Genomic DNA, 56,322 nt, shown 5'->3' on the forward strand with positions numbered 1-56,322 from the left:
GGCGGGGTTCAAACCCGCTGAGTTTCTTACGCCATTTCGTGACGGCTTGCGCCGTCAGTCCCAGGCGACCAAGCTTTGCCTGGCGCACATAGATCTGTCCACTTTCGTTCACGATCAGCCTACTTTCGCAAACAACCGCTCGGCAATCTGCCGACCTCGCTCCAACCCTTCATCAGTCAACCAGATCGACTTGTTCCTGTTTACCGGGTTGGTGATAAGGCCTTGTTCATGCAATCGGTTCATGACCTCGAAATCGAAACCTTTCCAGGCATTACCGTCGTCGGAACTGAAGGCTGCCAACAAGGCAAGCACAGCTTCTTCTACCAATGTGTCGTCGTATTCCATGCTCGTTGCTCCGCTTGTGTTTAGCAGGAAGAGCTAACTTAGGTATTCCCACTTCTGAACCCTACCGGGCCAAAGATCCGCAATGAGTTTAGCAATACGATGATGCTGTGCAGCGATGACAAAGGCTTTAGCTTCATCAGGCTATTTGAGACGTCTTCCTAGCCGCTGCCTTTATCGCTCTCTTGCCCTTATGCTCAAACTCCCATCCTTTACAAGCCAAGGCGACATGCTTGGGAATCAGCGAGGTACCGCTGCTATAGGCAGTAATGGTCCGCCGGGTAAAACCCAGTTCCTGGGCGGCAGTCGTCAGCGAGAGCTGGTTGTTTGCCATCCAGCGTTTGAATGCCTGGGTTGGCATCACCTCTCCGGCTTGCTCGAGCGCCAACCGATGCAAAGTAACGGCCGCCAGTTCCAAGCCATCACCCCAGCTCACATCGAAACCCCATTCGCCGACCTGAGCAGTGCCGAACAACGACAGGTCCTCCAATGGCTTTAGCACTGGGTATTGTCGGATGTGCTCGCGCAGGTCAACGTCGTAGTGTTTGCCATTGGCAAATTCCACTTGCAAAGCATGTTTGCCTGGGACGGACTTCACGCTGTTGATTCTGGCTTTGCTGATCATGGGTCAGTGCCTCCGGTTTTGTTCATTCCAAACGCGTTGCAGTTCAGCCTTATGATTTGTCGCCCACGCCAAGGCGGCTTTCAAGGCTTTAGGATTGGCTCCTTTGCCAAGGACCTGGAGTCCATCGATCTCCACCAGCGATTCACCGTCAGGCGTTTGCACATGAAAATGCGGCGGAGCGTGATCGTCCGGGTAGATTTTTATTTTCCAGTTACGGTCGCTATATACGGTAGCCATGCCAGGCATGCTAGGGAATTTTTTTCCCTACCGCAAGGACGCCGGACATCCATCTGTCCGCCGGCTGATACCACCCGCCCAAAAATATCTTCCCATCCCGTCCCGTCCCGCAAAGCCCTCCTCCCCTCCAGCAAAGTCCCCGCCCGTTCCGCAGCCCGATAATCCCCGCTTCACCCACCCCAACCGCTACAACCGAGCACCGTGTACTCCCCATGAACCTACGCACCTTCATTCGCAGCTATTGCCTAAACTCCAGGCTCGCCACGAATGCGCTCATCCGTCTGCACAAGTCGCTCTCGTCCCTCGCCGCCTACCTGGCCCAGCAAGGCTTCGATTCCAACATATGGCCCGCCACCCGTGACGAAGCCGCGCTGGACCAGCGTATCAACACCCTCTGCCCAGAGCTGGCCGCCACCGTGTTCAGCCACGCCCGCGAGGGCATCATCCTCGTCGATCCATTCGGCCGGGTCATCGCCGTGAACGAGGCCTTCACGCGTCTCACCGGTTACGGGCAAGAAGAGCTACAAGGCCGCGAGTTGAACGCCCACCGCATGGTCCGCCGCCTCACCGCTTTTTACGCGCCGATGAAAAACGCGCTGGATTTCCACGGCCACTGGTCCGGCGAGATCCAAAGCAGCCACAAGGATGGCCGGGAAATGACGTCGCGGATCAGCATCAGTGCGGTGCATGACTGTCACGGCAATGTTCAGCACTATGTGGCGCTGTTCAGTGACATGACGCAGATGAAGCAGCGCCTGCAGTTGCTGGAGCGTGACGCCCGGTATGACGCGCTCACGCAGTTGCCCAATCGCTTGTTGTTGGCCGAGCGGATGCGCCAGGCGTTGGGCAAGGCGCGCCTGCATCAGCAGAAGGTGGCGATCGCGTTTATTGATCTGGATGGGTTCAAGGCGCTCAACGACAGTTATGGGCATGACTGGGGGGATCGGGTGTTGCAGATTGTCGCGGCGCGGATCAATGCGACGTTGCGCGAGGGGGATACGTTGGCGCGGCTCGGCGGCGATGAGTTTGTCGCGGGGCTGGTGGGGTTGCAGGAAGTGGGAGACTGCGAGCCTTTGCTCAAGCGAATGCTGGCGGCGGCCAATGCGCCGATTTTGATCGGGGCGCAGACGGTGGAGATCGCGGCGAGTATCGGGGTGGCGTTTTATCCGGAGCATGGGCTGGAGGTCGATGGGCTGATCAGCAAGGCGGATCAGGCGATGTACCTGTCGAAGAAGGCCGGCGGTAATCGTTTGGCGTTTTGTCCGACGCGGTTTATTTCGGTCAATAGCGAAGCCTGACGGTGGTGCCGAGGGTTCGCTCGCTGCCGGTCATGACGCCGTAATCACCGGCGCCGAGCAGTGAGTACACGGCGGTGATGTACTGCCGGTCGAAGACGTTGCGCACCCAGCCTTCCACTTCCCACGAACGGTCCTGGCTGCGCAGGCCCAGGCGCAGGTTGGTGAGGCCGTAGCTGGGTTGATAGCTGCCTTCGCCGCCTTCGAGGGTGCCGTAGTAACCGGTGCGGAAGCTGTAGTCGACGCCGCTGAAGGCTTCCAATCCGTGGGGCAGCGGATGGGTATGGTCGAGGCCGCTGCTGAGGTTCCATTCCGGCGCGTTGTAGAGGCGCTCGCCGCTGAGGTCGCAGGTCCATTGGCCCGAGGCCGGTGGGCACGGTGCGTTGGGGAAGCTGCGGTAGCGCGCATCGCTCCAGGCCAGGCCGAGGCGGCCGGTGAGTTGCGAGGTGAGCTGCCAGGCGGAGTCGAGTTCGATGCCGCGCAGGCGGACTTTGCCAACGTTGATCAGATTGTCGCGCAGCGGTGGCGCGAACACGGACGTGGGCGGGCTGTAGGTGAGCGCTTGATAGTCGTCGACGTCGGTCTGGTAGACGGCGAGGTCGAGCATCGCGCGCTCGGCCCAGAAGCGCGTCTTCATGCCCAGCTCCAGGGACGTGGCGCGTTCCGGCTCGAAGGTCGGCGCGGTGAACGGGCCGACCACGTCGAAGTTGATGCCGCCAGCCTTGTAGCCCCGCGACCAGCTGACGTAGCCCATCACCGCTTCGCTGAAGCGGTAGCTGGCGCTGGCGAGGCTGGAAACGTTGTCTTCTTCAATCGAGTCCTCGCGGTAATAAGTACCGCCGAGGGCGATGTCGCGCAGCAGTTGCCCTCCGGCCTGGAACACCGGGGGCAAGCCGGTCAGCGGCGCGAGGTTGCTGACGTCGCGGGAGATCCAGCCGTCCTTGCGCTCCTGGCTGTAGCGCAGGCCGCCGGTGAGTTCCAGCGAGTCAATTGGGCGCCAGGAGAGCTGGCCGAAAATCGCGCGGCTGTCGCCCTTCTGCTCGCCGTCGTAACGTTGCCGGGCGCCGTCCAGCAACAGGGCCGGCACCTGGCTCGGGTCGGTGATGTTGATGCCGAGTTTCTTCAGTTGCTCCAGTTGGTCGCCGACGAACCAGGGCGCGGCGTCCTTGCCGAATTCGGCGTCGATCTGCCGGTCGAGTTGCTGGCGCAGGTAGTAGAGCCCGGCGACGTAATCGACGGACGAGCCGGCCGTCCCGGACAGGCGCCATTCCTGGCTGAACTGCCGGTGGCCCAGTTCGGTTTCGGAACGGGCCACCGCCAGCGCAGTGCTGTCGCCATCGCGGGTGGCGCGGTAGTCCCAGTCGCGGTAGGCGGTGATGCTGGTGATGTGCATTGCCTCGTCGAGGTCCCAGTTCAATTCCAGTGAGACACCGTTCTGCAGAGTTTGCGGACGACCCGGCGCGTCGATGCGGGACTCGCGTTTGTAGGGGGCGGGCTCGGTCAGTGGATAGTCGAGGAACTTGGCACGCTTACGGGTTTGCTCGCTGTAATGATTGACCAGCAGCACGTTGCCGGCCTCGTTTTGCTCGGCGTAGTCGGCGATCAGGCGGGCGCTGAAGTCGCTGTTCGGCGTCCACAATAATTGGCCGCGCAGGCCTTGGCTGTCGGCGTCGCCGAGGCGGCTGCCGTCGTGCAGGTTTTCCACGGTGCCATCGGCGGCGCTGTCGAAGACGTTCAGTCGGCCGGCCAGGACGCCGCCTTGCAGCGGACCGGAAATCGTCCCGCGAAACTCGCGCAAGCCGTGCTCACCGTAGCTGGCTTCGAGGTTGGCCTCGGGCTGGAAGGCCGGCTGGCGAGTGATGATATTCAGCGCGCCCGCCGTGGTGTTTTTGCCGAACAAAGTGCCTTGCGGCCCGCGCAACACTTCGATGCGCTCGATGTCTATCAATTCGGCGAACGCCATGCCCTGGCGCGCCTGGTAAACGCCATCGACGTAGGTGCCGACGCTGCCTTCCAAGCCATCGTTGTAGGCCGTCGCGCCGAAACCGCGCAGGCCGAAGCCAGCGAAGCGGGCGTCGTGACCGGAGACTATCAAACCGGGCACGCGTTGCTGGATGTCTTTAAGCATATGCAGGCCGGCCTCGTCCAGTTGATCGCCGTAGAGGACGTTGATCGGGATCGGTACGTTTTGCGGGTCTTCCTCGCGACGGCGAGCGGTGACGGTGGTTTCGTCGAGCGTGAGGGCGCTGGGCGCCTCTTGTCCGGCATTCACTGATGCGCAAGGCAATGCCGCGAGACTGCCGAGCAGAAGCAGCCGATAACCTGAACCCAGCATGCTAGAACCCCTGAGTCATCGCGCGACGCACCGTGTCCGGGCAAGCCAGTGCCTTGACACAGGCCAGCAGCTCGCGGCTGTCCGCGGGCTTGAGCAACACCGCGTCGAAGGCCAGGCCCTCTGGATAATCCTGGGGCCTGCGCGGCGGCACTGCGGAATAAAGCATCACCGGCAGATCGCGCTCACTGTCGCGAACCTGGCGCAGCAGTTCCCAGCCGTCCATGCCGGGCATCATCTGGTCGCTGATCAGCAGGTCGATTGATTGTCCGGCCAGGCAGGCCAAGGCGTCTTCCCCGGTCGCCGCCATGCTCACATCGAAACCGTAACCGGCCAGCAAGTCATAGAGCCATTCGCTGTTTTGTTCGACGTCGTCCACCAGCAGGACATGCTTGCCCTGCCCGTCGAGCGGCGTGGCGTTGTTGTCGACGATGCCGATTTCGAGGTCGTGTTCCTGGGCGCATTTCAATGGCAAGCGAAAACTGAAGTGGCTGCCCTGCTCCGTGGCTTGGGGTTCGAGGCGGCTGTCCATGCGTTCCAGCAGTTGCGTAACGATGGACAGGCCCAGCCCGCTGCCTTCGTAACGCTGGGCATTGCGGCCGCGGCGAAACGGTTGCAGGAGTTGTTCGAACTCTTGCGGGTTAATGCCGATGCCGCTATCGATTACGCTGAAGCGCAGTTCCACGGTGTCTGCGCTCGCTCCCGGAGAAGCACTCACCTCGAAACGGATCTGGCCGTTGCGGGTGAATTTTGCTGCGTTCGCCAGAAGGTTCATGAGGATCTGCCGAAGGCGTTTGAAGTCGGCCTCTACGAGTGGCGGCAAGTCCTGCGCCAGCACCGCCTCGAAGGTATTGCTCTGGCGCGCGGCGAGAAAGCCCGCTTCGCCGGCGATTTCTTCGAGGAAGCCGTACAGGTAGCCCGGCGCGAGAGCCAGTTGCATCTGCTCCAACTCGCCTCGGGAAAACTCGAGCATCTCGTCGATCAGCTCCAGTTGCTGGCGGGCATTGCGCTCGATGGTGGCTTGGTAATCGCGGTTGGGCCCGGCGTGCAGCAGGCGCGCGTAGTCGATGATGCGCACCAGCGGCGAGCGCAGGTCGTGGCTGATGCGCGCCATCAACGCGCTGCGGGCCGCGAGGGATTCGCGCAACTGCGACGTACGCAGCGCCACGGTGCTTTCCAGGCGTTCGTGCTCGGCTTGGCGTTGTTGCTCGAGGGTGGACAGGGCGTGTTTTTCCCGGTTGCGGCTGCGGGCGACTTCCATGATCAACGTGCACACCAGCAACGCTACGCCCGCCAGGGTGGACGATAGGCTGTATTTCGTTTCCGGCGATTGCCAGGGCAGTTGTTCTTGCGGAAAGAAAATCCGCATCAGCAATTGCCCAAGCAGTAGCGCCGGCACCAGCCAGGCCATCCAGCTGTAGCTCAGGCGTGCGCGCCAGGCCATGAACAGCGTGGCGAGCAGTACGCCATAGAAACTGAACAGGGACATCTGGACGATTTGCGCACCCTGGACCGGATCGATGTTCAGCCACCAGAGTCGGCCGAGGATGCAGCCCAGCAGCGGCACCCAATAGCTCCAGCCAATGACTTTGGGCAGTTGAGAAACCTGCAACAGCACGCGGAAGTAAGCCAGGAACAGCACGAACGAGAACGCGCTGGCGCAGGTCAGCAGCTCGCGCGTCCAACCTAGCGCGGTGGGCCAGTAGATCAGGTAGCCGTTGAGGATGCAGGTCAGCAGGATGTAGCTCAGGACTGCTCCGGCGTTCACGCTGAGCAGTCGGGAACGGAGGATCCAGCCGACGATGAAGCCGAACGGGACGACCAACAGAACAATGCCAAGGGTGAGTCCGTCGCTGAGGTAAGTCTCTTGCTGGCTGCGCAGCAGCGCCGGTTCGGACCACAGTTCCGGCTCCAGCAGCATTTGGAAGTTGCTCGCCACCCGGACGAACACCGTGGCGCTCTCCCCCGCCGCCAGCGAGACCGGGAATGCCGGTTGACGCGCCGCCGGCTGGGGCCATTCGGCCAAGGGATGGCCGGCCCCGGCGTGGGCGACGCGCCCCGATTGGTAGATGCGGATGTCTTCCAGGCGCGGCGCGCCGATCACCAGCTGACGCGAACACGCCGCAGCGCTTGAGTTGGCGAGCTGCACTTTCAACCAGAACGCGGAGCGGCTATAGCCTTGGGTCGGCCAGCCTGGGGTGGCGGGGTTGAAATGGGTGTCGGGCAGTCGCGCGACGTCTTCCAGGCTCAGGCTGGCCTGGGTATCCTCGAAAATCTGTATCGCAGGCATCAGTTCCAGGTGCTCAGCCTGGCAGATATCCACAGGCGCGGCGCGCAATAGGCCTGTGGATAACAACGTTATCGTCAGCAATAAAAACTGTAGAAGCCGCATCAAGGGCGCCCGGCCGACTCTGTATCTGCTATGCCTAGGGTTTGCTGGCGAAACTGACTGGGCGTCATGCCGATTCGCTGGCGGAAGGCAGTCGTGAAGTTGCAGGCGTTGCGAAAGCCCACCAGCTCGGCGACGTCCTGCACGCTCATGGCGCTTTCGGCAAGCAAATCCTGGCCGCGTCGTAATCGTGCATCGCGAATATAGGCGAACACGGTCAGCCCTAGGTGTTCACGGAAGATCCGCGACAGGCGCTTCTCGTGGGTGCCGACTTTTTGCGCCAGCTCGGCCAGGGAGGGAATGTCGTCGAGCTGTTCTTCGATCAATCGCATCACGGCGCGCAGGACAATTTCATCGCCTTCCGGCTCCGGTTCGGCCGAGCTGGCTTGAGCGATGGGCGGCGCGCGCCAGGTCAATTGCAGATGAATCTTGATGCGCGCGAGTACTTCTTCGGGGGCGCAGGATTTGGGGATGTAATCGACGCCACCGACGGTCAAGCCTTCAAGGCGTTCAATCGAACTGTTGGCCGACGACAGAAAGAGAATGGGCGTCTGCCGGGTCGCCGGCGCCTCGCGCAGAAGCCTGCACAGACTGAAACCGTTCATGTGCGGCATGTGCACGTCCAACACGATTAGATCCGGACGCAAGGCCAATGCGCGCTGGTAGCCCTGGTGGGCATCGCTGGCCAGGGATATGCGCCAGGACTGCTGTCTCAGCAGGATGATGGTTGCGCGGATGTCCTCCGGAACGTCGTCGATCAGCAGAATATGCGGCTCGGGCGAAGCCGCCGCGCCTCCAGCTATAACCGCTCGCCCTTCGAATCGTCCGTCGTCCATTCGCCAGGTTCCCTTCTCGTGCTTTTGCCAATCGTGGATCGGAAAAAATCGTTACACCAATAGCGGCAGCTCGGGCGAAGACTTGAAGGCGACGAATTGTCCATGGTCGTCCCATTGCGGGCGACCTATGCTGAGGCGGGTCCACTTCGACAGGCAAATCATGATGATCCAATGCAAACGCGCCTATGAAACAGCCAGCACCGAGGATGGCGTTCGGGTGCTGGTGGACCGTTTGTGGCCGCGTAATTGCCGCAAGGATGCGTTGGCGATTGCGCAGTGGCTGCCGGAGGTCGGGCCTTCCCAGGAGTTGCGCAAGGCGTTCAAGGCGGGGGCGCTTTCATTTGCCGAGTTCAGCGTGGCGTATCGGCGGGAGCTGGCGGCGCGGCCGGAGCATTGGTGGAAGTTGGTGGATGTTGCGCGGGATGGGACGCTGACGTTGGTGTATGCAGCTAAATCGACGGTTGAGAACAATGCAGTGGTGTTGGCGCGGTGGTTGGAGGATGAAGTGGAGAAGCGGGCTGAGGGGAGTTCGCCGGTTTGTTATTTGGATCAGTTCCTGGAGCTTTGAAAGGCGCTTGCCGTGCCCCGTGGCGAGGGAGCTTGCTTCCTCGCCACGGGTTATTGGTTTGCTCAACATCGGCGAGAGGCGGCTAAGATGGCGCGCAGAGAAATCACAGGAAGGCAGCCGTGATGCAATCGCAATTTGATCCGCTGGTTCATATCGATTGGAAAACGCCGGGCGGCGAGTGGCTTGGGCTTATGCAGGACGCCTATCCCGAGGTGTTTTTCGGGCAGGCGTTCGAGGCGCTGTTGGATGAGCTGTTCAATGAGATGCCCGAGGTTTGCTTCGAGGCGCTGGCGGCGGTGTTGGCGAGCCGGGATTATGACTTGTGGAATCTGGATGCGGGCGGCGATGATTATCGGCCGGTGATTTTCCCCTCCGATCAGCGCGAGGCGTTTGCCCAGCATTGGCAAAGTCCACGTGGCGAGCCGAGGTTCACGGCGACGTTGATCGAACCCCCTGCGGTGAAAACGCGCAAACCGGCCAAACCCAAGCGCGGCAAGGTGAAGTGGCTTCAGGAAGTCCATGACTATCCCGGCGCCACCTATGTACATGAATACAACTACCGCAACGGTTGGGCCGCCATTACCGAGCAGGACGAAGACCAGTGGTTGTGCTTTCTGATCGACTACAATCAATGGCCGCCCGCCGAGCAGGACGTGCTCGAACATCGCACCGATGGCGTGGACGGCGCGGATTTGCAACTGATCGATGCCGATGCCCAGCGCAGCCTGTGGAAGCGTCGGGTCGTACGCGGCGATTACAGCGCGGACGACCGCTACCAATACGAAATTCGGCAAGGCGATGAGTTCGCGGCGTTCGGGCCTGCTGGGGTGCAGTGGCCGGAGTTTGAACAGCCTTGCGTGGTGGTGGGTTCGGAGATATTCGAACGCAAGCGCATCTACGAACCCGAGCATTTGACGCGGATCTGGCGGATCACGGCGGACAGCAGCGAGGTGATTTTCGAGTATGCGGATGAACTGACAATCCTGCCCATCGGCGCTGGCCGCTTGCTGTTCATGCAGCACAACGGTCCGAAGTGCTGGACTTGGAATCAAGACCCGCCGCACCAGGCCATCGTCGCCAAACCGATGCCCGCCGAGGCCTACAAGTTGCGGGCCGCAACGGCGTATCTGGGTGGCGATGAGATTTTGCTGTTCAGCGAGGGGGCGCGGCAGAACGTCGAACATTCGGGTTATCAGGAGACGGTTCTGTTGGCGTGGCGCTTCAACTTCATCACCGGCGCCACGACCCAGGCGACGCTGGACGGTTTCGGCAGTGAACTGCGCCAGGACACGCGCATGCTCGTCACGCAGCCCAAACAAGTCATCACGTTGCGCACGTTTCATGGGCAGCTTCAAGTTGCACGCGGGCATGGGGATTGGTGGGTGTGGAGTTATCGCGCCAACACTTTTGGCACGCAGACCTTGGCGTGGTTTTGGAATCAGGTCAGCAATGAAGTGGTGAAGCTGTCGACCAAGGATATCCCGCGGATCAAGCCGGAGGTTCGTTATGTGCAGGCGCAGGATCGGTATCTGGCGTTTGAAGCGGATTTCGTGGCGCGGCTGCCAGGGTTTGCCGAGATGGTCGAGACCAAGGGAAGTGAGGTTTTGGTTTTTGAGTGAGGTGGTTCTGTTGCATGGCGGCGCTTCGAACGCATGAGTTTTGTGGCGAGGGAGCTTGCTCGCGCTCGGCTGCGCAGCAGTCGTAAAATCTGCGACCGTTTTCCCCTGGCACGCCGCAAGGGGGCCGCTGCGCAGCCCAGCGCGAGCAAGCTCCATCGCCACGGACTTGCTTAGACACGCAGCAACCCGCGAAACCCACGCGCCGCGTAATACGACTGCACGCCGTTGTGGTAGATGAACACCCGTCCATAACGGTAGTCACCAAACAACGCCCCGCCGAGGGCGCGAAGTTCGGAAGGTGTCGCCAGCCATGTGGACGTCTTCGCATCGAACTCACCCAGCATTTGCAGGGCTCGATATTGGTCCTCGGTCAACAGGCTGATACCCATTTCCCCAGCCATTTCCATGGCGCTGCCTTTGGGCTTGTTCTCTTTGCGTGCGTCCAGTGCCGCGCGGTCGTAGCAAAGGCTGCGTCGGCCAGTCGGGCTTTCTTTGGCGCAATCGCAGAAGGTGATAACGCCGGTCTTCGGATCGAGGCCGATCACATCAGGCTCACCACCGGTGGCTTCCATCGCCTGGAGCGATTTCAAAGCACCTGGATGGTTTACCAGTCGCGTCTGGACGTCGGCCCATGGGATGTCCGGGTGACGGTCCAGGTGGTCTTCGAAGCGTTTTTTCAAGGTTTGGATGAGGCTGTCTTGTTCTTGTTTTTTCATGAGCGTGAAATTCCTGGTAATCCGTTAAAGGTCTTTTCCGAAGACGGATCGTTGAAATCTCGCCACGTCCCGGCTCCCAGGCCAGACATATGTCGCAAAAGTCCTTGCGTTGCTGGCCGTAGCGCGCATCACCAGAATAGCCCGCCTAACTGAACGCAAGGAACGCAATGCGCTTGATAAGGAGTGCGGATCAGGGGCTCGAACCGACGGAGCTTCCCGATACGGCCGCACGTTTGGTCGATGACGCGCTGATGCGCGGTCACCCCATCGACGGGCTGGATCAGTTTGGAACGCTGTCGAAGATCCCCCGTGACAGCGATATCGTCGAAGCCGTCAGGAACGGCGATTTGTTGCTGGTGAGGCCAAGTCCCGCCGGCGCAGGTGGCAGCTTCACGCCTCGGTCGAGGCCTGCGCCAGAATCGGTCGACAGAGCCCCGGAGCAATGGCCATTGCCCAAGCCCCGGGATGACTTGGTGTTCGCCAAATCCTGCACCGCCGAAAACTGGTGCCAAACGGACGTCGGTACGACCACCGAAGCCGCCTCGAATTTCGGTCGGATCATGGTGGCGGGCGCTATGCTCATGCCCTCGGCGAGCACCGCGATTGCCTCAGCCCTCGGCGCGGATCTAGCGCTAGGCCGCATCGCCGGCGGCGGCATCATGCAGCAGCGCCTCACCTGGGCGATACGCGGCGCGGGCGGACCGGCCAGCGTCTTCGTCCTGGGCATGCTCCCCACCCAAATGGCCGACGGCACGCTTCACACCGACGACCAGCTACGCCGCATGAGCCACGCCACCACCCGAGTGCGCTTCCAATTTCGCCGCGACGCCGAAGGCGTGCTCCAGGTATACGGCATCCACAGCGGCCCCACCGGCGACGACTCCGTGCGCACGGTACAAGTGACCTGGAACGCCGACCAGACCGCCATGGAGGCCAAGCTCAACGGCATCACGCTCATATGGACGCCGCAGCAAAGTCCACTCGGCTCGCTTCCACCGCTGACCTATCCCGAAGACATCGGCAGGCAGCTAGGCACAATCCTCGTCCATCCGATAGCGGAGGATGTCGACAGCCAGATCGACGGCCTACCGGGAGAAGATGTTACGGCGGATGACTGTATTTTGGTGTTCCCGGCGGATACGGGGCTGAAGTCGCTTTATGTCGTGTTTGCGCGGCCTTTTGGGGGGGATCATAGTTATTATCCGGCGCCTAAGGTGCTGACTGCTTTTCCTGATGCCCGCAATGTTAAGTTCAAATCGCGAGTGCAGGGAGGCGGCTCTTCTCGCAGAAGGTGGCAAGACAAAAAGGGACGGATCTACGAATGGGACTCCGAGAATGGGAGAGTGGAAGTGTATGACAGACAAGGCGCGCACTTGGGTGAATACGATGCTGAGACTGGCGCCCAAACTAAACCGGCCAAACCGGGCCGCAGAGTAGAGAAATAGGAAGCTTATGTATCTATGTATTAGCGGGTTCCTGCCAGACGAGGATGAAGATGATTCGCTTAAATTTGATCTCGATCTGGATGAATATTTTAACGACCGAATCATGCAGCTTTTAGGCCATAGCAGCCTGAACGCAATGGCTGTGGGGGAATGGTTGTTAACGAAGGATCAGATAAGAGAGATATCCGACATCATCGGCAAACCTCTTCCGACGGATCTGGATTTATTCATCGGAGTACTGGCCTAGCGGGCCTCAAAATATCGAAGAAACATAACATGAAACACGAGATCCTCGCCTTCGACAAAAGTGTCGAACCGCTCGTTTTCCATGTCGTCGAGGCCTTCAGCAAAAAAAGCGAGACGTTAGCCTTTGAAGTGAAACTGCCTGCTGGCTGCGATGCACAACTTAAGCAAATCATGGGATGGTCGACACCCCTGCGTGGCGATGAAGGTTATGACCTGAGTCCCAGTCAAGCCGCAGCCATTGAAGAATTTGTCGGCCCGCGTTTTTACGATGACGATCATATTTTCCAGCTCACCTGCAATTTTAATTGATGTGGAAGGCTCGGCAAATCGGCGCACAAGTGCCAGTTCTTAACCTTAACCGCCGCGCCTCAAAAGGACGCGGCGGCTGACAGCAATACCGCACCGTCAATATGTGCGCTAACTCAAGCGCTTCACCTCAAGGCGTCCACAAGGGGGCCCACTCAGTTGTTCGCCCGTTTCCAGACTGAACACCGAAAAGTGCAAGGGACAGGTGATGCTCTTGCGTTGCTCATTGACCACGCCGTGCTCCAACCATCCGGCGCGATGAGGACAGGTGTGCGGCACCTGGAAGTGTTGATCGCCAATGATGACGGCGAATGTGCCTGGGCGATGGAACTCAGATGGCTCGCTCAATCATCCGCTCCTTGTCGAAATACTTCTGGTGCCTGGCTTTATCAACAGCGGCATCAAAAGCAACGTTGGTGATCTCGCGTCCCATGCATATCCCCTCCCAGGCTTTGGTCGGGTTCAGGTCGCCTGCCGCCTCCATCGCCTTGAGCAGGCGCTGGCCTTCAATAGCGTGGAATACATCGATGTGGACGTGCTCGGAATAATAGGTATGGGCCTTGATCTGCAAACGCGAACATATCGAGGTGTAGCACTCGAAAAAGAACGGCACAACCGTTTCGAAATAGGTGATGACCCCAGCGAAATACGACGGGTCGTCTGCCCGCATCGCCAGCCAACAGAACATATTGGGAAAGGAAAAACCGGCCGCCGCGTTGACGTCGATATAAAACCCCAAGTCGGTGGGCATCTGCAGTTCGTCAAGCAGGTCGATGTACAGGGTCGTGTGGGAGCGCTTCAGGTTACCGGAGCCAAATTCGTCGATCATCATGCGCAACATCGGCATCTGGGCGGCGAGGCTCAGCCGCGGCATCAAGTGGTAAAAAACCTGCGCCTCGGTCAACCCATCAAGAGCGAACTCTTGTACCAGGATCTTGAATTCATCGAGGGTCATGTGATCGCTCACGTAAGCCGCGCTGGGCGGTATCACGCTGCGGTCCAACTCCACCAATTCGGCCAGTTGCTTGCGCAATGCGGTCAGGTCGGTGGGCGGGTTGGCGGTTCGCGTCTTGTCGATGGTTGATTCGATCCAGTCATGCTCGAAGGCCAGTATGTGGCCGTCCAGCGGCTTGAGCTGCTTGATACAGGCGCGATTGGCCAGGAACAGTTGCTTTTGCAGTTCGCTCATGCGAAGACCTCCTGCTCTGCCAATACCCGGTCGGTGCTGATGACGCCCCGGGCCTTGAGCTCTTTCTTGACCTGCGCGTACCAATCGTCCGCGCCCAGTTCGAAATGCTCATTGAGGGTTTCCACCAGCCTGCCGACCGCCGCTTGCCGGGTGGCGATCGCCATTCGACAGAGCCCAGGTTCCAGGTTGGCCAAAGACACCACGTTGCCGTCGGATTCCAGGTCCCGCGCCAAGAGCATTTCCCAGCCGATGAAATAATCCAGGCCTTCGCTGCGCAGTCGCTCGATTTCGCTTTGAACGCGCGGTTGCGATGGCGAGTCCTTGATGCCGATGACCCTGGGCAGGTGGGCGATGGCAAGCAACGTTGCAAAGCTTTTCTCATTACCGGATAACGCCGATTCGTTGTAGATGAAGATATCCAGTGACGTGGCGTCATGCACCGAACGGTAGTGTTCGATGATGTCTTGCTGGCGGGTGCCGGGGGCAAAAGGCGAAGTAAACATGATCGCCTGGGCGCCAAGTTTTTGCGCCAACAGTGTGTATTCTATTACCTCGGCTGTCGTCGCCCTTTCAATACCGGCGATGACGGTTTTATCCTGCGCATGCGCCAGCGTCAGCTCCAACATGCGCTGCCAGTCCCGCCTGCCAAGCCGCCAACCTTCACCGGAAGTCAGGCACGGAATGTAGCCATCAACAAACGGCCTTGAGCAATGCAGCAACCGACGCACGCTGGCTTCGCAGACCCGCGACTGTTCGTCGAGCGGCGTGATCAAGGGCACGTAGATATGCTTACCCAACATGCTGGAAATCCTCCTGCCCGATCGTCATTTCCATAGACTGCTCGTACAAACGCTGAAGTTTTTCAGGGAATGCGGACTGCGAAATCGATGAAGGAAATGTTTTCAGGAATGGCTTCAACAAACTCAGCTCACGCAGCGAGTCGTCATGGGTAAAAAAGGGTTGTTGGTGCTCAACTACATGAGCAGCCAGTAACCTTTTTTCCACGCTCAGGTGCGCCCAGTCAGGTTCCAGGCAGGCCCGCTTCAAAACCCTGTTGCAATAACCTTGGCGCTGGATATTCATGTCTGTGTGGAGGACATCCATGAACGGGTAGTAGACGTCCTGCAAGTGCCGGCTCTTTTTCCAGATGATGGCATCACAAATCCCAATCTGGCCGAAGCTCATCAGCACCTGACGCGAATAAAACGTGCGGAAGAAACCCAGCGATTTGGCCCGCAATTCAGGATCGCTGTGGTGCATGCCCATGAATACCGTGGCGTCGATAACCGGAACGGAGACTTCAGCCATGATAGTTCTCCAGTGCCAGGGCGATGGTTTCGACTGCCTGTTCGAATTCCTCGGGTTTGCGCGCCAGCGCCAGGCGGATGTATTTCTGGCCGGCCTGCGGCTGGCTCCAATAAAAGTACTTGCCAGGCAGGACGTATACTTCGTACGCCATCAGGTAAGCCTGCAAATCATCGGCAGATACGTCATCGCGGAGAATTTCAAACCAGGCGACACTGGTCTCGACCATGGGCGTCAGGTAATTCAGAAAGCTGCCTTGCAGATGGCGTCGGGCGACTGCGCGGTTAACGTCGAGTACGGAACGCACCGACTCGAAATCATCATCACTGCTATCGCGAATATATTGAGTCACCACATTCAGGATGAATGGCGACACGTTCAACAATACGCTCGTCACGATGCTGTAGATGTCAGGGTTAATCGCCTGACTGGCCATGATCGTCGCGCATTTGGTGTCCTGCAACGGCCAGGTTTTTCCAGTGTCTTCCATGATGATGTACTGGGTACCGATGTCATCCAGGATGGCATAGGCGTCAACCCGACTGCCTCCTGCCGCTTTGAAAAAAGCGGCGAAGCAAAAGTCCAGGATGAGCAGCTTGCCGTGGTCCTTGCAGTAACGCGCCACTTCAACAAAAGTGTCGGCGCCCTTGGCAAACATGCTGGTACCGGTCGGGTTATTGGGATCCACCAGGAAAATCGCATCGACATTTGCCGCCGCCGATTGAAGCTTTGCATAGACGTTCGTCGGAGATTGCAGAAGGGTTTCGTCCAACGGCGTCAACGGCACTTCCATATGCTTGAGCAGGTCATGCAGGTTGTCGAAACAAGGTTCGATCAACCCTACGCGCATATTGCGTTTGCGCAGGTAGGTCGCGGTGATGTGCATTGCAATGGAGGCAGCGTAAACCAGATAGATTTCGTTATGTCGCTTGAGCGCATGCTCCTGGCCATGAAAGGTGAAAAAGGCCTGGATGAATTCTTGCTCGCTTTGATATTGGCTTTGGCCCTGCGCGCGATACCAGAGCTCGGGGAGACGGTTGACTATCTCTCGCTGGGTAGCACTTTGGTCCTGATGCGTGTGGGCATCAGCGAGATTAAAGCGTGTCTTCAAGGCAGAAATTTCATGCTGGGTGATATCTTCTTTATCATCCAGACGGGTCATGACACTCATGTTGTTATTCCTATAGGTGCTAAAGATGTCTATCTCACTTGGCTGGCTCACGGCACTGTAGATAAACCCTGCGCTATAGTTAACGTTGTTTTATTGCCCAACAACTGTACCTGGGTGCAGCTATGTCTATTTCCTCCCTGTATCTAGGTACAGTTGCTTTATTTGAGCACTGTCGCCATGCTCGGCGCGCAATAGCAGTTCAGTATTCAAATACGCAAGGATATTGCAGGAAATATGGACAAGCTCAGCTTCCACGCCATCAACTATTCAGATGCCTCAGAAGAGTTATTAAATGACTTGTATGGATTGAGAAAGGAAATTTTTTCCGATCGACTTGAATGGCGCGTCACGACTCACCACGGAAGAGAGATCGATGAATATGACAACGCCGATGCAACCTATCTCGTAGGTTTGTATGCAGGGCGCCCACTGAGCAGTTTGCGCCTGATAAATACGCTGAATCCTTATATGGTCGAAGGCCCGTTCCGTAAATTCTTCAGGTGTGGATTTCCCAAACATAAATCGATTGCTGAATCCAGTCGCTTTTTTGTGGACAAGACCCGCTCCCGAGCCATGGGATTGAGCGAAGTACCGCTTACCGAAATGCTGCTTTTGGCAATGCACGATCATGCTGCCCGGCATAACCTCGATTCGATCATAACGGTGGTCAGCCAAGCCATGTCGCGCATCGTCCTCAGGGCTGGTTGGCGCTACGAGATCATGGATACTGGCGAAGCCTCACCCGGCGAAAAAGTCCTGCTGCTCAATATGCCAGTGCGCCCCGAGAACGATTGGAGCCTTAAGCAAACGATAGAGTCCAAGCAGCCCCGTGGCGTGCCAATGACCGCCAAACAGCCCACTATCGCCGGCATGGCGGGCGATTTTCAGACCAGTCCCAAGCTGACAGCTTTGTAGACGGCCTGTTTGGCGTTGCAGACGCATAGCTTGTCTACAATGTTCGCCATATGGAATTTCACGGTGCGCACCGAGATGGCGTGGATAGTGGCGATTTCGCTGTAAGCCTTGCCCATGACGACCCATTTCAATACGCCAAGCTCTCGGTCCGACAGACCGGCCTCGGTCAGCTCCGGAAATAACTCGTTCAACGAAAAACATTCGGTCAATCTGTGGTGGAACTGCACGAGCGTCATCTGGATTTCTGCCGCCCTGCGCATCATGGTGTGCTCAAAGTCCTTACGGCGCTCGGTATTGCTGATACTCAATGCAGCGAATAAACCATTGGCGTCGTGCAAGTTGAAGGTAAAGCCGTCCGATATCTGATATTGCTCCGACGATGCAAAAACCGCCTGCCCTTGACCGGATGCCCTGGACTCAAGCGCCTCATGCCAGAAGAAAGGCGCTATGCACTTCATGCCGTGCTTGATGACCGGATCGATAAGATGATAGTTCTCAGCCTTGTACACATCGAGCCAACATTTCGGATAGTTGGAAAAAATTCTTGGCTTTACATCTCGCCCTTTATACATGACGAAGTAAGCATAATGGCACCCTTCCAACGGACGCAGGCATTTTTCAAATGTACTCTGGAGCCTTTCATCCAACTCAGACCCTGTATTTATGATTCGCCGGCCTTTCACAGCTTGACTGCTCATAAAAATTCCCTTTTTTATGGATTTATTTCTTTTACAAATTTCCTTGTAGAGCTATGGAAGCATTCAATCCAAGTCTCAATTCGTAGTAAAGCCAAATAACCACTACACGTTCGATGACCTGGATCAAGCAGGACTTGACGACGTTCACCTCATGGAGGAGCCGGCCCTTGCCTGCAGCCCAGGCGGCGAGCTCCAGAGCAGAAACGGCATCAAGTTATAGGGGTGTCCCGAGACTCGGCGAGCCCGGCTTGCACGGCAGGACGGGACTCGATCGTTTTTAGCCAGCGCAGCACATGGGTGTACGGAGTGATATCCAAAGCCAGCTCCTCATAGGTGCGCAACCATGGGAAAGCCGCAATATCCGCGATGGAATATTGGTCGCACGCCAGGTAACTGCGTTCCGCCAATTGCGTGTCCACCACGCCATAGAGGCGCAGGGCCTCTTTGTGATAACGCGTAATTGCTTCCTCATTGTGCGTAGTGCATTTAATTGCATTTGCAATCATATTAAGCCGTGCAGTATGGTGCAAGCACGACGGAACGCACGGGAGATTGTGGAATGATCGGCTTTTCCAGCTTCAGTAAAACACCAGAAACCAGCCTGGCCGCACAGGTCTGCATCGATAAGATCCGTACTTTTCCACCGCAACACACCGCTGGTTTTTCCTCCCCGCTCTTCACCATGATCGACATCGCCAATCGCCTTGAAAGGGACCCGGGAACGGCCAGGCATATCTGGGTCATCCGCGACAACAAGCAACGTCTAACCGCAGATGCCCACACCCGTATCAGCGCCTGGCCCTTGCGTTTCAGCGCCACGGCCCGCGCCAGTGAAAAACCATTGCTGTACCTGACCAGTTCGGCGACATCAGCCGAGCTTTGTGCGCTTTCCAACGAGTCCGCTCACCGGGGCATCCTGTGCAATGACATAGAGACGCAGCCTTCACGCTGGCCCAAAGGTGCTCATCCATGGGTGCCGCTCTGGTTGGTCGCCAACCCTCGATGTCTGCCGTTCGATCCGGCCAGCGGTGCCGAAGCGCATGCCATCGCCCTGGCGGCGTTGCAGAGTTTGTATGTGGAAGGCAACGAAGGTTTTTACTACATGGCGCTGCACGATGAGCCCAATGACTACATCGCTCCCATCAGCGGCCTGAGCGCGAGCCAGGCCTTGAAAGGCATGTACCGGCTCAGCGACGTCGAAGTCGATTCGGGGCTGCCCCGGGTGCGCTTGCTGGGTGCAGGCCTGGCCTTGCAATCGGTGGTGGCGGCGGCGCAGCTGCTGCGCGAGGATTGGGGTGTGGCCAGCGAACTGTGGAGCTGCCCCAGCTACACCCGCCTGGCTCGTGACGCGGACAAGGCGCAACGCTGGAATCGCTTGCATCCCGGGATGCCGCGACGGTCGGCGCATCTGCTCGACTGCCTGGACGCTGAAGACTGGCCAGTAGTGGCAGTGACCGGTTACGCCCTGCATGTCGCCGAGCAGATCGGTGCGCATGTCAAGTCACGGTTCGTGGCCCTCGGGGCCGACTCGACCGGGACCACCATGGGCCGGGTGGATAAGCACTGGATCGTGGTACTGGCCCTGCAGGCGCTGGCTCAGGAAAGCGTGATCAACCAAGCACGCGTCGAGCAAGCCATGGAGCGGTACCTGCTGCAGTGAGCAACACCTCACTTCGCCCGCCCACTATTGCGCGCTGCGCTGGCCGCACGCTCCAGCGCCTCGCTGAAAACCCGCTGCTGTTCGTCGTCGAACTGCGACAGGAACAATTCATTTACCGTCCCTTCGTAGATTTGCCACATCTTTTTGCGCAGCACTTTTCCGCTCTCGGTGATGGCGGCATACGCACCTCTGCCGTCATCGCTGGCGCGGCTGCGGGTGACCAGGCCCTCAGCCTCCAAGCGGTCCACCAGGCGAGTGAGATTGTAGCGCTCGATAGCCATGACATCTGCCAATTCGTTCATACGCCGGGTTCCGTCGGGGCCGCTTTCCAAGCCCCACAACGCGTCGTACCAAGCGTAGGCCGGCAACCCCGCGGCGGCTAGCCGACGCTCGATTTCGCGGATCAGGCAGCGGTGCGCCCTGACGAATCTGAACCAGGTATCCGGCTCGCTGGAAGACATGCATCACCTTTTTCATGAGATCGATTTAGTTGCAATTGTAGCGCGCGACAGGCTAAGTTCTCGCACGTAGTTGCAATTGCAACTACAAACATTCTTGAAGGTTGGCGTCGACCCACGCCCCTTAGTCAGGCACCAAACGACTCGGTGCTGCTGCACTGTCCAGGAGACGACAACGATGGCACAACAATCCATGTTTCTCGACGAGGATCCACAAGAAACTCGCGAATGGCTCGAATCCATTGAATCGGTGGCGAGCGTCGAAGGACGGTCTCGCGCCCACTACCTGATTGACCAGATGCTGGATTTCGACGCCAACCGCCATGGCGATTTTTATGGGCGAGTCACCACGCCCTACGTCAACACCGTCCCGGTCGACCGTCAGCAGCCGTACCCTGGCGACCTGGCCATAGAGCGCCGGATCAACGCCTATATTCGCTGGAACGCGCTGGCCATGGTGCTGCGTGCCGGCAAGCATTCGAACGTGGGCGGGCACATCGCCTCCTACGCCTCGGCGGCGGTCCTGTATGACGTCGGCTTCGAACACTTCTTCCGTGGACGCACCGAGCAGTTCGGTGGCGACATGGTGTATATCCAGGGCCACTCCTCGCCGGGCATCTATGGACGCGCCTATCTGGAAGGCCGTCTGAGCGAAGAACAATTGGACAACTTCCGCCGCGAGACCGATCGCGACGGCATCTCATCCTACCCGCACCCAAGGCTCATGCCGGACTTCTGGCAATTCCCGACGGTATCCATGGGCCTCGGGCCGATCACCGCCGCGTACCAGGCACGGTTCATGCGCTACCTGGAAGATCGAGGGCTGAAGGAACATCAGGGACGTAAAGTCTGGGCGTTTCTCGGCGACGGCGAAATGGACCAACCGGAATCCCTTGCGGCTATTTCCCTTGCCGGTCGGGAAAAGCTCGACAACATTATTTTTGTCGTCAACTGCAACCTGCAGCGCCTGGACGGGCCGGTGCGCGGCAACAGCAAGGTGATCCAGGAATTCGAAAGCCTGTACCGTGCGGCGGGCTGGAACGTCATCAAGGTCATCTGGGGTAGCGGTTGGGATGCCCTGTTGGAGAAGGACAAGACCGGCCTGCTGCGCCAGCGGATGATGGAATGCGTCGATGGCGACTACCAGAACTACAAGTCCCAGAATGGCGCCTATGTACGGGAGCATTTCTTCGGCAAATACCCCGAGCTGCTGGAGTTGGTCAGCGACTTGAGCGATGACGATATCTGGAAGCTGTCGCGCGGCGGCCACGATCCCGAAAAGGTCTACAACGCCTATGCCGCCGCCATGCGTCACACCGGCGGGCCGACGGTTATTCTGGCCAAGACGGTGAAGGGCTTCGGCATGGGTGAAGCCGGTGAAGGCCAGAACATCAATCACCAGCTCAAGAAGATGGGCGACGACGCGGTCAAGGCGTTCCGTGATCGCTTCGGCCTGGACCTCAGCGACGATCAATTGGGCGACATGCCCTACCTCAAGCCGACGGCCGACAGCGTCGAGGCGCTTTACCTGCAAGCCCGGCGCACACAACTGGGCGGGTACGTGCCTGCCCGATTCAGTGCGGTGGAGCCTTTGCAGATCCCGCCCTTGGCGACGCTGGATACCCAGCTCAAAGGCACCGGCGAGCGGGCGATCTCGACCACCATGGCCTTCGTGCGCATCCTCGGCACGCTGCTCAAGGACCCGAACATCGGCAAGCTGATCGTGCCCATCGTTCCTGACGAATCACGCACTTTCGGCATGGAAAGCCTGTTCCGCCAGATCGGTATCCACTCCCACGTCGGCCAGTTGTACACGCCTCAGGATGCCGGCCAACTGAGCTATTACAAGGAAGCCCGGGACGGCCAGATCATGCAGGAAGGGTTGAACGAATCCGGCGGTATTTCTTCCTGGATCGCGGCGAGCACTTCCTACAGCACCCATGGCGTGATGACGGTGCCGTTCTACATCTTCTATTCAATGTTCGGCTTCCAGCGCGTCGGCGATCTCGCCTGGGCGGCAGGCGACGCTCGCGCCCGGGGTTTCCTGCTCGGCGCCACGTCCGGCCGGACCACGCTGATGGGTGAAGGCTTGCAACATGACGACGGTCACAGCCATGTGCTGTCCTCGACTATTCCCTGCTGCGTGTCCTACGACCCGACTTACGCCTACGAATTGGCGGTGATCATCCAGGATGGCATGCGGCGGATGTACGCCGAGGACGAGGACATTTATTACTACATCACGCTGCTGAACGAAAACTACGCTCATCCACCGATGCCCGAGGGCGTCGAGCAAGGCATTCTCAAAGGCATGTACCGACTCTCGGCGCCGGAACAGCCCATCGAGGGCAAGCACGTGCAGCTGATGGGCTGCGGATCGATCCTGCAGGAAGTGGTAGCGGCAGCGCTGTTGCTGGAGCAGGATTTCGGCGTCAGCAGCGAAGTCTGGAGCGTCACCAGCCTGACCGAACTGCGTCGGGACGGGCAGGGTGCCGAACGCTGGAATCTGCTGCATCCGGAACATGCGCCGCGCATCGGTTACGTGGAAAGTTGCCTGCAGGACAAACAAGGCCCGGTAGTGGTCGCGACCGACTACATGAAAATATTCGCCGACCAGATCCGTCCGTTCGTGCCAAAACGACGCTTCGTAGCCCTCGGCACCGACGGTTTCGGCCAATCGGACACTCGCGAATCGCTGCGCAGATTTTTCGAAGTGGATCGCCATTTCATCGCGCTGGCCGCTTTGAAAGCGCTGGCCGATGACGGGGAAATACCGAGGGAAAAGGTCGCCGAGGCGATTGCACTTTATGGCATTGACCCGGAGAAGCAGAACCCCGCGGTGGTTTGAGTCCTCTCGCTTGCGGCGGCGTCCTTTGGGCGCCGCAGCAAGCGCCGCGACCAGCTTGGCAGCAGCCCCATCATGAACATCATTCAAAACGGCGGATGGCGGTAGACGCTGTAGTGGCACTTCAGTAGCATTCGCCCACTATATCGCCCTCTCAAGGATGACTCATGCTCCGCCTGCCCCGCTGCCCTGCCCCGTTGTTAGCGTTATCCACTTCGCTTGTATTGCTCGGCGGTTGCAGCGTCAACGGCAGTTATCCCGATGCCATCGAACCAGACGCTGCCAAGTTGCGGTTCGTCGCAAATACCAGCAACGCCACGCTGGATTATTTCGACGCGGCCCATTGCGACGGGCAAACCACAGGCATTCTCAATAATATGCTGCTGAGCGATACCGCGCGGCGGGTGGGTATGAGCGTTCCGGCGCCCAAGGATGCCAGGGGCTATTTGGAGGTCAAGCTCAAGCCTGGTGAGCAGATTTACCTGCGCACCAACATGAACAGCGGTTATGCAGTATGTGGCAAGGGCTTCAACTTTACGCCCGAGGCAAATGCCGAATACGAAGTGACGTTCAAGACCGAGAAGAATTTCTGCCTGACCCAGTTGCAACGCCTGCAACGGGTCGACGGCAAGGATGTGCGTACACCGATCCCAATCGTGAAAAAAGACTTTCCGGCCTGCGCCGGTCGCAACGCGCTCTTTCCTAAGACCTACCCGGACACACCCCATCGCTTGGAGCTGATGAACCGGGTTATCGATAAAAGCCTTGTCGTCAAGGTGAAGACTGATCCGGCCAAGGAAATCGAAAGTTATTCGCCCGAAAAGCTGGACACCCTGATCAGCGAACGCAAGGCCAAGCTCGGCCTCGATCTGCCGGCTGATTACTGGACGCTGTACCGGGAGAATCTGAAGACTTTTGGCGATGACATGGCGCAGAAAAAGACGCGCACCATGGAACGCTTCAAGGACGAATACCAGACGCGCCTACGGCAGTTGAACGATGAGCAATTGGAACAATGGGCGCAGCCCAAAGCCACCAATGCCAAGCCAGAGAAAGCCGAGACGGACCTTGATGTCGCGATGATGCTCGAGTATTTCCGGATCGGGAATGGCGTGACGGGCGAAGCGGTGGGTCATCACCTGGAGAGGATGGCGCAGATGGACGAACGTTACGGGGTGTGCGCGCGGTTTGCGGAATGCTGGAAGCGCAACTAGCTGGAACGCTTTATCCGTGATTTCCCCAAGCGAGCATGCCGGATGTGCTCGCATTGACGGTCTGCCGTGGAAGCTTATCGCGCCACCACCTCGACCACACCGCGAACCCGCTGCTGCATGTTGATCAGATGCAACCGCATCGAAGCCCGTGCTGCTTCGCCATCCTGTCGCGCCAATGCCGCGTAGATCTGCTCCCGCTCACGCACCACCAGCGCTCGATTTTCCAACGTCACAGCCGGCCCGGCCTGTTGCACTACCGCGATCAGCGTATTGCCCACGTGTGTCATTGCGTCGATAAAAAAACTGTTGCCGGTGCATTGGGCGATTAGCAGGTGGAATTCGAAATCCATCCTGGCGCGTTCCTCATCCATTGCGTCAATAGCGTTCGCGGCGTCGAGCGCTTCACGCATTGCCAGCAACTGTTCCGGCGCGGCGCGTTGCGCGGCGATGCCGGCCGCTTCCACTTCCAGACTCAGGCGCAGCTCGATGACCGCCAGCGCGTCGTAGGCGCCGCCCTTGACGTGTTTGCTGCCTTGGAAATCGCCCGGGCGGGCGGTGTCGACGACGAAGGTGCCGATGCCGTGACGGGTTTCGACCAAGCCTTCGGCCTGGAGCCGGGACATGGCTTCACGCACCACGGTCCGACTGACGCCGCGTTCCTTGATGATCACCTGTTCGGTCGGCAACTTGCTGCCGGCGGGCAGTTCGCCGGCGAGTATCTGCTGCGTCAGGTCGACCACCAGTTGCTGAGTCATGCTCAGGCGTCGATCGGTTGTGACACGCTCCATTGCACCTATCCATCAAGTCAGACGATCGCGGCATTATAGCCGCGACCTTGCGCTAAAACTCACTATAATGCCCGCTGATCATACAAGAGCACGCCGATGACGGACCAAGCGTTATCTCCACTGAACAAACCGCGCCGCCTCGCCGAAACCCTGGTCGACCGTTTTGCCCAGCGCATGCGCGACGGCATCCTCAAGTGCGGCGAAAAGCTCCCCACCGAAGTGCACATCATGGAAGCCGAAGGCGTCAGCCGTTCGGTGGTGCGCGAGGCGCTGTCGCGCTTGCAGGCGGCGGGATTGGTCGAGACGCGCCATGGCGTCGGCACCTTCGTGCTGGACATGCCGGCGCCGGAGGGGTTTACCCTCGGACCGGCGACGATTGCCACGTTGTCGGATGTGCTCAACCTGCTGGAGTTTCGCCTGAGCCTGGAAGTCCAGGCCGCTGGCATGGCCGCCGAACGCGCCACGCCCCAAGCCCTGGCCGAACTGGCCCAGGCCCTGGAGGCGTTGCTGCAAGGTCCGGAAAAATCCGGCACCACCATCAACGCCGACTTCCAGTTCCATCTGAAAATCGCCAAGGCGGCCGGCAATTACTACCTGATCGACATCATGAAGCACCTGGGCACGAAGCTGATTCCGCGCACCCGGATGAACTCCGCCTATTCGGGGCAAAGTGATCGCAGCGCCTATCTTCAAGGCATCAACGCCGAACACCAGCAAATCTTCGACGCCATCGCCAGCGGTAACGTCGATGCGGCGCGGGCGGCCATGTACTTGCACTTGAGCAACAGCCGCATGCGCCTGTGTGAAACGCAGCAACGCCAGGCGTTCTACAACGAATAACTTCTAGAAAAAGTTGTACTGGATACCAACCCGCAGACGCAGTTGACGATCACTGTCGACGGAGTTGACCTTGATATCGCCCACTTCGAAAAACGGCGCCCAACGCTTATCCCATTTGTACTTGACCACGGCATTCTGCTCATAGTCGTCGGTGCCGCCGTTGTAACGGATGTAATCGGCATCGAAGTAAGTCAGTTGATACTCATAGGCCCACGGCCCCTGGTTCGCATAGTTGATATAGACGTCATAGCGATGGATCTTCTGGTCGTCCTGGCCATTATCCGGTACGTCGTGATCGACCTTATCGCGGTCCAGCTTGCTGACGTCGTAGCGGTAGCGACCGGCGATGCTCAGTTCCTTGGTAATTTTGTAGCCCAGGCGCATGCCCATCTTGTAAGTGGTGGATTCCTCGTCGCTCTCCATGGCAAACGAGGGCGTCAACATCCAGCGCTCATCGATCTTGTGCTGGTAGTTGACGGTGAATTCATGGCCGCTGCCGACCGTGTTGTCGAAGGCGACATCTTCCCGGTCACCGGCGGTCTTGTATTTGAGTTCGCCTTCCAGGCCCACGCCGTTATCCAGCCGTATGCCAAACTTGGCACGGTCGGCGTGCATGCGGGTCTTTTCAGCGTATTGATGGCGAACGTTGATGTAACCGGTATCTGCCTGAGCGACAACCGAAGTGAACAGTGAAGCGATCGACACAACGACGAGAGTCTTTTTCATGTTTTTTATTCTTGTTGGTTGAAGTCATTAGTTGGGGTTGACGCCAAATCGCAGGCGAGCGCGTACGCGCGTTGAAACGTGCGATTCAACGAGTTCTACGGTTTAAAACGGGTACAGCGGGTTAGTTACTTCAGACGGCGATAGGTATTCGTTGTATGTCGCGGCTGGCTTGCACCAACAGGCGTGTGTATTCGTGGGCGGCGCCATCGTTGGCCAGCAGATGAGTGTCGAGCGTCTCCACTACCCTGCCCTGCTGCATCACCGCCAGCCGATCACACAAATGCGCAACGACGGCCAGGTCATGAGTGACCATCAGGTAAGTCAGCCCCTCCTGGCGGCGCAAGTCGGCCAGCAGGTTGAGGATTTCCGCCTGCACCGAGACATCCAGCGCCGAGGTCGGCTCGTCCAACAGCAGCACGCGTGGGCGCAGGATCAGCGCGCGGGCAATCGCCACGCGCTGGCGCTGGCCACCGGACAACTGATGCGGATAACGGAAGCGAAAGCTGTCGTTCAAGCCGACCTTGCGCAAGATCTCGCTGACCTTCTGCGCACGCCCGTCGATGCCATGGATGCGCAGCGGTTCCTGCAACGCGGCGTCGATGGTGTAGCGCGGATGCAGCGAGGCATACGGATCCTGGAAAACCATCTGCACGGTGCGGTAGTGGTCCAGCGGCAGCTTGCGCGTCACCGCCTGACCGGCAATTTGCAACCGTCCCGTCCAGTGCTGGTACTGCCCGGCCAGGCAACGCAGCACGGTGGTCTTGCCCGAGCCGGATTCCCCCACCAAGCCGAATGCCTCGCCTTCGCCGACGTTCAAATCGACGTCGTGCAGTACCGCGTTCAGTGCCGCGCCGGTGCCAAAGCTGAGGTTCAGCCCGGCGATTTCGATCATGCTCATGACAGGCTCCTCAAGCGTTCAACCAGTGTGGGTCGCGCTGCAACACCGGCAGCGTGGCGCGCGGATGGTCCAGGCTCGGCAATGCGGCCAACAGACCTTGAGTGTATGGATGGGTGGCGTTATCCAGGTCGGCGGCGGCAATCGACTCGACCACGCGGCCGGCGTACATCACCAGCACGCGGTCGCAGAAATGCCGCACAAGATTCAGATCGTGGCTGATGAAAATCAGCCCCAGGTCACGCTCGCTGACCAGCTCCTCCAGCACGTTAAGCACCTGCCGGCGCACCGACACGTCCAGCGCCGAAGTCGGCTCGTCGGCGATGATCACCTGGGGATCGGTGATGACCATCATGGCGATCATGATCCGCTGGCCCATGCCGCCCGAGACTTCGTGCGGATACAGGTCATAGACCCGCCGGGGATCGCGAATGTGCACCTTGGCGAGCATGTCCAGCGCTCGTTCGCGGGCTTCGCGATGGGGCACCTTGTGATGGGCCAGATACGCTTCGGCGATCTGCTCGCCAACGCGCACCACCGGGTTCAGCGAGTATTTCGGGTCCTGCATGATCATCGACATGCGCGCGCCGCGAATCGCCTGGATCTGCTTTTCGCTGGCCTTCAGCAAGTCGATATCGGCGAAGCGCAGGGTCTTGGCGGTGACCTTCGCAGTCGGCGGATGCAGGCGTAACAGGCTGCGGCCGACGGTGGATTTTCCCGAGCCGGATTCGCCGACAATGGCGAGTTTTTCCCGCCCCAGGTTGAACGACACGTCACGCACAGCCAGGGAAGTTTTGCCGGCGTTGCGAAACTCCACGCACAAATCCTGTACCGCAAGTTTTATCTCAGTCATGGGCTGTTCCTCAGGATTGGCTGCGGGGGTCGAGGACGTCGCGCAAGCCGTCGCCCAACAGGTTGAAGGCCAAGCTCACCAGCATGATCGCCGCACCCGGTGCCGCCACCAGCCACCAGCTTTCGAGCATGTAGCGCCGCCCGGTGGAGATCATCGCGCCCCACTCCGGCAGCGGTGCCTGGGCGCCGAGGCCGAGAAAGCCCAGGGCAGCGGCGGTGAGGATGATGCTCGCCATGTTCATGGTCAGGCGGATGATCACCGACGACAGGCACATCGGGATGATGTGGCGCAGGATGATCCGCGTACTCGAGGCGCCTTGGAGCTGCACCGCGACAACGAAATCAGCGTTGCGCAACGGCAGGGTTTCGGCGCGGGCGAGCCGGGCAATCGGTGGCCAGGCCGTGAGCGCGATGGCGATCACCGCGTGCTCCAATCCCGGACCGAGGGCGGCGATGAAGGCCAGCGCCAACACCAGGCTGGGGAACGAGATAAAGATATCGGTGATGCGCATGAACAGACTGTCGACCCAGCCGCCGAAGTAGCCGGAAATGGTCCCGACCAACAGCCCGATGGGGCCGACAATCACCGTCACCAGCAAGACGATGTACAGCGTGATGCGCGAGCCGTATACCAACCGGGCGAACACGTCGCGACCGTATTCGTCGGTGCCGAACCAGTGCACGCTGCTGGGCGCTTGCAACGCCCCGGCGAGGTTCTGCAACAACGGATCGTGACCGGCGATCCACGGCGCAAAGATCGCGACCAACATCAGGGTCACGACGACGACCAGGCCGGCAAACGTCATCGGGTTGCGCAGCAAAAACCGCAGCAGGCGCAGGCTGCTGGCAACCAGCGCTGCCATACTCGAAGCGGGCAGCGCGGCACTGCCGGCTGCGCTGGAAGCAAGGGGCAGATTCATTAGCGAGTCCTCGGATCGAAGATCTTGTAGAGCGCATCGCTGATCAGGTTCAGCGTCACGAAGATGAGGCCGATCAGCAGCACACAGGCCATCACCGCGTTCATGTCACCGAGCAACAGACTGCTCGTCAGGTACTGGCCGAAGCCCGGCCAGGCGAACACGGTTTCAATCAGCACCGCGCCTTCCAGCAGGCCGCCGTAGGCCAGCGCGACGATGGTCAGCAACTGCACGCGGATGTTGCCGAAGGCATGGCCCCAGACGATCTTGCGTTGGGACAACCCCTTGACCCGGGCGGTGATGATGTACTCCTGGGACAGTTGTTCGAGCATGAAGCTGCGGGTCATGCGACTGATGTAGGCGACCGAGTTGAAGCTGAGGATCACCGCCGGCAACAGGATGTGGCGCAACGCGCTGCGAAAGGCTTCCCAATCGCCGGACCAGGCGGTGTCGATCAACAGCAAGCCGGTGTGTCTCGGGATCAGCCCGTCATAGGCCAGGCCGATCCGCCCGACGCCGCCGGCCCAACCCAGCCAGGCGTAGAACACCAGGAAGGCCATCATGCCGATCCAGAAAATCGGCGTGGAGTAACCGAACAAGGTGATCAGCCGCGCCACATGGTCACCGGCCCGGCCCTGATGCGTCGCCGCGTAGACACCCAACGGCAAGCCCGCCAACACGCCGAACAGAATCGCCAGGGTCGCCAGTTCCAACGTCGCCGGAAACACTCGGGCGATGTCCGTAATGACCGGGTTACCGGTGAGCAAAGCCATGCCGAAATCACCGTGCAGCAAGTCGCCGAGGTAGATCGCGAACTGGGTCCACAACGGTTTGTCCAGGCCCAGCTCTTTGTACACCTGGGCGTAGGCCGAGGCGTCGGCGTCCGGGCCGACGATGGCCAGCACCGGGTCCAGGGGCATCACCCGCCCAATAAAAAAAGTCAGTAGCAGCAACCCCAGCAGCGTCACCGCCACCGAGCCGCCGCGCCGGGTTGCCGAAGCGGCCCGGGTGCTCCAGATTGAAAAAGATGCAGTCGACATGTTCATTCCTGCCTTGGCCCTGTGGCCGTCGATTTCAGCGCTGCTTGTAAACGTCCCGAAGGCGTGTAGTGGCGGCGGTGTGGCCGATGTAGTTGCGCACGTCGGCGTGGATCACCACTTCGTCCACCATCTGCGAGACCGGCATGATTGCCCCGGCCTGTTGGTCATAGAGGGTCTGGACCTGGGCGTACATCTGCCGCTGGCGCTCGGGGTCGCGCTCGCGCTCGGCCTGTTCGATCAACTGGTTGAGCTGCGGGTTGAAGAACGAGGTGCGCCAGCCCTGGAAATTGCTCAACTTGGCTTCGCTGCGGTTGTCCGGGTTGTACACCAGGGCCCGCAGGCTCGAATGCGGATGGCGCTCCGCCCCGCCACCGCCACGCCCGACGAGGATGTCGAACTGGCGATCGCGCATCGCCCCGTAGATCTGGTTGCCGGTGCCGGTGATGATCGTCGCCTGGATGCCCGCCTGGGCCAGCGTCGCTTGCAGGCTGGTGGCGATGTTGATGAACGGCGGATCGGTCAGCGAACGGATGCTCACCTTGAAGCCCTCGGCATGTCCGGCCGCCGCCAGCAGGCGCTTGGCCTCGGCCACGTCGAGGCGATAGCCCGGGTCGTCCAGGCGTGCCGGCAAGCCCAGTTGCATCGGTCGCTGATTGATCACGCCGTAGTGCGGCATCACCACCTCGTTGATGCCCTGGTAGTCGATCAGCAGGCGGATGGCCTGGCGCACGCGGATGTCCTGGAATAGCGGCTGTTGCATGCTCATCGCCACGTAGTACAGCGTGCCGCGGGCAATGCTCTGGATGCGCACGTCATCGACCTTGCCCAGCGCCTTGATGTCAGTCGCGGCCATGCCGCGGGCGACGTCCAAATCACCGCGTTCGACCATCAGGCGCAGGGCCTGGGACTCGGTCATGTTGCGCATGATCACCCGGCGCAGCTTCGGCGCGCCGCGCCAATAGTCGTCATTACGACTCATCAGGATCACGTCGTTGGCGCGCCAGATGTCGAGCTTGAACGCGCCGGATCCGGCGGTATGCGTCGCCAGCCACGCCGCGCCCTGGTCGTCGCCGACCTGATGCTGCAAGGCAACGCTGCGATCGATGATGAAAGCGCTGGGTGAGGTCGCCAGGGTGTTGAGCACCAACATCGGGTCGGTGCTGCGTGGCAGCTCCATGACAAAGGTGTGCGGCCCTTCGGCGCGCATCAGTTTGACCACGTTGTCGGCGGTGAAACCGTAGGCTTTCCAGGTCGACGCCAGGGCGCGGTTGAGGGTGACGACGCGCTGCAACGACCAGGCGACGTCTTGGGCGGTGAGCGGTGCGCCGGAGTGAAAACGGACGTCATCGCGCAATTGGAAGGTCAGGCGCATGCGGTCGGGGCTGACGTCCCAGGTTTTCGCCAGGGCCGGAATCAGCGTGTCCGGCTGCGCCGCGTCCTGCTCCAGGAGCATGTCATAGACGTTGGCGTTGACTTCGGCGACCTCCAGCCCCGTCGCCGCGGCAGGGTCCAGGGACAGCAGGTTGATCATGCTCATGCCCACCACCAATTGGTCGGGGGGCGTTTCGCCTTGCGCCAGGCTGACGGGCACCTGCACTGCGCACAGGGCCACGGTGACACACAGCAGCCTGGTCAGGCGCTTGGGCCAGAGATTCATGGTTCAGTCCTTTCTTATATTTATAAAGACTCGTCGCCTGGGCAGCCATCGGCCTCAGGCGTGGAACAGGATCAATGTCGGGACAAAGTGTTGGCCTCGATATACGCAAAGTTGATGTCCTCGCCCAACCCCGGCCGGTCGGACAGGTGCACATAACCGTCGGCGTCCATCGGGTCGACGATGCTGTTGAGGTGCGCCGGGACCTCTTCATAGTCGAGGAACGGGTGCAGCAAGCCACGCTCATACCAACGACAATTGCTGATCGCCCCGACCACCGCCAGGTTCGCCGCACCGTTACCGTGGACTTCGCAGTCCATGCCGAACGACTCGGCCAGGTGCGCCACTTTCAGGCACGGCCCGATGCCGCCGACACCCGCCACGCCCGCGCGCAGGATGTCACAGGATTTCTGCGTCACCCAGCTGGCGCGGCTGTGGAATTTACCGGCGATGCTCTCCGGGCCCAGCACCGGAATGTCCAGGTTGGCGGCGAGCCAGGCGTAGGACTCAGCCGAATCTTCCATCATCGGTTCTTCGAACCAGGCGAAATCCAGCTGCTCCAGCGCCTTGCCAATGGTCAGCGCGTCCATGCGGCTGTACCAGTGATAACCGTCGAGCATCAGCGCGATGTCCGGCCCCACCGCCTCGCGCACTGCCGCGCAGGCCTGGATGTCCATCTGCGGATTGGGCGCGAAGGAAATCGGTGGCATCCAAGTGTGCAGCTTGATGGCTTTGTAGCCACGCTTGACGAGCTTTTCCGCGAACTGGCCGTACTCATCCGGAGTGGACAAACCGCCCGGCAAATCGTCGCCGCACATGGTCGAGCCATAGGCCAGGACTTTGTCGCGGTAGCCGCCAATGAGCTTGTGCACCGGCAGCTTCAGCTTGCGTCCGGCCAGATCCCACAAGGCTTGCTCCACCAGCGCCAGCGCCCGGTCGGTGAACTGTCCGGCGCTGCCGCGCTGCCAGTGCGCCAGGTCCTGCCAGATGCTTTCACGGTCCATCGGGTTGCGGCCGATCAACACCTTGCGAACGAACGATTCGATGATGTGTGGACGAATCAATTCAGGCGTACCGAAGGCATAACCTTCCGAGCCATCGTCGCAGCTGATTCGCAGCAGGGCCATCTTGATCATGACCTCGTCACCCGGATGGGCGTGGCCCGCACTGTCCTGGGCGCGGCGCGACGGGGTGGAAAAGATTTCGACGTGAACGCCTGTGATTCTCATAGGGAGGGGCCACCGTGTTGTTATTTTGATTTGTATGTCGTCATACAACATGGCGGATTATTTGAACGTTTCATCAGGACTGTCAACCCCTGCAATCAGGAAAGATTGATCAAACCTCATCGCATCAGCCTTTTGAGAAAGATGACGACTTGAAATGTCGTCATACCACACCGGTAGAGAACAAGACGACTGCACCGCTGCGCAATTGTCCACTACAGTGTCAGGACCTATTGGCGCAGCACCCATGCGGAGGCCTCCATGACGCACTTCACCCTTCAACGCATCGACCATGTCGTCCTGCGTGTTAAAGACATCGAGCGCAGCATCGCCTTCTACACATCAGTCCTCGGCTGCGAACTCAAAAAGCGTCGGGACGATCTGGGCTTGATCCACCTCGGCGCTGGAGCGTCGATGATCGATCTGGTGGATGTGGGCGGGCCGCTTGGCCGTCACGGCGGTGCGGCACCCGGCAAGCAGGGGCATAACGTCGACCACGTCTGCCTGCGCATCGAACCGTTTGACGAACCCGCCCTGCTCGCGCACCTGCAAGCAGCCGGACTGGAGGTCGAGAAAGCGCAAATGCGTTACGGCGCGGAGGGCGAAGGCTGGTCGGTTTACTGCTTCGATCCGGACGGCAATCAGATCGAGCTGAAGGGGCCGGCGCAGAATTCGTAACACTCCAGCAGTCCGCCGTTTTTCTCCTAGACTTGCCAGTGTTTGCAGTTCGCCGGGGCCGGGATGGGCCCGTACGATAAACATGACTCGAAGGGATCCGCCATGCTCAAACTTTTTTGCAAAGCGCTCGCGTGCACGCTGGCCTTTATCACGCTGGGCACGGCCATGGCGGCTGACCCTATCGTCATCAGGTTTTCCCATGTGGTAGGCGAGCAGACACCCAAGGGCCAGGGTGCGTTGCTGTTCAAGAAACTCGTTGAGGAACGTTTGCCGGGGAAGGTGAAGGTCGAGGTCTACCCCAACTCCACGCTGTTTGGCGATGACAAGGAGATGGAAGCGTTGCTGCTGGGGGACGTGCAGATCATTGCCCGTTCGCTGGCCAAGTTCGAGCAATACACAAAAACCGTGCAGTTGTTCGACTTGCCATTTTTGTTTCAGGACATCGCTGCGGTCGACCGTTTTCAAACCAGTCCTGAAGGCCAGAATCTATTGCGCGCCATGGAGCGCAATAACATCAAGGGCCTGGCTTATTGGCACAACGGCATGAAGCAGTTGTCGGCTAATCGACCATTGCGCAAGCCCGAGGACGCCCGTGGCCTGACGTTCCGAGTGCAGACTTCCGCCGTGCTGGAAGAACAGTTCAAGGCCGTCGATGCCAAAGCGCAAAAGATGATTTTTTCAGTGGTCTACCAAGGCCTGGTGACCGGCGTGATCAACGCGACGGAAAACCCTTATACAAACTTCTACGACCAAAAGCTGCATGAAGTGCAGAAGTACGTCACCGAGACCAATCACGGCGTGCTCGATTACATGCTGATCACCACGTCCGACTTCTGGAACGGCCTGCCGCCGGATATCCGCAGCGAACTGGACAAGATCGTGATTGAAGTCACCGCCGACGTGAACAATCAGGCCGATCAGTTGAATAAACAGGACAAACAACGCGTGCTTGCAGCCAAGACCACCGAAATCATTACCCTCACGCCAGAGGAACGCAACGCCTGGCGCGACAAGATGAAACCGGTATGGGCAAAGTTTGAAAAAGCTATCGGGCCGGACCTGGTGAGGGCTGCGCAGGCGTCAAACCAGGCACAGTAACGCTGCGCGCCGACAATCGCCCGGCAAGTAAATTTTGTGCCTAGACTTGCAACTGTCCCACCGTCCATTGCTTGGAATGAGCCGCACGAGAAAAAACAAAAAAAACGAAAAGGAAAAATCCGATGTTCAAACCTATGTGGAAAGCACTCGCCTGCACCTTGGCCATCAGCGCGTTCAGTTCGGCCATGGCGGCTGATCCGGTGGTGATCAAGTTCTCGCACGTAGTGGCCGAGCAAACCCCTAAAGGCCAAGGTGCATTGCTGTTCAAGAAGTTGGTGGAAGAACGGCTGCCGGGCAAAGTGAAGGTCGAGGTGTAGCCGAACTCCTCGCTGTTCGGCGATGGCAAGGAAATGGAAGCCCTGCTCCTGGGTGACGTGCAGATGATCGCGCCCTCCCTGGCCAAGTTCGAGCAATACACCAAAACGGTGCAGTTGTTCGACCTGCCTTTCCTGTTTGACGATATTTCCGCCGTGGACCGTTTCCAATTGAGCCCAGAAGGCCAGAAGCTGCTCAAGTCCATGGAGAACAAGAACATCACCGGCCTGGCCTATTGGCACAACGGCATGAAGCAATTGTCGGCCAACAAAGCGCTGCGTGAACCCAAGGACGCCCGCGGCCTGAAGTTCCGCGTACAAGCATCGGCAGTGCTGGAAGAACAGTTTAAGGCCGTCAACGCCAACCCGCGCAAGATGAGTTTCGCCGAGGTGTATCAAGGCCTGCAGACCGGCGTGGTCAACGGTGCGGAAAACCCGTACTCGAACATCTACAGCCAGAAGATGCATGAAGTGCAGAAGTTCATCACCGAGTCCAACCACGGTGTGCTCGACTACATGCTGATCACCAACACCAAGTTCTGGAACGGCTTGCAGCCGGACGTGCGCAGCGAACTGGACAAGATCCTGGTGGAAGTCACCGCTCACGTGAACAAAGAAGCGGCGCAACTTAACCAGAACGACAAGCAGCGCATCCTCGATGCCAAGACCACCGAGATCATCACTCTCACCCCAGAGGAGCGCAACGCGTGGCGCGACAAGATGAAGCCGGTCTGGAAAAAGTTTGAAGGTGACATCGGCGCCGACCTGATCAAAGCCGCCGAAGCCTCCAACACGGCTCAGTAATGGGTTGGCCGGTGCTGCCGCCCTGATGGCGCCGGCCTATCATCCTCTAGCAGGAGATGTCATCCATGAACGCCCTTCGGCGCACCTGGGAACACTTCGAGGAAGGTTTCATTGCCTTTCTCCTGGCCGCCATGACGCTGGTCACTTTCGTCTACGTGGTGCTCAACAATCTCTATAGCGTTTTTTATAGCCTCGGCGACAACTGGCCCGCCGCCAGCGAGCCTATGTTTGCCATCGGCGACAACATCATGGGCATGGCCCAGGCGATGACCTGGAGCAGTTCGCTGACCAAGGCCCTGTTCGGCTGGCTGATTTTCTTTGGGCTGTCGTATGGCGTGCGCACCGCCGGGCACATCGGCGTGGACGCGCTGGTGAAGCTGGCGAGCAAACCGATGCAGCGTTTCATCGGCGTGATCGCCTGCCTGTGCTGTCTCGCCTATGCCGGGTTGCTGGCGGTGGCGAGTTACGAATGGATCAATACCTTGATGATTGCCGAGATCGGCGCCGAAGATCTCGGCCATTTCGGCATCATGCAATGGCATGTCGGGCTGATCGTGCCAGTGGGTTTCGCCTTGGTGTTCATCCGTTTCGCGGAAATTCTCGTACGCATCCTGATGAATCGTCAGACAGGTCTCGGTCTGGCCGATGAAGCAGCGGAAGCGATCAAACTGACCGAGATCGAGGAAGACAAGCCATGACCATTGCCTTCCTGTTCATCGCGCTGTTCGTGCTGATGTTCATCGGCGTACCCATCGCCATTTCCCTGGGTTTGGCCGGATCGCTGACGATCATTTTCTTCAGCCCCGACTCGGTTCGCTCGCTGGCGATCAAGCTGTTCGAAACTTCCGAACACTACACCCTGCTGGCGATTCCGTTCTTCCTGCTGGCCGGTGCGTTCATGACCACCGGTGGCGTGGCGCGACGGTTGATCGATTTTGCCAACGCCTGCGTCGGGCATATCCGGGGCGGCCTGGCGATTGCGGCGGTGCTTGCTTGCATGCTGTTCGCGGCGTTGTCCGGCTCAAGCCCGGCGACGGTGGCAGCGGTGGGTTCCATCGCCATTGCCGGCATGGTGCGCTCGGGTTATCCACAGGCGTTTGGTGCAGGCATCGTCTGCAACGCCGGCACGCTTGGGATATTGATCCCGCCATCAATCGTGATGGTGGTGTATGCCGCCGCGACGGAAACGTCGGTAGGCAAGTTGTTCATGGCCGGCGTGATACCGGGCCTGTTACTGGGTTTTTTCCTGATGGTGGCGATCTACATCGTCGCGGTTAAGAAAAATCTGCCGGCCATGCCCAGGGCCACATTGCGGGAATGGCTGAGCACGGCACGCCAGGCCATCTGGGGCCTGCTGTTGATGGTCATCATCCTCGGCGGGATCTACTCCGGGATGTTCACCCCCACCGAAGCGGCAGCGGTGGCGGCGGTGTACTCGGCGTTTATCGCTTTGTTCGTCTACAAGGACCTGACGTTTCGTGAGACGCCCAAGGTGCTAGTGGAATCGGCCAAGCTGAGCATCATGCTGATGTTCATCATCGCCAACGCCATGCTCTTCGCCCACGTGCTGACCACCGAACAACTGCCGCAGCAAATCACCGCGTGGGTGATCGATGCCGGACTGACGCCGGTGACGTTCTTGCTGGTGGTGAACATCGTGCTGCTGATTGCCGGCGCGTTCATGGAGCCTTCTGCGATTATCCTGATCCTGGCGCCGATCCTGTTCCCGATTGCCATGAAGCTGGGAATCGACCCGATCCACCTGGGGATCATCATGGTGGTGAACCTGGAGATCGGCCTGATCACGCCACCGGTGGGACTGAACCTGTTCGTCACCTCGGCGGTGACTGGCATGTCGCTGACGGCGACCATCCGCGCGGCCATGCCGTGGCTGATGATCCTGCTGGCGTTCCTGGTGCTGATTACCTATGTGCCATGGATCTCGCTAGTCCTGCCAAACTGGTTGGGGATGAGCTGATCAATCCGGGATGAACCGTGGCGAGGGAGCTCATTCCCTCGCCACGTGTACGCCACAGCCTCCGCACACATTGCGTTATGATCCCTGCTTTCTTCTGAAGCAGAGCTTTTCCCACGCATGTTGCCGTCTCCTTCCGACACAACCAACTCCATTCCTCCCGTCCTCGTCGGCCCTTTGCTAAGGCGAATGGAGCCTCGGCGGCTGGTGATGTGGCTGGTGGGTTCGCAGCCGTTGCCGTTGACCTTGCGGCTGGATGAGCTGGGCGACATCGCGCTGGATGCCACGCATTGCACAATCGTGCCGGTGGGGCAGCACGCGTTCGTGCACCTGATCGACGTGCGACTCGACGCCGCCCTGCCCTTGGACAGGGTCATCGAATACGACCTGCTGGTGGATGGCGTTTCTATCGCCGAATGGGCGCCGCATCTGCTGTATGACGGCGCGCAACGTCCGAGTTTCGTACTGCATTCGCGCATCGAACAACTGGTCCACGGCTCCTGCCGCAAACCCCATTACCCGGCCAATGACGGATTGCTGTGTGTCGATCGCTTGTTGGCCCAGTCTCCCGAACAACGCCCCGCGTTGCTGATGATGAGCGGCGACCAGGTGTATGCCGACGACGTCGCCGGGCCGATGTTGCGGGCGATTCATGCCTTGATCGAGCGCCTGGGCTTGTTCGAGGAATGCCTGGAGGGCGCGGTGGTGGAGGACAGCGCCAAGCTCTACCAACATCCGGCCAGCTATTACCATCGCGCGGATCTGCTACCGGCGCTCGAGAGCAACGAAACCCTGCGCGAGCGATTTTTCGGCGGCGCACGTAAACCGATTTTCACCAGCAGCAGCGCCGACAACCACCTGGTGACCTTCGCCGAAGTCATGGCGATGTATCTGCTGGTCTGGTCGCCGGTGCCGTGGACACTGATCGATCCGCAACCGCCGGAACTGACCGTCGAACGGCGCCAGCGCTACGACCTGGAACAGCAACGCATCGAGACCTTCAAAACTGGCCTGGACGGTGTAGCCAGGGTGTTTGCGCACTTGTCTTGCCTGATGATTTTCGATGATCACGACATCACTGATGACTGGAATCTCTCCGCGCAATGGGAGGAAACGGCCTACGGCCATCCGTTCTCCAAGCGCATCATCGGTAATGCGCTGATTGCCTACATGCTTTGCCAGGGCTGGGGCAACAACCCGGATGCTTTCCCTGACGTCATCAAGCAAACCGTTGCGTTGAGCGACACCGCCCAGGACCGCTACATCGACAGCGCTCCCCAGGATGCGCTGATTGACCAACTGCTCGGGTTCCAGCAATGGCACTACGTGTTGCCAAGCACGCCGGCCTTGGTCGTGCTCGACACTCGCACCCGCCGCTGGCGCAGCGAGAACAGCCTCAAGCAACCGTCGGGCCTGTTGGACTGGGAAGCCTTGAGCGAGCTGCAACAGGATCTGCTTGATCATCCCTCGGCGATCATCGTGTCGCCGGCACCCATCTTTGGCGTCAAGCTGATCGAGTCGGTACAGCGGGTGTTCAGCTGGTGCGGATTCCCGCTGCTGGTGGATGCGGAAAACTGGATGGCCCACCGTGGCGCGGCCCAGGTGATTCTGAATATTTTCCGCCACTCGCGCACGCCTGGCAGCTACGTGGTGCTGTCCGGCGACGTGCACTACTCCTTCGTCTACGAGGTACTTATCCCACACCGCAAGGGCGGCCCGCGCATCTGGCAAATCACCAGCAGCGGCATCAAGAATGAATTCCCGCCGGCGCTGCTGGAATGGTTCGATCGCTTGAACCGTTGGCTCTATTCCCCACGCTCGCCGCTGAACTGGTTCACCAAGCGTCGCAGCATGCGCATCGTGCCTCACATCCCCGAGCACGCCGAGGCTGGGGAGCGATTGTGGAATTCGGCGGGGATCGGCCAGGTATTTTTCAACGAACAGGGACAGCCGACGGACATCCTCCAGCACAACGCCAACGGCAAGCCGCCAACCCGCATGCTGTCGCCGAAGTCGCCGCCGAACTGAGCGCTTACTTGCTGGCCGACGCCATCAGCACGCCGAAGGAAAAAAACGTCACGCCAGACAGCTTGCCGACGATGCGCGTGCCCTGGCGCGTAGAGAGCCAGCCCCTGGCCCGGCTCGCCATCAAGGCGTAGGCACTGTGAATCCCGACCACCAGCAGGCTGTAGGACGTCACCAATAGGAAAAATTGCGTGTAGTAATTGCCCGCCGGTTGGATGAACTGGGGAAACACCGCGAGGAAAAAGAACCCGGCCTTGGGGTTGAGCAATTGGATTGACAATGCCTCGACGAACCGGCGCCAGGGTCGCGAAGGCGTGGCGCCGAGGGTTGGAATGAAGGTCTTGGTATTCCACATCTTCACGCCCAGGTACAGCAGGTACGCGGCACCCATGTATTTCAACACCGTGAACGCGGTGGCCGAAGTTGCCAGGATCAACCCGACGCTACTGGCCGAGATGGCCGCCACCAGGAAACCGCCCAGGGCAATACCGAGAATACCCGGCAAGGCACCGGTCCAGCCATGGCGCACCGCATTCGACAGCGTCAACACCACGCCCGGGCCGGGGCTGAGAATGGTCAGGGTCGCGAGCAGTAGGAACAGTCCGTAGCTGGCCATGGTGGCTCCATTGGCAGTTTCTGATGAAGACAAACACTGTAAACGGATTCCGTCCCCCTGCCACGGGGAATCGGGAGCGTTCAGAACGCCAGTTGCAGACTGTGCTGGCCTTCGAGGCTTAGCAGGAACTGTTTCGCCGCGAGGCCGCCGGCGAAACCGGTGAGGCTGCCGGAAGTGCCAATGACGCGGTGGCAGGGAGCGATGATCGAGATCGGGTTGCGTCCATTGGCAGCGCCGACCGCGCGGGTTGCGGTTGGTTGGCCGATCTGGATGGCGATGTCGCGGTAACTACGGGTTTCGCCGAACGGAATGGTCAGTAATGCCTGCCAGACCCGCACCTGGAAATCGGTACCGGCGAAATCCAGGTCCAGTTCAAAACCACGCCGCTGACCCGCGAAGTATTCAAGCAGCTGGCGCTCGGTTTCCTTGAGGGTCGGGTGAGCGTTGTCTTGCTCCAAAGGCCCGAGGCGCACTCGGTTGAGCCGTTCGTTTTCCCACAGGATAGCGGCCAGCTTCGTGCCTCGGGCCACCAGGATCAGTTCGCCGACAGGGGATGGGATGGTTTTGTAGAGGGGCAACATTCGACTATTTCCCGGATTCACACTCAATGGCTAGTTTGCTCACTGAGCAAAAAAATCTTGCTCAGCCCAGCAACCCCAACGCCTTCGCTCGCGCCACGGCCTGGGTACGGCGTTCCACGCCCAGTTTACTGTTGATATGGCTGGCGTGGGTTTTCACGGTGTGCAGCGAAATGAACAATTGCTCGCTGATTTCCTGATTCGAACACCCTTGGGCAATCAGTTGCAGCACTGCCCGCTCCCGGCTGCTGAGGGCTTCGACGTGCGCGCAGGACTCGGTCGGTTGCAGCGCCGCCGTGGGCAAGCGCTCGAGCAAGTGCTCGCGCAGGCCGCTGGGCGGCGCCTGGAGCAGTTGCTCGCGCAACCATTCGTGATGCTTTTGCAGCAGCCAATCGAAAGGCTGCAGCGCGCCGCCAACAGCGGCATCGAACGCCTGGGCCAAGGCCAAACGGGCTTGCGGCTCGCGCCCCGCGCTCAACAACAAGGCGACTTTCTGGTTGAGCACCATCACGCTGAGCATCTGCCGACCGGTCTGCTGCGCGTGCTCGAGCAATGCATTGAGCCGCCCTTCGGCCTGCATCGGTTGGCCACGGATTGACTCGAGCAACGCCTGTTGCAGTTCGACATGCAGCGGCAGCTGTGGATGGAATTCCGGCGGGGCGGCGGCGCCTTCGCCCGTGTAGGTCTGCCCCAGCCGTACCAGCCAGGCTTCGGCCAGTTCGGTGCGCCCCTGGGCCAGCCAGAGCTCGCATTTGACCAGCGTAATCATCGCCAGGTAATAAACCGGCGGAACGTCCCAGATATGCATCAAGCGCTCGGCTTCGGCCAGTTCGGCAAAGGCCCGGGCGAACTCTCCGCCCTGGCCTTCGACGCGGGCGATCACACAGTGGCCGATCAACACGCTGATATCGCGGCAGGCCCGGGCTTCGGTCAGCCCCGCCTGCAACCGCGCCAACCCGGCCTGGTTCTGCATGCGCAGCGTCAGCAAAAATCCCTCATACAAGACCAACCGCGCCCGCACCGCGTACAGCCGTTGGGGTGACAGTGGGTGCAAGCGTTGCAGTCCCTGCTTGACCTCTTCGAGTGCCCGCAGGATCTCCCCTCGCGCCTGCAAGACCCGGGCGCGATCGTAATGGGCCAGGGCCTCGAAAAGTGGGTTGCCAACCCGCTGCGCCAACTCCAGGGACTCGCGGTTCAACGCCCGGGCGCGCCAAAGGTCCCCGTCGGCAATCGCCAGGTTCGACAGGGTGGACAAGCACATCAGGCGCTGGCCGTAGCGTTTTTGCGGCAGGCTTTCCAGCGCCTCGGTGCAATAGCGCAGCGTGGCCTCACGATCACCACGACCGCGGGCAACAATGCCGCTCAGCGCCAGCCATTGGGCGAGCATGGATTTATGCGCGGTGGCTGACGGCGCCGGCAGGAAGCGGCTCAAATGGGCGGCCAATTCTTCGGCGGCATCCAGTTGACAGGCCAGCCCCAGCGCCCAGCTGTACAGCACGATCAGCCGTGGGGTGCTGATGAGCAGGCTATCGGGCAAGTCCATTTTCCAGCGCAGTAACATGCCGACGTTCTGCTCGGCCAGCAGTTGTTCCTCCGAGAGGTTTTGTACCAGGTTCGCCGCCACGTCCAGATGCCCGGCGCGCAGGGCCTGCTCCACGGCTTCGTCGATCAGGCCCTGGGCGTTGAACCAGCGGCAGGCACGCAAATGCAGGGTCCCGGCCGGCACCATGGCCGGCGCGCTCGGGCGACTGCGCAGCAGGTCGGAAAACAGATGATGGAAGCGATACCAATGCCCATGTTCGTCCAGCGGCACCAGGAATACTTGGTGGGCGGCGAGGAATTTGAGGATTTCGTGGCTGTCATGGGCGTCGCGCACCGCATCGCACAGTTCGCTGCAAAAGCGATCCTGAGGGGCGATGTCGTAGAGAAACGCCTGCACCTCGGCGGGCAGGCAGTCGATGACTTCTTCCAGCAGATAATCGCGGATCAGCCCTTCACCGCCGTGCAACGCTTGGGGCATTCGCCCTTCGCTGCCGGCTTCGGAAGCGGCCAGCAACCAGAAGCGCAGCCCGGCGACCCAGCCTTCGCTGCGCTGGATCAGGCTTTCCAACGCTTCGCCACGCAACGCGCTGCTGTGATGCTGGAGCAAGGTCAGCGCTTCATCGTGGGTCAGGCGCAGGTCCTGCTCGTTGAGTTCGAGTAATTGCCGCGACAGCCGCAGGCGCGCCAGGTGCCAGTCCGGTCGTTGACGGCTGGTGACCAGCACCAGCAACCCCTCGGGCAGGTGATTGAGGAAAAATTGCAGGCAGCGATCCAGCACCGGGCTCTGCGCCAAGTGGTAATCGTCGAGCACCAGCAGCAAGGGCGCGCTTGCTGATAAATGCGCGGACAGCTCATCCAGCAAGCCGTCGAGCCATTCCTCGAACGCGAAGGGTTGGTGGCGCTGGCGCATTTTCAGCAAGCCCAAAGCGCGGCCACCCAACTGGGGGTAAAACGCCTGGAGCCCTTCGAGCAGCCGCTCCAGGAAACGCCCCGGATCGTTGTCCCTGGCACTGAGCCCCAACCAGAGGCTTCGCCAATGGGCCGGCAACCCCTGGCAGAACTCCACCGCCAGCGAACTTTTACCGAACCCCGCCGGCGCGCTCACCAGCAGCAACCGTCCCCCCAGCCCTGCGCTCAGACGCTCGCACAACCGCGGCCGCACGACATGCCCGTCGGGCAGAGGTGGGCGGTAGAAACGCCCTTCCTGTACCGCGATGGCTGCACGGGAAGAATCCGGGGGTGAAGACAAATCAGTCATGGCCGGCTCTTGTTTGAAATGCGGATGGCGGCGTTGCAGATGTCCGCAGACTAGCCGTAAACGGAGAGGTATTGAAGCGAGTGCTACAAATGGCTACAAAAAGGCTACAAGTGGTCAATCTCTGTTGTGGTTTCCAAAAAAAAAACGCCCCGAACCAGTCGGGGCGTTTTCTTGAGGATGCGGCCTCGGGGAAAGCGGTTTAGCGAACGCCTTCCTGACGCAGTGCCGCCGGGGTGAAGTCGCTGGTGGACGCGGTGAAGCCGAAGTCGTAGGCCGATTTCTCTTCGTTCTTCATGCCCAGGGCCAGGTAGCGTCCGGACTGCAAGTCGTAGAGGGTTTCCAGGGCGTACCACGGCACTTGCTTGTCGTAGTAGTTCTCGGCATGGGCCTCGGCGACGCGCCACAGTTGGCCACGACCGTCGTAGTGATCGATGACCGCGGCCTGCCAGGTGTCTTCGTCGATGTAGAAGTCACGCTTGGCGTAGATGTGACGCTGGCCTTCCTTCAGGGTCGCGGTCACGTGCCAGACGCGACGCAGTTCATAGCGCGCCAGGTCCTGGTTGATGTGGCCGGCCTTGAGGATGTCGGCGTACTTGAGCTGCGGCGAATCGATCTTGTGGCTGTTGGCGGCAATGTAGAGTTCTTTCTTGCCTTCGAGCTTCCAGTCGTAACGGTCCGGCGCGCCGTTGTACATGTCCAGGTTGTCGGATGTGCGCAGGCCGTCGGCGGCGGTACCCGGGCCGTCGTAGGCGACTTGCGGTGCCTGGCGCACGCGGCGTTGACCGGCGTTGTAGATCCACGCCTTGCGCGGCTCCTTCACCTGGTCGAGGGTTTCGTGCACCAGCAGCACGGTTCCCGCCAGACGCGCCGGTGCGGTCACTTGTTGCTTGAAGTAGAACAGCACGTTGCCCGGGTTGGCCGGATCGAAGCCCTTGATCTTGTCGCGGAAGACGAACTGGTCCTGGAAGTACACCAGGTTGTATGAACCGTTGGGCTGCGGCGTGGCCTGGGTCACCAGGCGGGTCACGCTGCCGCCGCGATAGCGGGTGATGTGGTTCCAGATCACTTCCAGCCCACTCTGGGGAATCGGGAACGGCACGGCCGTCTCGAAGTTCTCCAGGCCGTTGCCAGCGCCCACCAGCTTGGTGTTCACGGCATTTTTCTTGATGGAGGCCAAGACTTCATCCGGCACGGTGGCGCCGCGATGGGTCGGGTAGACCGGCATCTTGAAGGTTTCCGGGTAGCGCTTGAACATCGCGTACTGGCCTGGGGCGAGCTTGGCCTTGTACTGGTCGACGTTCTGCGACGTGATGGTGAACACAGGTTTCTCACTGGCGTACGGGTCGGCGAGGAAGCCCTTGCCGTCCACGCTGCCGGCGTTCTTGGCCATGGGTTTCCAGGCGGAAATCGACCCATCGGCATTGCCAGCCATCTCGGCGCCCATCGGCGTCAGGCTCTTGCCCAGCTTGTCGGCCTCGGCGGCAGGCACGGCGGCCATGACGCTGGTCGCCAGCAGGGACAGTCCCAGCGCACCGACTTGCAACAGATTTTTTGTTATTTTCATAGTGTTCGTCCTGAAATACGGTGCTTAGAAGTTCACGCCGACGCTGAGCGCCACGAAATCCCGGTCGTCCACGGTGGTGTACTTGCCGTCGAAGAAATTGGTGTACGCCAGGCTGGCGGTATAGGTGTTCTGGTACTCGGCATCAACACCCAGGCTCACAGCCTTGCGACCTTCCTCGAAGTTGGCGCCAGGACCTGGCGAGTAACCCTTCACGTCATGGGACCAAGCCACGTTCGGCCGCAGGTTTACACCGGCGAACACGTCGTTGTAGTCCCAGATCGCGCGACCGCGATAACCCCAAGAGTTTGCCGTGGTGAAGCCGTCATTTTCGCAATAGCGACTAGCGTTGTTCTGCGCTCCGCCCGCCAGGGTCGAACCGTTCAATATCTCGCATTGGCCATTCGGCAATGGCCCAGGTCCATAGCTCGGATCACGCCCATAACGCGCCTTGGAAGTGCTTTCCAGACCACCGACGTGAGTGAAGCCGACCTCGCCCACCAATGTCAGGCGCTCGGCGCCCATGACCTGATCGAAGAAGTGGGTAAAGGTGGTTTGCAGTTGTGTCACTTCCTTGCGGCGATAGCCTGGCTGGTCCGTGTCTGCCTGTCCTGGCAGTACGGAAACATCAGGATTCAAAGGCGTTAATCCGGAAAACAGGATATCGGTGGTATTGAGCTGGACCGGTGCATTCGGGCGGTAGCTGATTTCGCCGCTCCATGCGGTACCTGTGGGCAATGTGGTCGAGAAACTCAGGCCATACAGGCGGATATCTTCAGGATACTCGACGTAGTAGTTTGAATTACCCGCGACCACCATCGGTACCATGGCTTGAGCCATGGCAACCGCTTGAGCAAACGGAATGCCAGCGGCCATCAGCGACCCTACCAACCCTGGTCCGCTGGTATAAGCGCTGGCTGGTGCACCATGACCGCTGAAAATTGGCGCACGGCTGTGGTAGTTCATGAAATAAGCGCCAAACTCAGTATCCAGCGGCTCATACATGTACTTGAAGGACACGCCAAACTGGCCGCTGTCCCGAGCATCACGGTCGGGGCCACGACGAACCAAAGTGCCTTCGCCATTTACGTCCACACCGAACGCACCCAACGTAGGCATGGCAGCCGCAGGAATCGCCGAAGCGCTCCTCAGCACTCGCAAGTTACTGTCACAACCATCGGAAATAACATCCGGCTGCGAGAAGAAAGTCCCACAGTTATCCGTAACGGTCTGGTCCCACTCAATCTGGTAGAAAGCTTCGGCCGACAAGTTGTCGGTCAGGCTCTGGGACACGTAGAACATGTTGACCGGGATCAAGCCTTCCTTGACCTCGGCGCCTGGGCGACGGAACGCGGACACGTCGACCGGGTTGATGGCGTTGATGCCGTTCTGGATAAAGGTACTTTCACCCCAGCTGACCACCTGCTTGCCCAGGCGAACCGAGCCCGGCTGATCAGCAATGGCGTAGTTGTGATAAATGAACGCATCGAGGATCTGTCCGCCGGAAGACTTGGCGCCTTCCTTGCGGTTGCTGTCGCTGATGTCTTTGAACGGACGGCTTTCGTCCTTGAGTTCAAAGTCATACCAGTACTTGCCGCGCACAAACACACCGGTGTCACCGTACTTCAGTTCCAGATCGTGGATGCCCTTGAAGATCTTCGAAAACGTTTCCCCACGCTTGAAGTTCAGGTGGCCGTCATCGGAGGTCTGGGACAGGCCGTGACCACCGTTGTTGACGCCGATGAGGTTCTTGTTGGCCTTTTCCGTGGACCAGCTCGCGCCGACCGACAGGGACGAATCGAACTGGCCTTCGATTTCACCGATGTTGAAGCTGACGCCGAATGCCGGGCCGGCGAGCGAGGAGGCAAGACTGACGGCCAGAGGCAATTTTGCCCGGCGCCAGAAAGTGTTTGCTGAGGTCATCGACGCAACTCCATGTGTTTTATTGTTATGGCAGTGGGCGTTTCCGGAAACCCTTCGCCGTGCTGGCACGCGCGTCCCATTCCGAAAATCCTTGAGCGGACTATAGCCAGCAGGTAGTACGGCTTGATCCCTCTAAAGTGTGATTTGCAGCCTTCGACCACTCTGGAACAGTCCTTCGCCAGGCCGACGGTTGTCGGCACGGGAAGGATGGCTGATTTATCGGTTTTGACAAGACAAGCGCTTGCTTGGTGGGGCTGCCGTGCCCTTTTCGGGCACGGCGCGAACGCTTAAAGCGTCGAGAGGAAGGTGCTGTTGTTGCTCTGCCATTCGGTGATGTCGACGCGGATGCGCTTCTTGTCGAGCTTGCCGACGCTGGTCTTGGGAATTTCCGTAACAAGGGCGATCTGGCTCGGAATCGCCCACTTGCTCAGGTGCCCCAGTTCGACAAACGGCTTGAGGTGTTCCTTGAGCTCGCGAGCCCCGATCTGATGCCCTTCGCGGATGACCAGCAAGGCAAACGGCCGCTCGCCCCACTGCGGATCGGGGATGCCGACCACTGCTACTTCGCGTACCGCCGCATGCCGGCTGATGAGGTCTTCCAGGTCCAGGGACGAGATCCACTCGCCGCCGGTCTTGATCACGTCCTTGATGCGGTCGCGAATATCGATGAAGCCCATGCCGTCGAGCGTGGCAACGTCGCCGGTGTGCAGCCAGCCGCCCTTCCAGAGCTCGGCGCCTTTTTGCGGTTCGTTGAAATAGCCTTCGGTGAGCCACGGCGCACGCAGCACCAATTCGCCCTGGGTCTCGCCGTCCGCCGGCAGGAAACGCCCTTCACCGTCGACGATCGCCGCTTCCACCAACGGCCCCGGCACGCCGGCCTTGATCCGGTAAGTGATGCGCTCGTCTTCGCTGCCGGCCATCAGCTCGTCATTGAGGTGGGCGCACGACACCAGCGGCCCGGTTTCCGACATGCCGTAGGCGGCGGTGAGCTGGATGCCCTTGGCCTTCGCCGCCTCGTACAGGCTGCGGTTGAGCGCGCTGCCGCCGATGACGATTTTCCAGCCGCCAAAATCGGTGTCCTGGGCGCCCTTGGCGTTGAGGACCATTTGCAGGATGGTCGGCACGCAATGGGAGAAGGTGACCTTTTCCTTGCGCCACAGCTCGATCAGGAACTCCGGGTCGTAGCGGCCCGGATAGACCTGCTTGAGCCCGAGCATGGTCGCAACATACGGCAAGCCCCAGGCGTGGACGTGGAACATCGGCGTGATCGGCATGTAGACATCGTTGGTGCCCAGCAGCCGCACGCTGTCGATGGACCCCATGATGGTCGACACGCCCATGGTGTGCAGCACCAGTTGCCGATGGGTGAAGTACACGCCCTTGGGGTTGCCCGTGGTGCCGGTGGTATAGAACGTGGTGGCGACGGAGTTCTCGTCGAAGTCCTGGAAATCGTGGACCGGGCTGGCGCTGGCCAGCAGTTGCTCGTATTCGCCCACGAGGTTCGGCAGGTCGGCGGTTTTTTCCGGCAGGTCGGTCAACAGCAGCGTCTTCTGCACCGTGGTCAGGTGCCCGGCGATCGCCTGGTACAAGCCGACGAACTCGCTGTTGACCAGCACGAAGCGGTCCTCGGCGTGGTTCATCGTGTAGAGGATCTGCTCCGGCGACAGGCGCACGTTGATGGTGTGGATCACCGCGCCGATCATCGGGATCGCGAACATGCATTCCAGGTAACGATGGCTGTCCCAGTCCATCACCGCCACCGTGTCACCGGCCTTCACCCCCGCCTCGGTCAGCACATTGGCCAGGCGCGCGACACGCTCGATCAGCGTCGGGTAGCTGTAGCGCATCTGGTCGCGATAGATGATCTCGCGGGTTTTCTCATAGCGCGCCCCGGACATCAGCAGCCGCTTGATCAGCAACGGGTATTGATAAGCGCCCTCGGCTGGCGGAATAACGCGAGTCTGCAACATAGGAGTCCCTTTTCTGACTGCACGGTCTTGGCTGGTAGGTAAGCACTCTAGAGTGGTTATATGACGATCAAATCAGCCAAAGGAATGATTTGATTCGCCCGTGGATACTAGCCTTGAGCCATCCCAGGGACGCTGTCCTACGCGATCAATGCGCCTCGGTAAACGCCAGCTTCACGCCTATGGCAATCAGCACCGCGCCCATGGTCCGGTCGAACCAATGGCCCATGCGGGCGAAACCGGCGCGCACCCGCGCCTGGCTAAACAGCATCGCCACCATGCAGAACCAGGCCGCCGTGGCGACGGCCAGGTAAACGCCGTAGCCGGCCTGGACCGCCAGCGGCGTATGGGGATTGATCACCACGGTGAACAGGGACAGGAAGAACAACGTCGCCTTGGGGTTCAGGCCGTTGGTGATGAAGCCAGCCGTGAACGCGCCGCGGGCGGTACGTTCGCCCACTTCCTTGTGCAGGTTTTCCTCGGTGGCCTTCGCCGGTTGCGCTCGCAAGGCCTTGAAGCCGATGTACAACAGGTACGCTGCGGCGGCCCATTTCAGTGCATTGAACAGTACGATCGATTGGGACACGATCAGGCCGATGCCCAGCAGCGAATAGCCCACGTGCAGGAAAATCGCCGTACCCACGCCCAGCGCCGTCCACGTCCCGGCACGGCGACCGTGGGTCACGCTTTCCCGTACCACCACGGCAAAGTCCGGACCGGGACTGGCGACGGCCAAGAGGTGGATCAGGGCGACGGTGAGAAATTCGGCGAGGTACATGATGGGGCTCCTTGCGACAGTCTTGTGTTAAATGCAATCCCAGGGGTATACGGCGCCACGGCCGCAACGCATCTGATAGGCTCGCCACATTACGCCTTCGGTCTTTTAGAAAACAGGTACAGCTGATGACGAACACCGCCCGCGCCGTTTTTCTCGACCATCCTTCCCTGGACCTCGGCGACCTCGACTTGAGCCCGTTGCGCCAATGTTTCAGTGAGCTGCAACTGTTCGCCCGGACCACCCAGGATCAAGTGACAGAGCGGCTCAAGGGCGCCACGGTGGCAATCACTAACAAAGTGGTGATCGATGCCGCCGCCATGGCCGCCAGCCCGGAACTCAAACTGATCCTGATCAGCGCCACCGGCACCAACAACGTCGACCTGGCCGCCGCCCGCCAGCATGGCATCACCGTGTGCAACTGCCAGGGCTATGGCACGCCATCGGTGGCACAGCACACGATCATGCTGTTGCTGAACCTGGCGACGCGGTTGGCCGACTACCAAAAAGCCGTTGGCGAAGGCCGTTGGCAACAGGCTCCGCAGTTCTGCCTGTTGGATTTCCCAATTGTCGAACTTGCGGGCAAGACCCTCGGTTTGCTGGGTCATGGCGAACTGGGCGGTGCCGTCGCGCGGTTGGCCGAAGCCTTTGGCATGCGCGTGCTGCTGGGGCAGATTCCAGGTCGCCCTGCCCGCCCCGACCGCGTGCCGCTGGACGAGCTCCTGCCGCAAGTTGACGCCCTGACCCTGCACTGCCCGCTCACCGAGCACACCCGCCATTTCATCGGCGCGCGCGAACTGGCATTGCTCAAGCCCGGCGCGTTCCTGGTCAACACCGCACGCGGCGGACTGGTGGACGAACAGGCCCTCGCCGACGCCTTGCGCAGCGGTCACTTGGGCGGCGCCGCCACCGACGTGTTGAGTGTCGAGCCGCCGACCCAGGGCAATCCGCTGCTGGCCGGCGACATCCCCAGGTTGATCGTCACGCCCCACAATGCCTGGGGCAGCCGCGAGGCACGCCAGCGAATTGTCGGCCAACTGACGGAAAACGCCCAAGGGTTCTTCAGCGGTACAGCGCGACGGGTCGTCAGTTGATAGACTGCCGCACTTTTTTTCAAGGAGCAGACCATGGATCCGCGCAGTGAAGTACTGCTTCGTCAGGCCGAGTTATTCCAGGGTTCGGTCTTGCTGGCCGGCCTGCCTGCCGATGATCTGCTCGGCCGCTTGCCCGAGGCTCATGGCTGGTGCTGGCACGCCGGCGACCAGGCGGCGCTGGACGCGCGTTTTCCGGAACGCAGCCAGTTTGGCGTGAACGTCCCGGAGCGCGAATTCGACACCGCCGTGGTGTTCCTGCCCAAGGCCAAGGACCTCACCGACTACGTTCTCAATGCCGTGGCGTCACGCTTGGCTGGTCGCGAAGTGTATCTGGTGGGCGAAAAGCGCAGCGGCATCGAAGGCGCCTCCAAGCAGCTCAACCCGTTTGGCAAGCCTCGCAAGCTCGACAGCGCGCGCCACTGCCAACTCTGGCAGGTCACGGTCGCCAATGCGCCCGAAGCCAAGCCCCTGGAAAGCCTCGCCCAGACTTACCAATTGCCGCTCGCCGAGGGCCCGCTGACGGTGATCAGCCTTCCGGGCGTGTTCAGTCACGGTCGCTTGGATCGCGGCAGTGCGCTGCTGCTGGAACATCTGGACAAACTGCCCAGCGGCCATTTGCTGGATTTCGGCTGCGGCGCCGGGGTGCTGGGAGCAGCAGTCAAGCGTCGCTACCCGCACAACACGGTGACGCTGCTTGACGTCGACGCTTTCGCGGCCGCCAGCAGTCGCCTGACCCTGGCCGCCAACGGCTTGGAAGCCGACGTTTTAACCGGCGATGGCATCGATGCCGCGCCGATGGGCTTGAGCGCGATCCTGAGCAATCCGCCGTTCCATGTCGGCGTCCACACCGATTACCACGCTACAGAAAACTTGCTGCGAAAAGCAGCGAAACATCTGAAAAACGGCGGCGAACTGCGCTTGGTGGCGAACAGTTTCCTCAAATATCAACCATTGATCGAGGAGCATCTGGGGATCTGTGCGATCAAGGCCGAAGGCCAGGGTTTTCGCATTTACCGAGCCAAACGCGGCTGAAGCGTTTTAGAAAAACAGCGCTTGCCCAAACGGATTTGCCTAGGCAGAATCCGCACCGTCCTAGGGGAGTAGTCTCCCGCGAGCGCCATGCTCGCCCGGCATACGTCAACATACTTGGTCAGCAGACCATGGCGTATGCGGCCCAAGCGCCCCCATAGAGGGTCGCTGGGTTTGACAAGACCTATGACACGCACACCTTACCCGGGGCGGGAAGGCTGTACGTGTCATAGCCGTGTCGACCCGCCCCTCTTAGGAATCCCCCTGATGCTGGACTCTTTCCTCGTACCGACCGCTATCGTTGCGCTGGCCGAAATCGGCGACAAGACGCAACTGCTCGCGCTGATCCTCGCCGCTCGCTTTCGTAAACCCTGGCCGATCATCGCCGGCATCGTCGCCGCGACCCTGGCCAACCATGCGGCGGCTGGCGCGGTGGGCGCCTGGGTCGGCGGGTTTTTCTCGGATGCGGTATTGCACTGGATACTGGCGGCCAGCTTCGCAGCCACGGCGCTGTGGACCCTGGTGCCAGACAAGCTGGACGACGACGAAGCCAATACCGCCCGCAAGTTCGGACCTTTCCTGACCACGCTGATCGCCTTCTTCCTGGCGGAAATCGGCGACAAGACCCAGATCGCCACGGTCATGCTCGCTGCGCAATACCCTGAACTGTGGCTGGTGATCATTGGCACCACCGTGGGCATGTTGATTGCCAACGTGCCGGTGGTACTGGCCGGCAACTTCGCAGCCGAGAAACTGCCGTTGACCCTCATCCGCCGCCTGGCCGCCTCGGCGTTCTTCATCCTGGCGATCGTGGCGGTGTATAGGGCGTTGTAGCAGCGGCAAGCTTCAAGCTGCGAGCTGCGAGCTGCAAGCAAAAGCGGTTCTACTTCGCTTGTAGCTCGAAGCTCGAAGCTCGAAGCTCGAAGCTTATTTCCTGGCCTGCTGATAAAGCGGCATAACCTTCGGAATCGCCGCCTGCAACGAGGCGATCCGGCTGCTCGACGCCGGGTGGGTGCTCATGAACTCTGGTGGCGCCCCCTCCGAAGCCTTGGCCATTTTATTCCACAAGGTGATTGCAGCGTTCGGGTCGTAGCCGGCCCGGGCAGCGAGTTCGAGGCCGATCAGGTCGGCTTCGTTCTCGTTGCCACGACTGTTGGGCAAGGTCATGCCGTAGTTGGCCACGGTATCGGCCAGCGCCAGGCTGTCCTGGCCCAGGCCGAATATTGCACCGGCGCCCTGCTTGGCCATTTCGATGCCATAGGCCTTGGACATCGCTTCACGGCCGTGCTCGCGCAAGGCGTGGGCGATTTCATGGCCGATGATCGCGGCGATTTCATCGTCGTTGAGCTTCAGCTTTTCAATCAAGCCGGTGTAGAAAATGATTTTCCCGCCAGGACCGCAACTGGCGTTGAGCTCATCGCTCTTGATCAGGTTCACTTCCCAGTTCCATTGCGCCGAATCCGGACGGAACACCGGTGCCTGGGCGATCAACCGGCTGGAGATGGCCTGGACGCGCTTGGCATCGCTGCTGGTCTTGTCCAACACGCCCTGGGCTTTCGCTTCGCCCATGCTTTTCTGATAGGACTGCGCATACATCTGGTTGACCTCAGCGGTCGACAGCATGCTGAACATGTACTGCTTGCGCTCCACACCCACGGCTCCGCCGCTGGTGGTGTTGACCGACTGGCAACCGGCGAGCAGCAGACCCGCGCTCAAGGCACTCACGATCAAAGTCTTGTTCATACAAAAGAAGCTCCATGGAATCGTGGGCGTATCCTAGGCGTTGATTTGTATCGGCGCCAGATACACAGAGGCGGATTAGAGATTTTTCAGTCAGATCCCAACCGGGCCATTTGCGACACCGACGAAGCCAAAACAGTCATCCGACGAACAGCGCCTCATGTCGGGCCCGGAAAACGCCGATAAAAATTCCAGACGTCATTTCCGCGTCCGGAGCCTTTATGAAATTCAAATCGATCCAGTCTTCCGTCGCCGCCCTGGCCGGAGCCATTGTGCTCAGCGTGGTCGGCGCCCTGGTGCTGTACGCACTATTCGCCGGCGCTCGTACTCAGGAGATGGTGCAACAGCGGACCACGGCGCAGTTTGAGCAACTCATCGAGCAACGCCTCAGCGCCCTCGCCCATACCCAGGCCAGCTTGATCCAACGGGAGCTTGAAGCGCCACTGTTGCTCGCCCGGGGCCTGGCAACTACCAACGCCTCGATGGGCATGAGCGGCACGGATGGCAGCCCGCAGTTGAAGATCCCTCGTGAACAAATGATCAGCCTGCTGCGGGAAACCGTGGTGCGCAATCCGAAAATCCTCGGTGCCTACATCGCCTGGGAGCCGAACGCCATCGACCACGACGACGCCAACTATGTGAACAGCCAAGTGCTGGGCATGGAAACCAACGGGCGCTTCCTGCCGTGGTGGTTTCGTAATCAGGACGGCACCCTGGGCCTGGAAAAGCTCGCCGACGTGACCGACCAGAAACTGCTGTCCACGGGTATTCGCGCCAGTGAGTACTACCTGTGCTCCCAGGACAGCAAGAAAGCCTGCGTGATCGACCCGGCGCCCTACCGCGTCGGCAATACGATGACCATGCTCGCCTCGTTCATCGAACCGATCCTGGTCGATGGCAAGTTCCAGGGCATCGTCGGTGCCGACCTGTCGGTGAACTTCATCCAGGACATGCTCGTCGCCGCCGACGCCAAGCTGTACGCCGGCGCCGGGGAAATGGCCTTGCTCTCGAGCAACAACCGATTAGTGGCCTTCACCAAAGACCCGAGCAAGCTCGGCGAGAAAGCCAGCGACCTGCTGGACGCCAGCGAGTTGGACAACCTGACCAAGCTCGGCATTGGCGAAGTGCGTTACGACATCGATGAAGAGCACGGCCACATCGAGGTGTACATGCCCTTCAGCATCGGCCAGGCCGAAGCGCGCTGGACGCTGATGATGCAACTGCCGCTGAACGCGGTCATGGCCGACCTGCAAGCCTTGCAGAAGGACCTGGACGATCAGCGCGAGACCGATATTTTCGGCATGGCGATGGTCGGGCTGGCGATTGCCGCACTCGGCCTGCTGGTGATTTGGCTGGTGGGCCATGGCATCGCCCGGCCGCTCAAGCAAATGGTGGCAATGCTCGATGACATCGCCCAGGGCGAAGGCGACCTGACCCGTCGCCTGACCAGCGACCGCGCCGATGAACTGGGCGCCATCGCCAAGGGCTTCAACACGTTCCTGAGCAAGTTGCAGGGGATGATCACCCAAGTGGTGACGTCGGTGCAGAGCGTCAGCGACTCATCGGAGCACACGGCCGACATCGCGATCCGCACCAACCAAGGCGTGCACAAGCAAATGTCGGAGATCGACCAGGTCGCCACCGCCGTGCAAGAAATGACCGCCACTGCGCAGGATGTAGCGCGCAACGCGACCCAGGCCGCCCAAGCCGCCAGTCACGCCGACCAGGCTGCCAGCCAGGGCATGCAGATCGTGCGGGATACCTCGACGTCCATCGGCGCGCTGGCCGTGGAAATCGGCAAGGCGGTGGGCGTGGTGCAGACCCTGGCCAAGGACAGCGAGAACATCAACGCAATCCTCACCGCCATTCGTGGGATCGCCGAGCAGACCAACCTGTTGGCGCTCAACGCGGCCATCGAAGCCGCCCGGGCCGGCGAACAGGGCCGTGGTTTCGCGGTGGTCGCCGATGAAGTGCGCAACCTGGCGCAAAAGACGCA

At 60.1% G+C, this 56,322-nt stretch carries 51 protein-coding genes, 2 pseudogenes and 1 riboswitch (1 of these 54 only partly in view); of the genes and pseudogenes, 22 read left to right on the forward strand and 31 right to left on the reverse strand.

All coding sequences use genetic code 11. The annotated features are described in order from the left end of the window. Window positions 1–114: 114 nt before the first annotated feature. From HU806_RS16120 to HU806_RS26865, 3 genes are all read right to left on the reverse strand, one after another. A complete protein-coding gene (locus tag HU806_RS16120; protein WP_186612319.1) occupies window positions 115–345 on the reverse strand; it encodes a DUF6429 family protein in 231 nt (76 codons plus the stop codon). 136 nt (window positions 346–481) lie between these two features. Continuing rightward, entirely contained in the window at window positions 482–967 is a 486-nt protein-coding gene (locus HU806_RS16125) for a DUF2442 domain-containing protein (RefSeq protein ID WP_186612320.1), read from the reverse strand. Between the two features lie 3 nt (window positions 968–970). Next, window positions 971–1,213, reverse strand: a complete 243-nt coding sequence (locus tag HU806_RS26865; protein ID WP_186612321.1) for a DUF4160 domain-containing protein — start codon at window positions 1,211–1,213, stop codon at window positions 971–973. Between the two features lie 203 nt (window positions 1,214–1,416). On the opposite strand from HU806_RS26865, the gene HU806_RS16135 reads away from it, so the two are divergent. After that, the gene (locus HU806_RS16135) at window positions 1,417–2,502 is read left to right on the forward strand and encodes a sensor domain-containing diguanylate cyclase (protein WP_186612322.1); all 1,086 of its coding nucleotides are present in this window, start codon (window positions 1,417–1,419) and stop codon (window positions 2,500–2,502) included. Here the strand turns inward: HU806_RS16135 and HU806_RS16140 are convergent. Genes HU806_RS16140 through HU806_RS16150 form a run of 3 tightly spaced genes read right to left on the reverse strand, consistent with a single transcriptional unit; the run spans window position 2,486 to window position 8,056 of the window. Next, window positions 2,486–4,834, reverse strand: a complete 2,349-nt coding sequence (locus HU806_RS16140) for a TonB-dependent receptor (RefSeq protein WP_186612323.1) — start codon at window positions 4,832–4,834, stop codon at window positions 2,486–2,488. The two genes, HU806_RS16135 and HU806_RS16140, sit on opposite strands and share 17 nt — an antisense overlap. A gap of 1 nt (window position 4,835) precedes the next feature. Beyond that, window positions 4,836–7,223: a hybrid sensor histidine kinase/response regulator gene (locus HU806_RS16145; RefSeq protein ID WP_186612324.1), complete on the reverse strand. Its 2,388-nt coding sequence runs from the start codon at window positions 7,221–7,223 to the stop codon at window positions 4,836–4,838. Further along, entirely contained in the window at window positions 7,223–8,056 is an 834-nt protein-coding gene (locus tag HU806_RS16150; protein WP_238350191.1) for a response regulator transcription factor, read from the reverse strand. Before HU806_RS16150 ends, HU806_RS16145 begins: the two co-directional genes overlap by 1 nt. Window positions 8,057–8,219: 163 nt before the next feature. Here HU806_RS16150 and HU806_RS16155 point away from each other — a divergent pair, with 163 nt between their 5' ends. Further along, on the forward strand, window positions 8,220–8,624 hold the full coding sequence (locus HU806_RS16155; RefSeq protein ID WP_186612466.1) for a DUF488 domain-containing protein: 405 nt from the start codon (window positions 8,220–8,222) through the stop codon (window positions 8,622–8,624). A 122-nt stretch (window positions 8,625–8,746) separates the two neighbouring features. Beyond that, on the forward strand, window positions 8,747–10,243 hold the full coding sequence (locus HU806_RS16160; protein WP_186612325.1) for a hypothetical protein: 1,497 nt from the start codon (window positions 8,747–8,749) through the stop codon (window positions 10,241–10,243). A gap of 170 nt (window positions 10,244–10,413) precedes the next feature. On the opposite strand, the gene HU806_RS16165 is transcribed toward HU806_RS16160, so the two are convergent. Then, window positions 10,414–10,959, reverse strand: a complete 546-nt coding sequence (locus HU806_RS16165) for a DUF4256 domain-containing protein (protein WP_186612326.1) — start codon at window positions 10,957–10,959, stop codon at window positions 10,414–10,416. Window positions 10,960–11,126: 167 nt separating this feature from the next. Between HU806_RS16165 and HU806_RS16170 the strand changes: the two genes are divergently transcribed. From HU806_RS16170 to HU806_RS16180, 3 genes are read left to right on the forward strand one after another with little or no spacing between them, the layout of a single operon-like run. Further along, window positions 11,127–12,404 carry a colicin E3/pyocin S6 family cytotoxin gene (locus HU806_RS16170; RefSeq protein ID WP_238350192.1) on the forward strand — a complete coding sequence of 426 codons (1,278 nt, stop codon included), beginning with the start codon at window positions 11,127–11,129 and terminating at the stop codon, window positions 12,402–12,404. Window positions 12,405–12,411: 7 nt separating this feature from the next. After that, window positions 12,412–12,651: a pyocin S6 family toxin immunity protein gene (locus HU806_RS16175; RefSeq protein WP_186612327.1), complete on the forward strand. Its 240-nt coding sequence runs from the start codon at window positions 12,412–12,414 to the stop codon at window positions 12,649–12,651. A 29-nt stretch (window positions 12,652–12,680) separates the two neighbouring features. After that, window positions 12,681–12,959, forward strand: a complete 279-nt coding sequence (locus tag HU806_RS16180) for a DUF7683 domain-containing protein (RefSeq protein WP_186612328.1) — start codon at window positions 12,681–12,683, stop codon at window positions 12,957–12,959. Window positions 12,960–13,067: 108 nt separating this feature from the next. Here HU806_RS16180 and HU806_RS16185 read toward each other — a convergent pair whose 3' ends face one another. From HU806_RS16185 to HU806_RS16205, 5 genes are read right to left on the reverse strand one after another with little or no spacing between them, the layout of a single operon-like run. Further along, window positions 13,068–13,304, reverse strand: a complete 237-nt coding sequence (locus HU806_RS16185; protein ID WP_186612329.1) for a Rieske (2Fe-2S) protein — start codon at window positions 13,302–13,304, stop codon at window positions 13,068–13,070. Then, a complete protein-coding gene (locus tag HU806_RS16190) occupies window positions 13,288–14,145 on the reverse strand; it encodes an iron-containing redox enzyme family protein (protein WP_186612330.1) in 858 nt (285 codons plus the stop codon). Before HU806_RS16190 ends, HU806_RS16185 begins: the two co-directional genes overlap by 17 nt. Next, window positions 14,142–14,945: a dihydrodipicolinate synthase family protein gene (locus HU806_RS16195; protein WP_186612331.1), complete on the reverse strand. Its 804-nt coding sequence runs from the start codon at window positions 14,943–14,945 to the stop codon at window positions 14,142–14,144. Before HU806_RS16195 ends, HU806_RS16190 begins: the two co-directional genes overlap by 4 nt. Continuing rightward, on the reverse strand, window positions 14,935–15,453 hold the full coding sequence (locus tag HU806_RS16200; RefSeq protein WP_186612332.1) for a DUF6190 family protein: 519 nt from the start codon (window positions 15,451–15,453) through the stop codon (window positions 14,935–14,937). The genes HU806_RS16195 and HU806_RS16200 overlap by 11 nt, the downstream gene beginning before the upstream one ends. Then, the gene (locus HU806_RS16205) at window positions 15,446–16,621 is read right to left on the reverse strand and encodes an aminotransferase class I/II-fold pyridoxal phosphate-dependent enzyme (RefSeq protein ID WP_186612333.1); all 1,176 of its coding nucleotides are present in this window, start codon (window positions 16,619–16,621) and stop codon (window positions 15,446–15,448) included. Before HU806_RS16205 ends, HU806_RS16200 begins: the two co-directional genes overlap by 8 nt. A gap of 234 nt (window positions 16,622–16,855) precedes the next feature. Here HU806_RS16205 and HU806_RS16210 point away from each other — a divergent pair, with 234 nt between their 5' ends. Further along, complete coding sequence (locus tag HU806_RS16210) at window positions 16,856–17,536, forward strand: acyl-homoserine-lactone synthase (protein ID WP_186612334.1); 681 nt, start codon at window positions 16,856–16,858, stop codon at window positions 17,534–17,536. On the opposite strand, the gene HU806_RS16215 is transcribed toward HU806_RS16210, so the two are convergent. Then, complete coding sequence (locus tag HU806_RS16215) at window positions 17,506–18,234, reverse strand: helix-turn-helix transcriptional regulator (protein ID WP_186612335.1); 729 nt, start codon at window positions 18,232–18,234, stop codon at window positions 17,506–17,508. The genes HU806_RS16210 and HU806_RS16215 overlap by 31 nt on opposite strands. 209 nt (window positions 18,235–18,443) lie before the next feature. Then, window positions 18,444–18,740, reverse strand: a complete 297-nt coding sequence (locus HU806_RS16220) for a glutathione binding-like protein (protein WP_186612336.1) — start codon at window positions 18,738–18,740, stop codon at window positions 18,444–18,446. A 53-nt stretch (window positions 18,741–18,793) separates the two neighbouring features. Between HU806_RS16220 and HU806_RS16225 the strand changes: the two genes are divergently transcribed. Then, the gene (locus HU806_RS16225) at window positions 18,794–19,894 is read left to right on the forward strand and encodes a transketolase-like TK C-terminal-containing protein (protein ID WP_186612337.1); all 1,101 of its coding nucleotides are present in this window, start codon (window positions 18,794–18,796) and stop codon (window positions 19,892–19,894) included. 8 nt (window positions 19,895–19,902) lie between these two features. Here the strand turns inward: HU806_RS16225 and HU806_RS16230 are convergent, their stop codons facing one another. Further along, window positions 19,903–20,355, reverse strand: a complete 453-nt coding sequence (locus tag HU806_RS16230) for a MarR family winged helix-turn-helix transcriptional regulator (RefSeq protein WP_186612338.1) — start codon at window positions 20,353–20,355, stop codon at window positions 19,903–19,905. Window positions 20,356–20,530: 175 nt separating this feature from the next. Here HU806_RS16230 and aceE point away from each other — a divergent pair, with 175 nt between their 5' ends. Both aceE and HU806_RS16240 read left to right on the forward strand, forming a co-directional pair. Continuing rightward, complete coding sequence (aceE, locus tag HU806_RS16235; protein WP_186612339.1) at window positions 20,531–23,200, forward strand: pyruvate dehydrogenase (acetyl-transferring), homodimeric type; 2,670 nt, start codon at window positions 20,531–20,533, stop codon at window positions 23,198–23,200. A gap of 164 nt (window positions 23,201–23,364) precedes the next feature. Then, window positions 23,365–24,411 carry a hypothetical protein gene (locus tag HU806_RS16240; protein ID WP_186612340.1) on the forward strand — a complete coding sequence of 349 codons (1,047 nt, stop codon included), beginning with the start codon at window positions 23,365–23,367 and terminating at the stop codon, window positions 24,409–24,411. A 74-nt stretch (window positions 24,412–24,485) separates the two neighbouring features. Here the strand turns inward: HU806_RS16240 and HU806_RS16245 are convergent, their stop codons facing one another. Beyond that, on the reverse strand, window positions 24,486–25,199 hold the full coding sequence (locus tag HU806_RS16245) for a FadR/GntR family transcriptional regulator (RefSeq protein ID WP_186612341.1): 714 nt from the start codon (window positions 25,197–25,199) through the stop codon (window positions 24,486–24,488). Between the two features lie 96 nt (window positions 25,200–25,295). Between HU806_RS16245 and HU806_RS16250 the strand changes: the two genes are divergently transcribed. After that, entirely contained in the window at window positions 25,296–26,039 is a 744-nt protein-coding gene (locus HU806_RS16250; protein ID WP_186612342.1) for a FadR/GntR family transcriptional regulator, read from the forward strand. Between the two features lie 3 nt (window positions 26,040–26,042). Here HU806_RS16250 and HU806_RS16255 read toward each other — a convergent pair whose 3' ends face one another. The 7 genes from HU806_RS16255 to HU806_RS16285 all read right to left on the reverse strand — a co-directional run bounded on the left by HU806_RS16255 (window position 26,043) and on the right by HU806_RS16285 (window position 33,352). Beyond that, complete coding sequence (locus HU806_RS16255; protein ID WP_186612343.1) at window positions 26,043–26,765, reverse strand: oligogalacturonate-specific porin KdgM family protein; 723 nt, start codon at window positions 26,763–26,765, stop codon at window positions 26,043–26,045. Window positions 26,766–26,895: 130 nt separating this feature from the next. Beyond that, entirely contained in the window at window positions 26,896–27,663 is a 768-nt protein-coding gene (locus HU806_RS16260) for an ABC transporter ATP-binding protein (protein WP_186612344.1), read from the reverse strand. 10 nt (window positions 27,664–27,673) lie between these two features. Then, window positions 27,674–28,513, reverse strand: a complete 840-nt coding sequence (locus tag HU806_RS16265) for an ABC transporter ATP-binding protein (protein ID WP_186612345.1) — start codon at window positions 28,511–28,513, stop codon at window positions 27,674–27,676. Window positions 28,514–28,523: 10 nt separating this feature from the next. Continuing rightward, window positions 28,524–29,432: an ABC transporter permease gene (locus HU806_RS16270; protein ID WP_186612346.1), complete on the reverse strand. Its 909-nt coding sequence runs from the start codon at window positions 29,430–29,432 to the stop codon at window positions 28,524–28,526. Continuing rightward, window positions 29,432–30,469 (reverse strand): ABC transporter permease, encoded by a 1,038-nt coding sequence (locus HU806_RS16275; RefSeq protein ID WP_186612347.1) that lies wholly within the window; start codon window positions 30,467–30,469, stop codon window positions 29,432–29,434. Before HU806_RS16275 ends, HU806_RS16270 begins: the two co-directional genes overlap by 1 nt. A gap of 34 nt (window positions 30,470–30,503) precedes the next feature. Next, a complete protein-coding gene (locus HU806_RS16280) occupies window positions 30,504–32,126 on the reverse strand; it encodes an ABC transporter substrate-binding protein (RefSeq protein ID WP_186612348.1) in 1,623 nt (540 codons plus the stop codon). A 71-nt stretch (window positions 32,127–32,197) separates the two neighbouring features. Next, window positions 32,198–33,352: a mandelate racemase family protein gene (locus HU806_RS16285; RefSeq protein WP_186612349.1), complete on the reverse strand. Its 1,155-nt coding sequence runs from the start codon at window positions 33,350–33,352 to the stop codon at window positions 32,198–32,200. Window positions 33,353–33,610: 258 nt separating this feature from the next. Between HU806_RS16285 and HU806_RS16290 the strand changes: the two genes are divergently transcribed. From HU806_RS16290 to HU806_RS16315, 6 genes and pseudogenes are all read left to right on the forward strand, one after another. Then, window positions 33,611–34,027, forward strand: a complete 417-nt coding sequence (locus HU806_RS16290) for a VOC family protein (protein WP_186612350.1) — start codon at window positions 33,611–33,613, stop codon at window positions 34,025–34,027. Between the two features lie 102 nt (window positions 34,028–34,129). Then, the gene (locus tag HU806_RS16295) at window positions 34,130–35,125 is read left to right on the forward strand and encodes a TRAP transporter substrate-binding protein (RefSeq protein ID WP_186612351.1); all 996 of its coding nucleotides are present in this window, start codon (window positions 34,130–34,132) and stop codon (window positions 35,123–35,125) included. 122 nt (window positions 35,126–35,247) lie between these two features. After that, window positions 35,248–36,243, forward strand: a pseudogene (locus tag HU806_RS16300) (TRAP transporter substrate-binding protein). A gap of 65 nt (window positions 36,244–36,308) precedes the next feature. Beyond that, complete coding sequence (locus HU806_RS16305; protein WP_186612352.1) at window positions 36,309–36,941, forward strand: TRAP transporter small permease; 633 nt, start codon at window positions 36,309–36,311, stop codon at window positions 36,939–36,941. Continuing rightward, a complete protein-coding gene (gene dctM, locus HU806_RS16310) occupies window positions 36,938–38,221 on the forward strand; it encodes a C4-dicarboxylate TRAP transporter large permease protein DctM (protein ID WP_186612353.1) in 1,284 nt (427 codons plus the stop codon). The genes HU806_RS16305 and dctM overlap by 4 nt, the downstream gene beginning before the upstream one ends. Window positions 38,222–38,338: 117 nt before the next feature. Continuing rightward, window positions 38,339–40,246 (forward strand): alkaline phosphatase D family protein, encoded by a 1,908-nt coding sequence (locus HU806_RS16315; protein ID WP_186612354.1) that lies wholly within the window; start codon window positions 38,339–38,341, stop codon window positions 40,244–40,246. 4 nt (window positions 40,247–40,250) lie between these two features. Here the strand turns inward: HU806_RS16315 and HU806_RS16320 are convergent, their stop codons facing one another. The 7 genes from HU806_RS16320 to HU806_RS16350 all read right to left on the reverse strand — a co-directional run bounded on the left by HU806_RS16320 (window position 40,251) and on the right by HU806_RS16350 (window position 50,466). After that, a complete protein-coding gene (locus tag HU806_RS16320; protein WP_186612355.1) occupies window positions 40,251–40,859 on the reverse strand; it encodes a LysE family translocator in 609 nt (202 codons plus the stop codon). Between the two features lie 80 nt (window positions 40,860–40,939). Continuing rightward, complete coding sequence (locus HU806_RS16325; RefSeq protein WP_186612356.1) at window positions 40,940–41,440, reverse strand: methylated-DNA--[protein]-cysteine S-methyltransferase; 501 nt, start codon at window positions 41,438–41,440, stop codon at window positions 40,940–40,942. A gap of 61 nt (window positions 41,441–41,501) precedes the next feature. Then, window positions 41,502–44,237, reverse strand: coding sequence for a winged helix-turn-helix domain-containing protein (locus HU806_RS16330; protein ID WP_186612357.1), 2,736 nt, complete (start codon window positions 44,235–44,237; stop codon window positions 41,502–41,504). 199 nt (window positions 44,238–44,436) lie between these two features. Beyond that, window positions 44,437–45,801: a DUF1329 domain-containing protein gene (locus HU806_RS16335; protein ID WP_186612358.1), complete on the reverse strand. Its 1,365-nt coding sequence runs from the start codon at window positions 45,799–45,801 to the stop codon at window positions 44,437–44,439. Between the two features lie 24 nt (window positions 45,802–45,825). Then, window positions 45,826–47,721, reverse strand: coding sequence for a DUF1302 domain-containing protein (locus tag HU806_RS16340; RefSeq protein ID WP_186612359.1), 1,896 nt, complete (start codon window positions 47,719–47,721; stop codon window positions 45,826–45,828). 287 nt (window positions 47,722–48,008) lie between these two features. Then, window positions 48,009–49,691 (reverse strand): fatty acid--CoA ligase, encoded by a 1,683-nt coding sequence (locus HU806_RS16345; RefSeq protein ID WP_186612360.1) that lies wholly within the window; start codon window positions 49,689–49,691, stop codon window positions 48,009–48,011. 145 nt (window positions 49,692–49,836) lie between these two features. Then, window positions 49,837–50,466, reverse strand: a complete 630-nt coding sequence (locus tag HU806_RS16350) for a LysE family translocator (RefSeq protein ID WP_186612361.1) — start codon at window positions 50,464–50,466, stop codon at window positions 49,837–49,839. Between the two features lie 125 nt (window positions 50,467–50,591). Here HU806_RS16350 and HU806_RS16355 point away from each other — a divergent pair, with 125 nt between their 5' ends. From HU806_RS16355 to HU806_RS16365, 3 genes are all read left to right on the forward strand, one after another. Next, window positions 50,592–51,557, forward strand: a complete 966-nt coding sequence (locus tag HU806_RS16355) for a 2-hydroxyacid dehydrogenase (RefSeq protein WP_186612362.1) — start codon at window positions 50,592–50,594, stop codon at window positions 51,555–51,557. A 33-nt stretch (window positions 51,558–51,590) separates the two neighbouring features. Continuing rightward, entirely contained in the window at window positions 51,591–52,589 is a 999-nt protein-coding gene (locus HU806_RS16360; protein WP_186612363.1) for a methyltransferase, read from the forward strand. Window positions 52,590–52,640: 51 nt separating this feature from the next. Then, a riboswitch (yybP-ykoY riboswitch) is annotated at window positions 52,641–52,762 on the forward strand. Between the two features lie 91 nt (window positions 52,763–52,853). Continuing rightward, window positions 52,854–53,420, forward strand: a complete 567-nt coding sequence (locus HU806_RS16365; protein ID WP_186612364.1) for a TMEM165/GDT1 family protein — start codon at window positions 52,854–52,856, stop codon at window positions 53,418–53,420. Between the two features lie 93 nt (window positions 53,421–53,513). Here HU806_RS16365 and HU806_RS16370 read toward each other — a convergent pair whose 3' ends face one another. Continuing rightward, window positions 53,514–54,329: a M48 family metallopeptidase gene (locus tag HU806_RS16370; protein WP_186612365.1), complete on the reverse strand. Its 816-nt coding sequence runs from the start codon at window positions 54,327–54,329 to the stop codon at window positions 53,514–53,516. A 1,304-nt stretch (window positions 54,330–55,633) separates the two neighbouring features. Here HU806_RS16370 and HU806_RS26870 point away from each other — a divergent pair. Both HU806_RS26870 and HU806_RS26875 read left to right on the forward strand, forming a co-directional pair. Continuing rightward, window positions 55,634–55,828, forward strand: a pseudogene (locus HU806_RS26870) (HAMP domain-containing protein); the annotation flags it as partial. 114 nt (window positions 55,829–55,942) lie between these two features. Continuing rightward, a protein-coding gene (locus HU806_RS26875) for a methyl-accepting chemotaxis protein (protein WP_527251156.1) crosses the window boundary here: on the forward strand, window positions 55,943–56,322 show its 5' portion. 364 nt of this gene lie beyond the right edge of the window; the window shows 380 of its 744 coding nt (coding positions 1–380); its start codon is at window positions 55,943–55,945; its stop codon lies beyond the right edge, outside the window.

This window comes from Pseudomonas sp. SWRI154 (assembly GCF_014268645.1).
In the GTDB taxonomy this organism is placed as follows: domain Bacteria; phylum Pseudomonadota; class Gammaproteobacteria; order Pseudomonadales; family Pseudomonadaceae; genus Aquipseudomonas; species Aquipseudomonas marvdashtae.

Bases quoted from the DNA above. Each gene is read 5' to 3' on its own strand.
- HU806_RS16165 (WP_186612326.1), bottom strand. From the start codon at position 10,959: ATGAAAAAACAAGAACAAGACAGCCTCATCCAAACCTTGAAAAAACGC.
- HU806_RS16360 (WP_186612363.1), top strand. From the start codon at position 51,591: ATGGATCCGCGCAGTGAAGTACTGCTTCGTCAGGCCGAGTTATTCCAG.
- HU806_RS16120 (WP_186612319.1), bottom strand. From the start codon at position 345: ATGGAATACGACGACACATTGGTAGAAGAAGCTGTGCTTGCCTTGTTG.
- HU806_RS16290 (WP_186612350.1), top strand. From the start codon at position 33,611: ATGACGCACTTCACCCTTCAACGCATCGACCATGTCGTCCTGCGTGTT.
- HU806_RS16370 (WP_186612365.1), bottom strand. From the start codon at position 54,329: ATGAACAAGACTTTGATCGTGAGTGCCTTGAGCGCGGGTCTGCTGCTC.
- HU806_RS16205 (WP_186612333.1), bottom strand. From the start codon at position 16,621: ATGAGTGTCATGACCCGTCTGGATGATAAAGAAGATATCACCCAGCAT.
- HU806_RS16270 (WP_186612346.1), bottom strand. From the start codon at position 29,432: ATGAATCTGCCCCTTGCTTCCAGCGCAGCCGGCAGTGCCGCGCTGCCC.
- HU806_RS16140 (WP_186612323.1), bottom strand. From the start codon at position 4,834: ATGCTGGGTTCAGGTTATCGGCTGCTTCTGCTCGGCAGTCTCGCGGCA.
- HU806_RS16245 (WP_186612341.1), bottom strand. From the start codon at position 25,199: ATGGAGCGTGTCACAACCGATCGACGCCTGAGCATGACTCAGCAACTG.
- HU806_RS16215 (WP_186612335.1), bottom strand. From the start codon at position 18,234: ATGAGCAGTCAAGCTGTGAAAGGCCGGCGAATCATAAATACAGGGTCT.
- HU806_RS16260 (WP_186612344.1), bottom strand. From the start codon at position 27,663: ATGAGCATGATCGAAATCGCCGGGCTGAACCTCAGCTTTGGCACCGGC.
- HU806_RS16305 (WP_186612352.1), top strand. From the start codon at position 36,309: ATGAACGCCCTTCGGCGCACCTGGGAACACTTCGAGGAAGGTTTCATT.
- HU806_RS16250 (WP_186612342.1), top strand. From the start codon at position 25,296: ATGACGGACCAAGCGTTATCTCCACTGAACAAACCGCGCCGCCTCGCC.
- HU806_RS26865 (WP_186612321.1), bottom strand. From the start codon at position 1,213: ATGCCTGGCATGGCTACCGTATATAGCGACCGTAACTGGAAAATAAAA.
- HU806_RS16160 (WP_186612325.1), top strand. From the start codon at position 8,747: ATGCAATCGCAATTTGATCCGCTGGTTCATATCGATTGGAAAACGCCG.
- HU806_RS16285 (WP_186612349.1), bottom strand. From the start codon at position 33,352: ATGAGAATCACAGGCGTTCACGTCGAAATCTTTTCCACCCCGTCGCGC.
- dctM (WP_186612353.1), top strand. From the start codon at position 36,938: ATGACCATTGCCTTCCTGTTCATCGCGCTGTTCGTGCTGATGTTCATC.
- HU806_RS16255 (WP_186612343.1), bottom strand. From the start codon at position 26,765: ATGAAAAAGACTCTCGTCGTTGTGTCGATCGCTTCACTGTTCACTTCG.
- HU806_RS16320 (WP_186612355.1), bottom strand. From the start codon at position 40,859: ATGGCCAGCTACGGACTGTTCCTACTGCTCGCGACCCTGACCATTCTC.
- HU806_RS16145 (WP_186612324.1), bottom strand. From the start codon at position 7,223: ATGCGGCTTCTACAGTTTTTATTGCTGACGATAACGTTGTTATCCACA.
- HU806_RS16170 (WP_238350192.1), top strand. From the start codon at position 11,127: ATGCGCTTGATAAGGAGTGCGGATCAGGGGCTCGAACCGACGGAGCTT.
- HU806_RS16315 (WP_186612354.1), top strand. From the start codon at position 38,339: ATGTTGCCGTCTCCTTCCGACACAACCAACTCCATTCCTCCCGTCCTC.
- HU806_RS16220 (WP_186612336.1), bottom strand. From the start codon at position 18,740: ATGATTGCAAATGCAATTAAATGCACTACGCACAATGAGGAAGCAATT.
- HU806_RS16280 (WP_186612348.1), bottom strand. From the start codon at position 32,126: ATGAATCTCTGGCCCAAGCGCCTGACCAGGCTGCTGTGTGTCACCGTG.
- HU806_RS16350 (WP_186612361.1), bottom strand. From the start codon at position 50,466: ATGTACCTCGCCGAATTTCTCACCGTCGCCCTGATCCACCTCTTGGCC.
- HU806_RS16200 (WP_186612332.1), bottom strand. From the start codon at position 15,453: ATGGCTGAAGTCTCCGTTCCGGTTATCGACGCCACGGTATTCATGGGC.
- HU806_RS16210 (WP_186612334.1), top strand. From the start codon at position 16,856: ATGGACAAGCTCAGCTTCCACGCCATCAACTATTCAGATGCCTCAGAA.
- HU806_RS16135 (WP_186612322.1), top strand. From the start codon at position 1,417: ATGAACCTACGCACCTTCATTCGCAGCTATTGCCTAAACTCCAGGCTC.
- HU806_RS16150 (WP_238350191.1), bottom strand. From the start codon at position 8,056: ATGGACGACGGACGATTCGAAGGGCGAGCGGTTATAGCTGGAGGCGCG.
- HU806_RS16355 (WP_186612362.1), top strand. From the start codon at position 50,592: ATGACGAACACCGCCCGCGCCGTTTTTCTCGACCATCCTTCCCTGGAC.
- HU806_RS16265 (WP_186612345.1), bottom strand. From the start codon at position 28,513: ATGACTGAGATAAAACTTGCGGTACAGGATTTGTGCGTGGAGTTTCGC.
- HU806_RS16365 (WP_186612364.1), top strand. From the start codon at position 52,854: ATGCTGGACTCTTTCCTCGTACCGACCGCTATCGTTGCGCTGGCCGAA.
- HU806_RS16225 (WP_186612337.1), top strand. From the start codon at position 18,794: ATGATCGGCTTTTCCAGCTTCAGTAAAACACCAGAAACCAGCCTGGCC.
- HU806_RS16155 (WP_186612466.1), top strand. From the start codon at position 8,220: ATGATCCAATGCAAACGCGCCTATGAAACAGCCAGCACCGAGGATGGC.
- HU806_RS16125 (WP_186612320.1), bottom strand. From the start codon at position 967: ATGATCAGCAAAGCCAGAATCAACAGCGTGAAGTCCGTCCCAGGCAAA.
- HU806_RS16275 (WP_186612347.1), bottom strand. From the start codon at position 30,469: ATGTCGACTGCATCTTTTTCAATCTGGAGCACCCGGGCCGCTTCGGCA.
- HU806_RS16240 (WP_186612340.1), top strand. From the start codon at position 23,365: ATGCTCCGCCTGCCCCGCTGCCCTGCCCCGTTGTTAGCGTTATCCACT.
- HU806_RS16190 (WP_186612330.1), bottom strand. From the start codon at position 14,145: ATGAGCGAACTGCAAAAGCAACTGTTCCTGGCCAATCGCGCCTGTATC.
- HU806_RS16195 (WP_186612331.1), bottom strand. From the start codon at position 14,945: ATGTTGGGTAAGCATATCTACGTGCCCTTGATCACGCCGCTCGACGAA.
- HU806_RS16230 (WP_186612338.1), bottom strand. From the start codon at position 20,355: ATGTCTTCCAGCGAGCCGGATACCTGGTTCAGATTCGTCAGGGCGCAC.
- HU806_RS16295 (WP_186612351.1), top strand. From the start codon at position 34,130: ATGCTCAAACTTTTTTGCAAAGCGCTCGCGTGCACGCTGGCCTTTATC.
- HU806_RS16325 (WP_186612356.1), bottom strand. From the start codon at position 41,440: ATGTTGCCCCTCTACAAAACCATCCCATCCCCTGTCGGCGAACTGATC.
- HU806_RS16180 (WP_186612328.1), top strand. From the start codon at position 12,681: ATGAAACACGAGATCCTCGCCTTCGACAAAAGTGTCGAACCGCTCGTT.
- HU806_RS16345 (WP_186612360.1), bottom strand. From the start codon at position 49,691: ATGTTGCAGACTCGCGTTATTCCGCCAGCCGAGGGCGCTTATCAATAC.
- HU806_RS16340 (WP_186612359.1), bottom strand. From the start codon at position 47,721: ATGACCTCAGCAAACACTTTCTGGCGCCGGGCAAAATTGCCTCTGGCC.
- HU806_RS16335 (WP_186612358.1), bottom strand. From the start codon at position 45,801: ATGAAAATAACAAAAAATCTGTTGCAAGTCGGTGCGCTGGGACTGTCC.
- aceE (WP_186612339.1), top strand. From the start codon at position 20,531: ATGGCACAACAATCCATGTTTCTCGACGAGGATCCACAAGAAACTCGC.
- HU806_RS16175 (WP_186612327.1), top strand. From the start codon at position 12,412: ATGTATCTATGTATTAGCGGGTTCCTGCCAGACGAGGATGAAGATGAT.
- HU806_RS16330 (WP_186612357.1), bottom strand. From the start codon at position 44,237: ATGACTGATTTGTCTTCACCCCCGGATTCTTCCCGTGCAGCCATCGCG.